Source organism: Bradyrhizobium sp. URHA0013 (genome assembly GCF_000518345.1).
GTDB lineage: Bacteria > Pseudomonadota > Alphaproteobacteria > Rhizobiales > Xanthobacteraceae > Bradyrhizobium.
Genome location: NZ_KI912427.1, coordinates 945813 through 1002675, shown reverse-complemented (window position 1 = coordinate 1002675; position 56863 = coordinate 945813). Strand labels below are relative to the sequence as shown.

The 56863-nt window shown below is 64.6% G+C and carries 53 protein-coding genes (2 of these 53 only partly in view); 28 read left to right on the top strand and 25 right to left on the bottom strand.

Annotated elements, in window-relative coordinates; all coding sequences use genetic code 11:
• Window positions 1–1035, bottom strand: the 5' portion of a protein-coding gene (locus N551_RS0134180) for an FAD-binding oxidoreductase (RefSeq protein ID WP_027570753.1). It extends 390 nt beyond the left edge of the window; the window shows 1035 of its 1425 coding nt (coding positions 1–1035); its start codon is at window positions 1033–1035; its stop codon lies off the left edge, out of view.
• 87 nt (window positions 1036–1122) lie between these two features.
• On the opposite strand from N551_RS0134180, the gene N551_RS0134175 reads away from it, so the two are divergent.
• Window positions 1123–1629 carry a thioesterase family protein gene (locus tag N551_RS0134175; RefSeq protein WP_027570752.1) on the top strand — a complete coding sequence of 169 codons (507 nt, stop codon included), beginning with the start codon at window positions 1123–1125 and terminating at the stop codon, window positions 1627–1629.
• A gap of 5 nt (window positions 1630–1634) precedes the next feature.
• On the opposite strand, the gene N551_RS37610 is transcribed toward N551_RS0134175, so the two are convergent.
• The gene (locus N551_RS37610; RefSeq protein WP_007613448.1) at window positions 1635–1808 is read right to left on the bottom strand and encodes a DUF1328 domain-containing protein; all 174 of its coding nucleotides are present in this window, start codon (window positions 1806–1808) and stop codon (window positions 1635–1637) included.
• A gap of 241 nt (window positions 1809–2049) precedes the next feature.
• On the opposite strand from N551_RS37610, the gene N551_RS0134165 reads away from it, so the two are divergent.
• From N551_RS0134165 to N551_RS0134125, 9 genes are all read left to right on the top strand, one after another.
• Complete coding sequence (locus N551_RS0134165) at window positions 2050–4641, top strand: ATP-dependent helicase (protein WP_027570751.1); 2592 nt, start codon at window positions 2050–2052, stop codon at window positions 4639–4641.
• Window positions 4642–4648: 7 nt separating this feature from the next.
• Window positions 4649–4939: a type II toxin-antitoxin system HicB family antitoxin gene (locus N551_RS0134160; protein ID WP_027570750.1), complete on the top strand. Its 291-nt coding sequence runs from the start codon at window positions 4649–4651 to the stop codon at window positions 4937–4939.
• Window positions 4940–5027: 88 nt separating this feature from the next.
• Window positions 5028–5444 carry a hypothetical protein gene (locus N551_RS39130; RefSeq protein WP_027570749.1) on the top strand — a complete coding sequence of 139 codons (417 nt, stop codon included), beginning with the start codon at window positions 5028–5030 and terminating at the stop codon, window positions 5442–5444.
• Complete coding sequence (locus N551_RS39125) at window positions 5444–6115, top strand: OmpA family protein (protein WP_027570748.1); 672 nt, start codon at window positions 5444–5446, stop codon at window positions 6113–6115. The genes N551_RS39130 and N551_RS39125 overlap by 1 nt, the downstream gene beginning before the upstream one ends.
• A 154-nt stretch (window positions 6116–6269) precedes the next feature.
• Window positions 6270–6806: an Mpo1-like protein gene (locus N551_RS0134145; protein WP_051462979.1), complete on the top strand. Its 537-nt coding sequence runs from the start codon at window positions 6270–6272 to the stop codon at window positions 6804–6806.
• Window positions 6807–6835: 29 nt separating this feature from the next.
• Window positions 6836–7867 carry an NAD-dependent epimerase/dehydratase family protein gene (locus N551_RS0134140; RefSeq protein ID WP_027570746.1) on the top strand — a complete coding sequence of 344 codons (1032 nt, stop codon included), beginning with the start codon at window positions 6836–6838 and terminating at the stop codon, window positions 7865–7867.
• A gap of 30 nt (window positions 7868–7897) precedes the next feature.
• Window positions 7898–8524: an isoprenylcysteine carboxylmethyltransferase family protein gene (locus N551_RS0134135; protein ID WP_027570745.1), complete on the top strand. Its 627-nt coding sequence runs from the start codon at window positions 7898–7900 to the stop codon at window positions 8522–8524.
• Between the two features lie 277 nt (window positions 8525–8801).
• On the top strand, window positions 8802–9011 hold the full coding sequence (locus N551_RS0134130; protein ID WP_007613466.1) for a hypothetical protein: 210 nt from the start codon (window positions 8802–8804) through the stop codon (window positions 9009–9011).
• A 142-nt stretch (window positions 9012–9153) separates the two neighbouring features.
• Window positions 9154–10458 (top strand): sorbosone dehydrogenase family protein, encoded by a 1305-nt coding sequence (locus N551_RS0134125; RefSeq protein ID WP_027570744.1) that lies wholly within the window; start codon window positions 9154–9156, stop codon window positions 10456–10458.
• Window positions 10459–10462: 4 nt separating this feature from the next.
• On the opposite strand, the gene N551_RS0134120 is transcribed toward N551_RS0134125, so the two are convergent.
• Together N551_RS0134120 and N551_RS0134115 are read right to left on the bottom strand one after the other, a co-directional pair.
• Complete coding sequence (locus N551_RS0134120) at window positions 10463–11287, bottom strand: aspartate dehydrogenase (RefSeq protein WP_027570743.1); 825 nt, start codon at window positions 11285–11287, stop codon at window positions 10463–10465.
• 37 nt (window positions 11288–11324) lie between these two features.
• On the bottom strand, window positions 11325–12242 hold the full coding sequence (locus tag N551_RS0134115; protein WP_027570742.1) for a LysR substrate-binding domain-containing protein: 918 nt from the start codon (window positions 12240–12242) through the stop codon (window positions 11325–11327).
• Between the two features lie 147 nt (window positions 12243–12389).
• Here N551_RS0134115 and N551_RS0134110 point away from each other — a divergent pair, with 147 nt between their 5' ends.
• The 5 genes from N551_RS0134110 to N551_RS0134090 all read left to right on the top strand — a co-directional run bounded on the left by N551_RS0134110 (window position 12390) and on the right by N551_RS0134090 (window position 16167).
• Window positions 12390–13688: an MFS transporter gene (locus N551_RS0134110; RefSeq protein ID WP_027570741.1), complete on the top strand. Its 1299-nt coding sequence runs from the start codon at window positions 12390–12392 to the stop codon at window positions 13686–13688.
• A 19-nt stretch (window positions 13689–13707) separates the two neighbouring features.
• Window positions 13708–14781, top strand: a complete 1074-nt coding sequence (locus N551_RS0134105) for a tartrate dehydrogenase (RefSeq protein WP_027570740.1) — start codon at window positions 13708–13710, stop codon at window positions 14779–14781.
• 231 nt (window positions 14782–15012) lie between these two features.
• Window positions 15013–15468, top strand: coding sequence for an Hsp20 family protein (locus N551_RS0134100; RefSeq protein ID WP_027570739.1), 456 nt, complete (start codon window positions 15013–15015; stop codon window positions 15466–15468).
• Between the two features lie 115 nt (window positions 15469–15583).
• Window positions 15584–15901, top strand: coding sequence for a hypothetical protein (locus N551_RS0134095; protein ID WP_027570738.1), 318 nt, complete (start codon window positions 15584–15586; stop codon window positions 15899–15901).
• Between the two features lie 26 nt (window positions 15902–15927).
• Complete coding sequence (locus N551_RS0134090) at window positions 15928–16167, top strand: hypothetical protein (RefSeq protein ID WP_027570737.1); 240 nt, start codon at window positions 15928–15930, stop codon at window positions 16165–16167.
• A gap of 340 nt (window positions 16168–16507) precedes the next feature.
• Here the strand turns inward: N551_RS0134090 and N551_RS0134085 are convergent, their stop codons facing one another.
• Both N551_RS0134085 and N551_RS0134080 read right to left on the bottom strand, forming a co-directional pair.
• Window positions 16508–17440 carry a LysM peptidoglycan-binding domain-containing protein gene (locus N551_RS0134085; RefSeq protein WP_027570736.1) on the bottom strand — a complete coding sequence of 311 codons (933 nt, stop codon included), beginning with the start codon at window positions 17438–17440 and terminating at the stop codon, window positions 16508–16510.
• A 128-nt stretch (window positions 17441–17568) separates the two neighbouring features.
• Entirely contained in the window at window positions 17569–18186 is a 618-nt protein-coding gene (locus tag N551_RS0134080; protein WP_027570735.1) for an ABATE domain-containing protein, read from the bottom strand.
• Between the two features lie 127 nt (window positions 18187–18313).
• On the opposite strand from N551_RS0134080, the gene N551_RS0134075 reads away from it, so the two are divergent.
• Window positions 18314–19165, top strand: coding sequence for an alpha/beta fold hydrolase (locus tag N551_RS0134075; RefSeq protein ID WP_027570734.1), 852 nt, complete (start codon window positions 18314–18316; stop codon window positions 19163–19165).
• A gap of 54 nt (window positions 19166–19219) precedes the next feature.
• Here the strand turns inward: N551_RS0134075 and N551_RS0134070 are convergent, their stop codons facing one another.
• Window positions 19220–19813, bottom strand: coding sequence for a MarR family winged helix-turn-helix transcriptional regulator (locus tag N551_RS0134070; protein ID WP_245287888.1), 594 nt, complete (start codon window positions 19811–19813; stop codon window positions 19220–19222).
• On the opposite strand from N551_RS0134070, the gene N551_RS0134065 reads away from it, so the two are divergent.
• Both N551_RS0134065 and N551_RS0134060 read left to right on the top strand, forming a co-directional pair.
• Window positions 19803–21014: an ABC transporter substrate-binding protein gene (locus N551_RS0134065; RefSeq protein ID WP_027570732.1), complete on the top strand. Its 1212-nt coding sequence runs from the start codon at window positions 19803–19805 to the stop codon at window positions 21012–21014. The two genes, N551_RS0134070 and N551_RS0134065, sit on opposite strands and share 11 nt — an antisense overlap.
• 16 nt (window positions 21015–21030) lie before the next feature.
• Window positions 21031–22209, top strand: a complete 1179-nt coding sequence (locus N551_RS0134060) for a cytochrome P450 (protein ID WP_027570731.1) — start codon at window positions 21031–21033, stop codon at window positions 22207–22209.
• Window positions 22210–22284: 75 nt separating this feature from the next.
• On the opposite strand, the gene N551_RS0134055 is transcribed toward N551_RS0134060, so the two are convergent.
• Both N551_RS0134055 and N551_RS0134045 read right to left on the bottom strand, forming a co-directional pair.
• Window positions 22285–23274 carry a putative zinc-binding metallopeptidase gene (locus tag N551_RS0134055; RefSeq protein WP_027570730.1) on the bottom strand — a complete coding sequence of 330 codons (990 nt, stop codon included), beginning with the start codon at window positions 23272–23274 and terminating at the stop codon, window positions 22285–22287.
• Between the two features lie 403 nt (window positions 23275–23677).
• Window positions 23678–24391, bottom strand: coding sequence for a hypothetical protein (locus tag N551_RS0134045; RefSeq protein ID WP_027570728.1), 714 nt, complete (start codon window positions 24389–24391; stop codon window positions 23678–23680).
• A gap of 281 nt (window positions 24392–24672) precedes the next feature.
• Here N551_RS0134045 and N551_RS0134040 point away from each other — a divergent pair, with 281 nt between their 5' ends.
• Together N551_RS0134040 and N551_RS0134035 are read left to right on the top strand one after the other, a co-directional pair.
• Window positions 24673–25596, top strand: a complete 924-nt coding sequence (locus N551_RS0134040) for an ABC transporter ATP-binding protein (protein WP_027570727.1) — start codon at window positions 24673–24675, stop codon at window positions 25594–25596.
• A complete protein-coding gene (locus N551_RS0134035; protein ID WP_018454266.1) occupies window positions 25593–26354 on the top strand; it encodes an ABC transporter permease in 762 nt (253 codons plus the stop codon). Before N551_RS0134040 ends, N551_RS0134035 begins: the two co-directional genes overlap by 4 nt.
• Before the next feature lie 51 nt (window positions 26355–26405).
• On the opposite strand, the gene N551_RS37605 is transcribed toward N551_RS0134035, so the two are convergent.
• A complete protein-coding gene (locus N551_RS37605) occupies window positions 26406–26729 on the bottom strand; it encodes a hypothetical protein (protein ID WP_027519597.1) in 324 nt (107 codons plus the stop codon).
• A 320-nt stretch (window positions 26730–27049) separates the two neighbouring features.
• Here N551_RS37605 and N551_RS0134025 point away from each other — a divergent pair, with 320 nt between their 5' ends.
• The 3 genes from N551_RS0134025 (at window position 27050) to N551_RS0134015 (ending at window position 30024) form a co-directional block, all read left to right on the top strand.
• Window positions 27050–27820 (top strand): L,D-transpeptidase, encoded by a 771-nt coding sequence (locus N551_RS0134025; protein ID WP_027570725.1) that lies wholly within the window; start codon window positions 27050–27052, stop codon window positions 27818–27820.
• 224 nt (window positions 27821–28044) lie between these two features.
• The gene (locus tag N551_RS0134020; RefSeq protein WP_027570724.1) at window positions 28045–28299 is read left to right on the top strand and encodes an acyl carrier protein; all 255 of its coding nucleotides are present in this window, start codon (window positions 28045–28047) and stop codon (window positions 28297–28299) included.
• A 24-nt stretch (window positions 28300–28323) separates the two neighbouring features.
• Window positions 28324–30024 (top strand): fatty acyl-AMP ligase, encoded by a 1701-nt coding sequence (locus N551_RS0134015; RefSeq protein ID WP_027570723.1) that lies wholly within the window; start codon window positions 28324–28326, stop codon window positions 30022–30024.
• Between the two features lie 7 nt (window positions 30025–30031).
• On the opposite strand, the gene N551_RS0134010 is transcribed toward N551_RS0134015, so the two are convergent.
• The 3 genes from N551_RS0134010 to N551_RS0134000 are packed head-to-tail and all read right to left on the bottom strand — an operon-like array spanning window position 30032 to window position 33407.
• Complete coding sequence (locus N551_RS0134010; RefSeq protein ID WP_245287887.1) at window positions 30032–30994, bottom strand: hypothetical protein; 963 nt, start codon at window positions 30992–30994, stop codon at window positions 30032–30034.
• 25 nt (window positions 30995–31019) lie between these two features.
• On the bottom strand, window positions 31020–32402 hold the full coding sequence (locus N551_RS0134005) for an MBOAT family protein (protein ID WP_027570721.1): 1383 nt from the start codon (window positions 32400–32402) through the stop codon (window positions 31020–31022).
• A 45-nt stretch (window positions 32403–32447) separates the two neighbouring features.
• A complete protein-coding gene (locus tag N551_RS0134000; RefSeq protein WP_245287886.1) occupies window positions 32448–33407 on the bottom strand; it encodes a fatty acid desaturase in 960 nt (319 codons plus the stop codon).
• A 161-nt stretch (window positions 33408–33568) separates the two neighbouring features.
• Here N551_RS0134000 and N551_RS0133995 point away from each other — a divergent pair, with 161 nt between their 5' ends.
• Window positions 33569–34564, top strand: a complete 996-nt coding sequence (locus N551_RS0133995; protein WP_027570719.1) for a glycerophosphodiester phosphodiesterase — start codon at window positions 33569–33571, stop codon at window positions 34562–34564.
• A gap of 9 nt (window positions 34565–34573) precedes the next feature.
• Here the strand turns inward: N551_RS0133995 and N551_RS0133990 are convergent, their stop codons facing one another.
• Window positions 34574–36853, bottom strand: a complete 2280-nt coding sequence (locus tag N551_RS0133990; RefSeq protein ID WP_027570718.1) for a spermidine synthase — start codon at window positions 36851–36853, stop codon at window positions 34574–34576.
• Between the two features lie 175 nt (window positions 36854–37028).
• Here N551_RS0133990 and N551_RS0133985 point away from each other — a divergent pair, with 175 nt between their 5' ends.
• Window positions 37029–38639 carry an NAD(P)/FAD-dependent oxidoreductase gene (locus N551_RS0133985; protein WP_027570717.1) on the top strand — a complete coding sequence of 537 codons (1611 nt, stop codon included), beginning with the start codon at window positions 37029–37031 and terminating at the stop codon, window positions 38637–38639.
• A gap of 278 nt (window positions 38640–38917) precedes the next feature.
• Here the strand turns inward: N551_RS0133985 and N551_RS0133980 are convergent, their stop codons facing one another.
• A complete protein-coding gene (locus N551_RS0133980; protein WP_085395715.1) occupies window positions 38918–39073 on the bottom strand; it encodes a Flp family type IVb pilin in 156 nt (51 codons plus the stop codon).
• Between the two features lie 163 nt (window positions 39074–39236).
• On the opposite strand from N551_RS0133980, the gene N551_RS0133975 reads away from it, so the two are divergent.
• Window positions 39237–40124: a 50S ribosomal protein L11 methyltransferase gene (locus tag N551_RS0133975; RefSeq protein ID WP_027570715.1), complete on the top strand. Its 888-nt coding sequence runs from the start codon at window positions 39237–39239 to the stop codon at window positions 40122–40124.
• Window positions 40125–40148: 24 nt separating this feature from the next.
• Here the strand turns inward: N551_RS0133975 and N551_RS0133970 are convergent, their stop codons facing one another.
• Window positions 40149–40328 (bottom strand): hypothetical protein, encoded by a 180-nt coding sequence (locus N551_RS0133970; protein WP_027570714.1) that lies wholly within the window; start codon window positions 40326–40328, stop codon window positions 40149–40151.
• Between the two features lie 188 nt (window positions 40329–40516).
• On the opposite strand from N551_RS0133970, the gene N551_RS0133965 reads away from it, so the two are divergent.
• Complete coding sequence (locus tag N551_RS0133965; protein WP_027570713.1) at window positions 40517–42346, top strand: aminopeptidase P family protein; 1830 nt, start codon at window positions 40517–40519, stop codon at window positions 42344–42346.
• A 320-nt stretch (window positions 42347–42666) separates the two neighbouring features.
• Entirely contained in the window at window positions 42667–43941 is a 1275-nt protein-coding gene (locus tag N551_RS0133960) for a multidrug effflux MFS transporter (protein ID WP_027570712.1), read from the top strand.
• A 112-nt stretch (window positions 43942–44053) separates the two neighbouring features.
• Here the strand turns inward: N551_RS0133960 and ligA are convergent, their stop codons facing one another.
• The 9 genes from ligA to murB form a co-directional block, all read right to left on the bottom strand.
• Window positions 44054–46207: an NAD-dependent DNA ligase LigA gene (gene ligA / locus N551_RS0133955; protein WP_027570711.1), complete on the bottom strand. Its 2154-nt coding sequence runs from the start codon at window positions 46205–46207 to the stop codon at window positions 44054–44056.
• A gap of 107 nt (window positions 46208–46314) precedes the next feature.
• Window positions 46315–47988, bottom strand: a complete 1674-nt coding sequence (gene recN, locus N551_RS0133950; protein ID WP_027570710.1) for a DNA repair protein RecN — start codon at window positions 47986–47988, stop codon at window positions 46315–46317.
• A 13-nt stretch (window positions 47989–48001) separates the two neighbouring features.
• The gene (locus N551_RS0133945) at window positions 48002–48922 is read right to left on the bottom strand and encodes an outer membrane protein assembly factor BamD (protein WP_027570709.1); all 921 of its coding nucleotides are present in this window, start codon (window positions 48920–48922) and stop codon (window positions 48002–48004) included.
• Between the two features lie 277 nt (window positions 48923–49199).
• Window positions 49200–50162 (bottom strand): UDP-3-O-acyl-N-acetylglucosamine deacetylase, encoded by a 963-nt coding sequence (gene lpxC, locus N551_RS0133940; RefSeq protein WP_026232696.1) that lies wholly within the window; start codon window positions 50160–50162, stop codon window positions 49200–49202.
• Window positions 50163–50523: 361 nt separating this feature from the next.
• Window positions 50524–52329 carry a cell division protein FtsZ gene (gene ftsZ, locus N551_RS0133935; RefSeq protein ID WP_027570708.1) on the bottom strand — a complete coding sequence of 602 codons (1806 nt, stop codon included), beginning with the start codon at window positions 52327–52329 and terminating at the stop codon, window positions 50524–50526.
• Between the two features lie 87 nt (window positions 52330–52416).
• On the bottom strand, window positions 52417–53739 hold the full coding sequence (ftsA, locus tag N551_RS0133930) for a cell division protein FtsA (protein ID WP_007613530.1): 1323 nt from the start codon (window positions 53737–53739) through the stop codon (window positions 52417–52419).
• Window positions 53736–54776, bottom strand: a complete 1041-nt coding sequence (locus tag N551_RS0133925; RefSeq protein WP_027570707.1) for a cell division protein FtsQ/DivIB — start codon at window positions 54774–54776, stop codon at window positions 53736–53738. Before N551_RS0133925 ends, ftsA begins: the two co-directional genes overlap by 4 nt.
• A 350-nt stretch (window positions 54777–55126) precedes the next feature.
• Window positions 55127–56113 (bottom strand): D-alanine--D-alanine ligase, encoded by a 987-nt coding sequence (locus tag N551_RS0133920; RefSeq protein WP_027570706.1) that lies wholly within the window; start codon window positions 56111–56113, stop codon window positions 55127–55129.
• A gap of 22 nt (window positions 56114–56135) precedes the next feature.
• A protein-coding gene (murB, locus tag N551_RS0133915) for a UDP-N-acetylmuramate dehydrogenase (protein ID WP_027570705.1) crosses the window boundary here: on the bottom strand, window positions 56136–56863 show its 3' portion. 193 nt of this gene lie beyond the right edge of the window; only the last 728 of its 921 coding nucleotides appear in the window; its start codon lies off the right edge, out of view — the gene reads right to left on this strand; its stop codon occupies window positions 56136–56138.

Sequence of the window (56863 nt, the reverse complement as noted above, 5' to 3'; positions counted from 1 at the left end):
ACCGGGCCGCAGCGCCTTCACCGACCAGTAGGCGTCGTGCCGCGCCTGCCACAGTTTTGTGCGATCCTCCGGTTTGGTGGTCCAGGAGAAATCGCCGCCGCCGCAGTCCTTTGCGATCTCGCCGAAGGCCTTGGACTGTTCGCCGACCTCGATCTCGCTGCCGTGGAATTCCATCAGCAGCAGCGGCGTTTCCGACAGCGTCAGCTTCGAATAGGCGTTGCAGGCCCGCACCTGCGCGGCGTTGAGCAACTCGATGCGCGCCACGGGAATGCCGGTCTGGATCGCCAGGATCACGGCCTGACACGCCCCGTGCACGGTCTCGAACGACACCGCGCCGGCCGCGATGGTATCGGGGATGCCGCGCAGGCGGATGGTCAGTTCCGAGATGATGCCGAGCGTGCCCTCGGCGCCGACGAAGAGATGCGTCAGGTCGTAGCCGGCGGATGATTTCTTCGCGCGCGTGCCGGTCGTGATGATCTCGCCGTCGCCGCGGACCACTTTCAGCGCCAGCACACTGTCGCGCATGGTGCCGTAGCGCACCGCGTTGGTGCCGGAGGCGCGGGTCGAGGCCATGCCGCCGAGGGAGGCGTCCGCGCCGGGGTCGATCGGGAAGAACAAGCCCTGGTCGCGCAGATGCTCGTTCAGCGCCTTGCGGGTGACGCCGGGCTGGATCACGCAGTCGAGGTCCTCGGCATGCACCGCGAGCACCTTGTTCATGTCGCGCAGGTCGATGCAGATTCCGCCGGCGGGTGCGTTGACCTGGCCCTCGAGCGAGGTGCCGGTGCCGAAGGCGATGACGGGCACGCCGTTTTTCGCGCAGATCCGCACCACGTCCTGGATGTCGGCGGTCTCCTGCGCCATCACCACAGCGTCCGGCGGCTGGTTCACGATCCATGTGGTGGTATGGCCGTGCTGCTCGCGGACGGCCTGCGAGGTGATGAGGCGGTTGCCGAACCGCGCGGCAAGCTGCTCCAGCGCGCTCGCAAGGGCTTTCGGCGCCGGCCGCGGCGGATTATTGGTGATGGTCGTACCCACGGACGTTCCTCCCGACGAGACGAACCGTGGCAAAGGACATCTCACCGGTCAAGTCAAGCGACCGGATGCTTAGCTGGGGAAGGACACATGCCGGAGACTGCTGCCACAACGATCGAGGGCGCGCCGTTCCGCGCCTCGATCATGCAGATCGAGCCGCAATGGATCGACTACAACGGCCACCTCAACATGGCCTATTACAACGTGATGTTCGACCGCGCGATCGATCAGATGTGGCTGACGCTCGGGATCGGGCCGGGCTACATGAAGGAGCGCGGCGGCTCGACCTTCACTGCCGAGTGCCACGTGCGGTATCTGCGCGAAATCCACCTCGGCGATCCCGTGCAGGTCTCGGTCTGGTTGCTGGAAGCCGACGACAAGCGGCTTCACACCTTCCAGGAGCTGCGACACGCCACCGAAGGATGGGTATCCGCCACGTCGGAGAACATGTCGCTCCACATCGACATGGGCTCACGAAAGGTGGCGGCTTTTCCGCCAGACATAAGCGAGCGCATCGCAGCGGTGGTCAAGACCCACAGCGCGGTGCCACGGCCCGAGGGCATCGGCCGGAACGTGGCGATGCCCTCGAAGCGGTAAGCGCGCTAGACCCTGGTGCGGCCGCGGGCCAGACCGACAACGGCCGAGACCAGGAACAACACGACCGCGATGAAGAAGATGATCTTGGCGATTTCGATCGACGCGCCGGCGAGGCCGCCAAAGCCCAGGATACCGGCGATCAGGGCGATAACCAGAAACGTCACTACCCAGCTAAGCATGATCCGAACCTCTGTTTCGATGTCTGTCTGCGATCGGCGCGGCTGACGCGCCTCACTTGCAGAACCAATCGCCAACTCGGAACAATGGTTCCGAGCCGCTAGGGCCGGAAATTCGCCTGACCCGCAGGAACAAATTGGCTTTCCGCGCACGTGGAAAACCCCCGCCCGCGGCCCCATATAGGGACCAATCCCTGTTAAGAAGGCTCCCCTTTCACCACCCCGCGGTGCCAACGTGGGGCAAATGATTCGCATGACCGAGCCGAGCAAGATCACGTCCCAGAGCGTCCCCGACCACCAGCCCGCAGCCGGCGGCATCGCCGCGCGTGCGCGGGCCTCGGTGGGCCCGCAATACCTGTCCGGGCTCAATCCGGAGCAGCGCGAGGCTGTGGAAACGCTGGACGGCCCGGTTCTGGTGCTGGCCGGCGCCGGCACCGGCAAGACCCGCGTGCTGACCACGCGCATCGCCCATATCCTGAGCCAGGGCCGCGCCCGGCCATCCGAAATCCTGTCGGTGACCTTCACCAACAAGGCCGCGCGCGAGATGAAGCACCGGCTGGGTCAGATGCTCGGTCATGCGGTGGAAGGGATGCCGTGGCTCGGCACTTTCCACTCCATCGGCGGGCGCATCCTGCGGACCCACGCCGAGCTGGCGCAGCTCAAGTCGAACTTCACCGTGCTCGACGTCGACGATCAGGTCCGACTGCTCAAGCAGCTTCTGCAAGCCGACAATATCGACGACAAGCGCTGGCCCGCGCGCATGCTCGCCGGCCTCATCGACGGCTGGAAGAATCGCGGCCTGACGCCGTCGCAGGTGCCGTCGGGCGAAGCCGCCGTGTTCGCCAACGGCAAGGGCGGCAAGCTCTATGCGAGCTACCAGGAGCGGCTGAAGATTTTGAACGCCGCCGATTTCGGCGATCTGCTGCTCGAGGACATCCGCATCTTCCGCGAGCACCCGGATATCCTGCGGCAGTACCAGGAGCGCTTCAAATTCATCCTGGTCGATGAGTATCAAGATACCAACGTCGCGCAATATCTGTGGCTGCGGTTGTTGTCACAGGCGCCATCGTCCAATCCGTCATTGCCCGGCTTGCCCCGGCAAGCCATCGATTCTTCGCGAGATGGATCACCGGGGCTCGACGCTTCGCGTGGGCCGAGTGATGCCGAGAATGACGATGAGGCGCCGAATCCGGCGAACGAAAAAAACCACGTCAAAAATATCTGCTGCGTCGGCGACGACGACCAGTCGATCTATGGCTGGCGCGGCGCGGAGGTCGACAACATCCTGCGCTTCGACCATGATTTTCCCGGCGCCAAGGTCATCCGCCTCGAGCGCAACTACCGCTCGACCGGCCACATCCTCGCCGCCGCCTCGCACCTGATCGCCCACAATGAAGGCCGGCTCGGTAAGACGCTGCGCACCGAAGACCATGACGGCGAGAAGGTCACGGTGACAGGCTCGTGGGATTCGGAAGAGGAAGCCCGCGGCATCGGCGAGGAGATCGAGCAGATCCAGCGCCAGGGCGACAAGCTCAACGAGATCGCGATTCTCGTTCGCGCCTCCTACCAGATGCGCGAGTTCGAAGACCGCTTCGTCACGCTCGGCCTGCCCTATCGCGTCATCGGCGGCCCGCGCTTCTACGAGCGCGCCGAAATCCGCGACGCGCTGGCCTATCTGCGCGTCATCAATTCGCCGGCCGACGATCTCGCCTTCGAGCGCATCGTCAACACGCCCAAGCGCGGCCTGGGCGATGCCACCGTGCAGATGCTGCACGATCACGCCCGCAAGCGCCGCATTCCGCTGTTCGAGGCGGCGCGCGCGGTGGTCGAGAGCGACGAGCTGAAGCCGAAGGCGCGCGGCTCGTTACGCGACGTCGTCGCCCAGTTCGACCGCTGGCGCGCCCAGCGCGAGGTCACCTCGCACACGGAGCTCGCCGAGATCGTGCTCGACGAGAGCGGCTACACCGAGATGTGGCAGAAGGACCGTTCGGCGGACGCCGCGGGCCGGCTCGAAAACCTCAAGGAGCTGGTGCGCTCGATGGAGGAGTTCGAGAACCTGCAAGGGTTCTTGGAGCACATCTCGCTGGTGATGGACCGCGACAGCGGCGCCGATGAGGACGCAGTGTCGCTGATGACCTTGCATTCGGCCAAGGGGCTGGAATTCGACAACGTGTTCCTGCCGGGCTGGGAGGAAGGCCTGTTTCCGAGCCAGCGCACGCTGGACGAACAGGGCCGCGCCGGCCTCGAGGAAGAGCGCCGGCTCGGCCATGTCGGCCTGACCCGGGCCCGCCGCCGCGCCAAAATCTACTTTGCGACCAACCGCCGGATCCACGGCTCCTGGTCGACCACGATCCCGTCGCGCTTCCTCGACGAATTGCCGGCCGCCAATGTCGAGATCACGGAATCCAAGGGCGGCTCGGCCTGGGGCGGCACCGGCGGCTACGGCGCCTCCCGCTTCGACGACATGGAAGCGTTCGGCTCCACCTATTCGACCCCCGGCTGGCAGCGCGCCCAGGCCAATCGCAATCGCGGCGGCGGAGGGGGCGGCAATGGCGGCCGCGGCAGCTTCGAGGAACAGGCCTCGTCGTATTCGTCCCAGTCGTCCTCGCCCGATTTCGGCAGCTTCTCCTCGCGCCGCCGTGGGCCGCTGACGATCGAGGGCGAGCTGGTGGCCAAATCCACCGGCACGACCTCGGAATTCTCCCTCTCCGACCGCGTCTTCCACCAGAAATTCGGTTATGGCCGCGTCACCAAGATCGACGGCAACAAGCTCACCATCGCCTTCGACAAGGCGGGGGAAAAGAAGGTCGTGGACAGTTTTGTGCAGCGGGCGTGAGGCCTGCATGCCGCACTACATCGCCATCATCGAGGACGCCGGCCCGGACGAAGCCGTCGGCCTGTGGTTTCCCGACTTGCCCGGCTGCGTTTCCGGCGGCGACGACGTCGATGAGGCCCTGGAGAATGCGCCCGAGGCACTCGCGTTCTATGCACAGGAACTGATCGCGGACGGACGCCAGCTTCCCCCGCCGCGGACATTGGACGAGCTCAAGGCCGACACTGGTGTGGCCGACGAGCTCGGGAAGCACACGGTCGCCCTGATCGAATGGCCACCCCTCACTGAGGCCACGGAGTGAGGACTGTTCGCCGCACTGGTCGGACTCTCGACGCTTCTCGCCCGAACAGCCCTTGACCACCGCGAACTTCCCCGTATCAGATGCGGCCATGGTCCGGGGCTCCATCACACTGATCTTGCTGGCATTGGTTATGCCGTCGCTTGCGGCGGCGGAGACCATGAGCTTTGGCGATGCGATCGGGATGCTTGCGAAAAGTTGCGGTGCGGAGATCGTTGCCAATTGCCGCGGCGTCAACCCGGATTCGACCCGCCTGAAGGAGTGCCTCTCGCGCAACCGCGACGTGCTCTCGCAACAGTGCCAGAGCGACTATCTCGGTGCCTTCGACGCCATCCAGAAGCGCGTCGCAGCCCGTGTCACCGTGGCGAACGTCTGCCAGCGCGAGATCGTCAAGGTCTGCGGCGGCTCGACCAAGGAGACCAGCAAGGCGGTCCCCTGCCTGGTCTCGACGCCCAAGGGCATCAGCAACAACTGCCTGAAGGCCGTCGACGACGCGGGGTATCGGTGATGCCAGCGAACCGGCTTTCCATCGTCGGAATAACCATCGCGCTCGGCCTCACCTTGCTTGCGGGCGCGGCAGAAGCGCAGACGGCGCCGCCGACCCGCGACGACATCGTCGGCAAGCTCAACCATTTCGAACAAGCCGCCGAGATCGATCTTCCCGCGCTGAAGCTGCAGGTGATGGAGCGGGCCAAGGCCAGGATCAAGAACGATCCCGGTCCGGTGAACCGGCCGCTGATCGCGCCGGATCTGGTCAATTTGCCGACCTTCACCGCGCAGATCCAGTTCGACGCCGACACGCCGATCATCCAGCCGGCGTCCTACCAGACCGTCGGCCGCCTCGCCGACGCGCTGGTCCATGCCTCGCTGCTGCCCTACACGTTCCTGATCGTCGGCCACGTCGAATCCAACGCGAAGACGCGCGAGGCCAACGCGATCCTGAGCCAGCGCCGGGCGGACGCGATTCGCGACGTGCTGGTGAACACGTTCAAGATCTCGACCAAGCGGCTGCATCCGATCGGCCTCGGTGAGGAGCAGTTTCTCGACCGGGCCAGGCCGACCGCGGCCGCCAACGCCCAGTTGCAAATCCTGACCTACGCCAAGGTACCGGAGGAAGCGCCTGCGCATCCGGCTGCGACACCTGCGCCTGCGGCGAAAAAGCCCGCCAAGAAACACTGAGCGGACGCGCCACGGCGGCTGGCGGAACCCTTTGAAGTCTTGATCATTTTGTGACCTGTCTCACAGCGCGACAGCGTGGCCTTGCGCGACAATAGCGCCGGTTTGTGCACCGCCCTATCAGGTGCTATAGGCTTTTTTCGTCCTTCCCGACCCCATGCTGCACGAGACCGAGATGGCCAGTTCTTTTCGACACCAGCTGGCCGACTACGTCGAATATCATCGCGATCCCTGGAACTGCGCGATGCACGTGGTCGGCATCCTCCTGCTCTTCACCGGCGCCGTGCTGCCGCTGACGCTGGTGCATTTCCCGGTGTTCGGGATCGAGGTGAGCCTGGCCGTGATTCTGGCCCTGCCGGTGCTGGTCTACTGGCTGATGCTGGATGCCGGGATCGGGCTGGGCATCCTCGCCGCGATGATCGTGCTGCTTTCGGTCGCAACCGCGATCGGCAATCAGGTCTCGATCGTCATGATGTGGTCGATTTTTGCGGTGCTGATCGGGCTCGGCGTCGCGTCGCAAATCGTCGGCCACAAGGTTTTCGAGGAGCGGCAGCCGTCGATGGTCGACCACCCCACGCATTTTCTGCTTGGACCGATGTTTGTCATGGCAAAATTATTCATCGCATTGGGCTTCCGTCGCGACCTTGCCGCGATTCTGGCGCCTGTTCCGACCAATTCCCTTTCAACCCGATAGTTCTAGACGCGAAACAGCAAACCTTCTGCATGGCTCTCGTACTGGTTACCGGTGGCAGCGGCTTCATCGGACATCATCTCGTAGAAGCGCTCCGCGCCCGTGGGCAGCGGGTGCGTGTTCTCGATGTTCGTGCGCCGGCCACGCCGTATGCCGACGTCGAATATGCCCGTGGCTCGGTGCTGGACGGCGCCGCGGTCGATGCCGCAATTGCGGGTGTCGATCAGGTCTATCACCTCGCCGGCCTGCCCGGCATGTGGGTCGCCGACAAGCAGGCCTTTCACGACGTCAATTGCCGCGGCACCGAGATCGTGCTCGCGGCCGCGATGAAGCGCGGCGTCTCGCGCTTCCTGCACTGCTCGACGGAATCGATCCTGTTCCCCTATTCCGACCTCAACGGTGTTCCCGCCGAAGAGGCGCTGCAGCCGGCCGACGCGATGCCGGGCGCCTACACGCGGTCGAAATCGCTGGCCGAGCATTGCGCCGCGAAGGCCGCAGCTGAAGGTTTTCCGCTGGTGATCGGCACCCCGACCATGCCGATCGGTGCCGCCGACCATAATCTGACGCCGCCGACCGCGATGCTGTGGTACTTCCTGCAGAAGAAAGTGCAGCCGCATCTCGACTTCCCGGTCAATCTCGTCGACGTCCGCGACGTCGCCATGGGCCTGGTGCTGACCATGGAACGCGGACGTAACGGCCAGCGCTACATCCTCGGCGGCGACTGCGTCAGGCTCGGCCAGATTCTGCGGATGATGTCCGCGATGAGCGGCCGCCGGCAATTCCCGGTCGTCGTTCCCGGCAAGATGGCCGAACTGTCGGGCATCATGCTCGAATATCTCTCCGATCGTATCACGCGCCGGCCGCCCAACGGCACCGCCGAGGGCGTGCGCATCGCGCTCGCCGCGAGCGACCTCTCGATCGACAAGGCGCGCACCGAACTCGGCTACGCGCCGCGCCCGATCGAGCCGGTCCTGCGCGAAACCATCACCCATCTTCTCGCCCGCGGCGGCGCGCTTGCCTCCGGCGCCATCGAGCATCACGCGCTCTCCTCGCGCGCCAGCTGAGCTGCCGCCCAACCCAAAGAACCTTTCCGCATGTCCTTCGATTTCAGCAAGCTTCTCTCTGTCGCCTGGGGTGGTTGGACCACGACCTGGCCGACGCAACTGCTCGCCCTGATTTGGCTCGCCTGGCTCGCAAGCTGGGTCGGCGCCTCGTTCTGGCAAGGCCGTACCCAGAAGCAGGTGATGACGCTGGAGTCCGGCCGCTATCGCATTCCGATCCTGGTCGGCGGCATCCTGTTCACGCCCTGGACCGCCGAGGTGCTCGGCGAGAAGCCGCTCTGGGTGTTCAGCAATAATGCTGTCTACGTCGTGGCGCTGATCGTGCTGGCCGGCATCTCCTTCACCTGGTGGGGACGGCTGCATCTTGGACAGTTCTGGTCCAACACCATCACTCACAAGCAAGACCACCGCGTCATCGACACCGGCCCGTACGGCATCGTGCGCCATCCGATCTACACCGGGCTGATCCTCGGCATGCTGGTGACCGGCATCGCGGTCGGCACGGTAACCGCGATGCTCGGCGCCATCCTGATCTCGCTCGGCATGTGGCAGAAGGGCCGGATGGAAGAGGTGTTCCTGTCCAAGGAGCTCGGCGAAGACGCCTACGGCGCCTATTGCCGTCGCGTCCCGATGATCATCCCGTTCCTGTCGCCGCGCTGAGGCGAGTATCGCTTCAACGCTGTCATCACAAGCGTAGCGCGGCTGCACCTCCGGAGTCGTCCTGGCGAAAGCCAGGACCCATTACCCCAGGGAGCGGTTTGGCGGGGATTGCCGGAACTGAGGCCGCATACAGTCGATGGATTCCGCGGTATGGGTCCTGGCTTTCGCCAGGACGACGCCGAGGAAGCTGTGTGCGCAACACACCTGCTGTCAGGAACCCCTACTGCCTGCGGCCGTTAGCCCCTCGACACCTGCAATGACCGCAGAGCATCGAGCCATGTCCGACGCCTACGATTATTTTCGCGAGCACGCGATCGCCGCCGTCCGCAAGGCGCGGGCGCTGCCGCCCGGGCGGCCGAAGCAGAAGCAGCGCACGGTGGCGCGCGTTTATCATCTCCTCTCCAGGGAGGCGGCGCTCGCGCCGAACATCCATCATCTGGATGATTTTCGCGCGGCGCGCCGGGCAGAGCGGCAGATCGGCCGCTGATCTCCGGGCCCATCCTGTCGGCATTCGTCCCATGCAAATTCGAGCGGCTGCCATTCCACGGGAATAGAGCCCCGCGGCGCTCCACACAGGTTGACGTCTGCCCCGTCAGCCCGTTGGATGCGCGCGCAAACAGGGGCCTCTCATGACTTTTTCCAGCATCTTTGCGCAGTTCGTTGCGCTTCTCGGCGGCATCGCGCTGCAATGGCGAAAGCTGTCGGGCACCGTGCCTGCGCCGGCCTGGGGCCAGTCGCCCGCCATTCCCGAAGCAAAGCCGCAAGGCGCCATCCCGACACTGAAGATGCCGACGGCGCGGGGCTGGGGCGAGGGACAGAAGCCGACGGTCGCACCCGGGCTCAAGGTCAATGCGTTCGCGACCGGTCTCGACCATCCGCGCTGGATCGAGGTGCTGCCCAATGGCGACGTGCTGATCGCGGAGGCGACGCAGATCGCGGGGGCGCCGCGGTCCGTGTTTCACTACGCAATGCAGGCCACGATGCGACGCGCCGCCGCGCTCGGCGTCAGCGCCAACCGCATCACGCTGCTGCGCGACAAGGACGGCGACGGCGTCGCGGAGTATCGCGGCGCGTTCATGGAAAATCTCAGCCAGCCATTCGGCATGGCGCTGGTCGGCGACACCTTCTATGTCGGCAATACCGACGGCGTGATGGCCTTCCCCTACGTGGCGAATGCCGATCGCATCACCGCGCCGGGCAAGCGCCTCACCACTTTCAAGCCTAGCGGCCACTGGACCCGCAGCCTGCTCGCGAGCCCCGACGGCAAAAAACTCTATGCCGGCGTCGGCTCGCTCAGCAACATCGCCGAGATGGGCATGGAGGTCGAGGAAGGCCGCGCCGCGGTCTACGAGCTCGACCTCGTCGCCGGCACGCACCGCATCTTCGGCGCCGGCCTGCGCAACCCGGTTGGTCTCGCCTGGGAGCCAACGACCGGTGTGCTCTGGACCGTCGTCAACGAGCGCGACGGCCTCGGCGACGAAACGCCGCCGGACTATCTGACCTCGGTGCACGATGGCGGCTTTTACGGCTGGCCTTATTGCTACTGGGGCAAGACGGTGGACGATCGCGTGCCGCAGGATCCGGCGATGGTCGCCAAGGCGCTCACGCCGGACTACGCGCTCGGCGGCCATACCGCTTCGCTCGGCCTGTGCTGGATGCCGGCGGGCACGCTGCCCGGCTTCCCGAACGGCATGGCGATCGGCCAGCACGGTTCGTGGAATCGCAGCAAGCTGTCAGGCTACAAGCTGGTCTTCATCCCGTTCGAGAACGGCAAGCCTTCGGGTCCCGCACGCGACATCCTGTCCGGCTTCCTCGCGCCCGACGAGAAAGAATCCTACGGCCGCCCGGTCGGCGTCGTGATCGGTCCCGACAAGAAGTCGCTGCTGATGGCCGACGACGTCGGCAACGTGATCTGGCGTGTCACCGGCGCTTGAAGGTTTATGTTCCAACACTGAGCGTGGCGCGCTGCTTGCGGAGCAGCGCGATCACGGACAGCGCCGTGATCAACCCGGCTTTGGGATTCTCGGACGGGATGTTCTCGATAGACATCGAGAAGCGCGCGGAATCCGCCTCGACCTCGATGCGGTGAACGTTGCGGGTCACGGTCGGGTCCGCCCAGATCTGCACCTGGGTGCGATCCGGCCCAACCCCCGCGAGCGACAGCGCGACCGCGACGTTGAGATTGGCCGGAAAGCCTTTCGCGGCCTCGCGCGCCGTGCCCTCGAACAGCTTCAACGGCTCGCGCAGATTGTCGATATCGATATTGTTCTGGACGATGAACGGCGCGCCCTTCAAGCCGTCGATCGGCTTGCGCGTGACCATCTTCACCGAATGAATGGTGCCGATCGCAGCCGCGTTGACGGCGTCGAGCCCGATCAGCGCGCCGGTCGGCACCAGGATGCGGCCGCCATTGGCGCGGGCGAGATCGACAAGATCGAAATTGTCGAGCAGCCCGCCGACGCTGACCACGACCGCGGCCCTGCCGCGTTTCACTGCGGGCTGGACGATCGCACGCAGTTGGCTGCTCGGCGCGCATTCGACCACGATGTCGGCGGCGTCGCCGAGCTGGTCGAGCGGCAATACGGATGGCGGACGGCGCAGGCCGCCGAGCAATTTCTGATGCTTTGTGGGCTCGCGCACCGCCACGGCGGAGAGCGTCAATCCCTCGATGCCCTGATCGAGCGCGGTCGCGATCCTGGTGCCGATCGAGCCGAGCCCTGCAATGGCAACCCGCAATTCGTTCGAAGCTTGCCGTTCAGTCATCGCATTACCCCTCTCGCACAGCCGATGTCATAGCGCCTCAGGCGTCGCGCGCATAGCTGCGCAGACGCGTCTCGAGCACGGACAGCATCGCGTCGCGGGTCGGGTCACGCGAGCCGCGCAGCCATGCGGCAGCGAGCGGCAGCCGGCCGACGGGTCCGATCTGCTTTGGCCGCAGCGGCACGAAGCGCACGCCTGACACCGCCATCCGCGTGCTCCAGCGTGGCACGATCGCGACCCCGAGCCGGGTTGCGACGAGATTGATGATGGTCTGCTTCTCGTCGGCGACCTGCACGATGCGTGGCGTGAGGCCTGCCTGCTCGAACAGTCTTATCGTGAGGTCGTGGCTGTGCGGCCGCGAGCGGCGGTCCGGCACCAGCATCGCTTCGTCGGCGATCTCCACCAGCGTGATCGACTTGCGTTTGGCCAGCGCGTGGCGCTGCGGGAAGGCCACGATGGCTGTCTCCTGCAGCAGATCGCGGAATTCGAGCCGCTTGTCCCGCTGAGCCGGCGGACGCACGAAGGCGAGATCGAGCGCGCCGGTCAGGATCTTCGGCAGCAGCCGGACGGTCTTCTCCTCCAGAAGCTGCACCCCGACCTCCGGGTGCTTTGCCCGGAAGTCCCGGAGCAATGCCGGTAACAGCCCCGCCGCGGCACTGTCGATCGCGCCGACCCGGAGTTTTCGAGCAGCCCCCGCGCGCGAGCGATTGCGCAGATTGCTCTCGACCGCCTCGACGCGGGCAAGGATGGCACGGGCATCGCGCAGCAGCGTCGCGCCATCTTCCGTCAGCGACACCGCCCGCGTCGTCCGCGCGAACAGCCGCGTATCCAGATCATGCTCCAGCAGCTTGATCTGGCGGCCCAGTGCGGAGGGCAGCATCTGGAGATGCTGTGCCGCGCGGCCGAAATGCAACTGCTCGGCCGCGGCCACGAAGCATCGCAACTGATGCAATTCCATTCGCAGTCCTCTTGGCCTTCCCGGCGAGGATTATATCATTTTTTTGTATAAACCAGCGCCAATTGAGTCCCCCAGCCACTCCCGCCTAGCTTGGCTGCGAAGTGAACCCTCAGGGTCCGCCGTCACAACGGTATCAGGGAGGCTGGGATGGCGACCGAGATTCAGACGCGCGTGCTGCGCAAGATCACATGGCGCATCGTTCCCTTCATCATGCTGCTCTACTTCGTGGCCTTCATCGACCGCGTCAATATCGGCTTCGCCTCGCTGACGATGAACAAGGACATCGGCCTGTCGCCGACCGTCTACGGCTTCGGCGCCGGCATCTTCTTCTGGGGCTACTTCCTGTTCGAGGTACCCTCCAACATCATCCTGCACAAGGTCGGCGCACGGATCTGGATCGCGCGGGTGATGATCACCTGGGGCATTGTGTCGGCCGCGATGGCCTTCGTGCAGGGCCCGACCAGCTTCTACGCGCTGCGCTTCCTGCTCGGCGTCGCCGAGGCCGGGTTCTTTCCCGGTATCATCCTCTACCTCTCCTACTGGTTCCCGGCACGCCAGCGTGCGGCCGTGACTGCGCTGTTCATGGCGGCGGCGCCGCTCTCGACCGTGCTGGGATCGCCCGTTTCGGGCGCGCTGCTGGAGATGGATGGAATGCTCGGCTTCAAGGGCTGGCAATGGCTGTTCGTGCTGGAGGCGCTGCCGGCGGTGCTGCTGGGGTTCGTGGTGCTGGCATTCCTCACAGACCGCCCGGAGAAAGCAAAATGGCTCGCGGATGACGAGCGGCGCTGGCTGGTCGAGACCATGAACGTAGAGACCACCAGCAAAGCTGCGACCGCGAAGCATAGCATCTGGCGAGGGCTCGCCGATCCGCGGGTGCTGGCGCTGGCACTGATCTATTTCGGCACCTCGGCCGGCCTCTACACGCTCGGCGTCTGGGCGCCGCAGATCATCAAGCAGTTCGGCTTGTCCTCGCTCCAGGTCGGATTCCTCAACGCGCTGCCGGCGAGCGCCGCCGTCGTCGCCATGGTGCTGTGGGCGCGCCATTCGGATCGCACCGGCGAGCGCACCTGGCACGTCGTTCTGGCCTGCCTGCTCGCGGCGGCGGGGCTCGCCTTTGCCGGACTTGCGACCGGCGTCGTGACCGTGCTGATCGCGCTGGCGCTCGTCAACATCGGCATCTCCTCGGCGAAGCCACCGCTGTGGAGCATGCCGACGTTATTCCTCTCCGGCCCCGCGGCCGCGGCGGGCATCGCCACCATCAACTCGATCGGCAACCTCGGCGGCTTCGTGGGGCCCGCCATGATCGGCTGGATCAAGGACCAGACCGGCAGCTTTGTCGGCGGGCTCTACTGCGTTGCAGGCCTGCTGGTTCTCTCCGCGGTCCTGACCCTGCTATTGTCGCGGGCGCAGACCGCCCGCGTCGAACCCGTCACGCAATCCCACTGACACCAAACGGAGCATCCTCATGCGTACCCATTCGATTGCAGCGATCCCCGCCGACGGCATCGGCCCCGAGGTCATCTCCGCCGGCGTTCGCGTGCTGGAGGCGCTGGCCAAACGCAGCGGCGACCTCGCCTTCAACATCAAGACGTTCGACTGGGGCTCGGACTATTACAAGAAGCACGGCGTCATGATGCCGGCCGACGGCCTCGACGAGTTGAAGAAGTTCGACGCGATCTATTTCGGCGCGGTCGGTGCGCCCGACGTGCCCGATCACATCACGCTGTGGGGGCTGCGGCTGCCGATCTGCCAGGGCTTTGACCAATACGCCAATGTGCGGCCGACCAAGATCTTGCCGGGCGTCGCCTCGCCGCTGCGCAATGTCGGCGTCGGCGACCTCGACTGGGTGATCGTGCGCGAGAATTCGGAGGGCGAGTATGCCGGCATGGGCGGCCGCGCCCACCGGGGTCTCCCGGAAGAGGTCGGCACCGAGGTCGCGGTGTTCACCCGCGTCGGCGTCACGCGGATCATGCGCTATGCTTTCGAGCTCGCGCGGTCGCGCCCACGCAAGTTCCTGACCGTTGTGACCAAGTCGAACGCGCAGCGCCATGGCATGGTGATGTGGGACGAGATCGCGGCCGAGGTCGCGGCCGAATTCCCTGATGTGACCTGGGACAAGATGCTGGTCGACGCCATGACGGTGCGCATGACGCTGCATCCGAAGAGCCTCGACACCATCGTCGCGACCAATTTGCACGCCGACATCCTCTCCGACCTCGCCGGCGCGCTGGCAGGAAGCCTCGGCGTCGCGCCGACCGGCAATATCGATCCGCAGCGCCGCTTCCCCTCGATGTTCGAGCCGATCCACGGCTCGGCCTTCGACATCACCGGCAAGGGCATCGCCAACCCGGTTGCGACATTCTGGACCGGCGCGCAGATGCTGGAGCATCTCGGCGAAAAAGACGCGGCGGTGCGGTTGATGGCGGCGGTGGAGAAAGTATGCGCAGCCGGCGTGCTGACACCGGATGTCGGTGGCACGGCGACGACGAAGGACGTGACTGATGCCGTGATCGAGGCGATCCAGGGATCGAACGTGTAGTCCGAACTACGTCTCTCCCTCCCCGTTCTTACGGAGAGAGTGTAGGAGCGGGAGCCGCCAGGGATTCCAAAAAATTTTGGACCCCCTCTTGAAACCAAAACGGGCTTTTTTTATTTTTCCGCTGCCGCCGAGAGGTGGCGTTCCCGACGCCTGGTGGGTCGGGAAATTGAGACGGGCACCGGTCGTGTCCGGTGTCGTTCGTATCCATTTTGCTCCTTGGAGGATCTGGCTATGCGCACTTGCGACTTTTCTCCCTTGTGGCGTTCGACGGTTGGCTTCGACCGCCTTTTCGACCTCGTTGAAACGGCACAGCGTGCCGGCGAGGACAACTATCCCCCCTACAACATTGAACGCCTCAGCGAGGATCGCTACCAGATTTCGCTTGCGATTGCGGGATTCTCACCCAACGAAGTCACGGTGACGGCCGAGCAGAACGCGGTGACCGTCGAGGGAAACAAGCCGGACAGAACCGAACGCGAATATCTCTACCGGGGCATTTCCGCGCGGCCGTTCAAGCGGCAGTTTAACCTGGCCGATTATGTTCAGGTGCACAGCGCCTCGTTCGAGAACGGCCTGCTCAAGATCGAACTGGTCCGGGAAATCCCTGAAGCCATGAAGCCGCGGCGAATTGCCATCAATGCCGCGCCGTCCGGCAACGTGCATCAACTCGAAGGCAAAGCCGCCTGAATTCGGTCTGTCGGAGACCCGGTGATCCCGCCCGATGGTCGGGCGGGATCGGCCATGGCCTTCGACCGCGTACCGGATGCAAGTCAGAGGTTTAGAGAAAGGAGGAGGACCTCTCATGCTCGATCATGTCGACAACATCATCGATCTGAACGCGATATTGCACCCTGGCTCTGTCTATGATCATCCCCGCGACGTCATAGCCGACCCAACGCTGTCGATCGGCGAGAAGCGCGCGATCCTTGCGTCCTGGGCTTCGGACGCAGCCAGTGTCGCCTCGAGTCCGACATTGCGGGAGCTGCCCGGCTCGGGCAAAGCCGTCACCATCGACGAAATCCTGGAAGCGCTCGCGAGCCTCGACCACCATCCGAAGGGACCTCCGGGCGGCAAGCCGGTCCGCACGCGATCCGTCGAGCGAACCGGCCTCGCAGCCTAGGCAACGACAGCTCAACGGGGATTGCGATGATGGTCGATGAAGAGCTAGCCCTATTGCGCGGCCACCGCAGCAACATCAGCCGCTATCAGCGGTTGCTCAAGACCGAACTGACCGAGTTCGAACGGCGGTTCATCGAGCGACGCGTGTCCGAGGAGCGCTCGGCGATCGAGAAGGTCGCCGTCTCCGCCTTTCCGCTCACCTTTCAGGCTCCGAACCGCGCGATGGGGAACGCAGCCACGCGCATGACGGCGAGCAGCCACGGGTAATCGACATGCCCGAACAGCTCCCGATTCCAAGTGTTCCTGAGGAAATGAGGTCGAAGGACATGGCGGTGGCGTGTCTGCACGACGGAAGGACGCCTGGTCATGCACGGCTGCGAAAACGGCCGACCCGCCGCCAAAATATGCGGCTGAAAGGGCGTTGTTTCTGATGCTTCTCGCCGCGCCTTATCGCCCGGCGGGCCGGGCTTCCGCCACGGCTCGCTCCTCCTTGGCGACACCCGCCTCAAGATGGCTGCCGCGACACAAGATGCGTGAATGACAGGTGCCGCGGGGATGGTGCCTGGCATCAGCCAAGCCCATCTCCGCCATCTCCGCTGCTGACCGCTTACCGCCGTCCGAACGGCGGGGTCGCCATGGCGGCTGTCGGCTCCGGCGGCGTCAGGTGGCGCGGAACGATGATGGACTGGCCGGGGGTGAGGGTTGCGTTCTCCGGCAGCGAGTTGCTCTGCGCCAGCGACCACAACGGCACGCGATTGGCTGCCGCGATGCTCTCCATGGTGTCACCCCGGCGCACCGGTAGCCGCACGCCACTGTCCCACAATTCGACCAGCGTATTCGCCGGCACGAGATAGCGCAGCGGCACGGCATCGACCTGCGTCTGGGGCGGAATGCGCGGCAACTTCGTGACCATGTCGACGATCTGACGGTGGATGTCGTCGGACTTCTCGATGTTGATGTGGCTGACCCGCGCGTTCTCCTTCAGGTCATAGCTCGCATAGTGACCGCGATAACCCGGCACCGCGACCACGTTGCCGCCGCCAAGCACGCTGTCGGAGAGGTAGATGTTGATGAAGCGCTCGACATTGAGCGGCACGTCGCCGGTCGCATGCGCGGGATCGATGGTGATGACGAGGCTGATCGGGATGTTCTCCTTGGCCGCCATCTCTGAGATGACGATCGAGCAAAGCCCGCCCATCGAATGCCCGATCAGCACGATCGGCGCCGGCGTTTCCTTGTAGCTCGAGATGGCGCGGTCACCGATCCATCGGCAGATGGTGAATTCATAGACGTTGGCGGAAAAGCCGGCTTGCGTCAGCTTCTCTTCGAGCCGGTCCATGCCGGTGGAGAAGAACGGCCCCATGGCGCCACGAAACAGGTAGATTTTCGGCGGCGGCAACGGCTCGAACGGTGGGGGCGGTGGCGCGGCGGGTGCGGCCGCGGCGGGCTTCGTCTTGGCAGGTGAGGCAACGGCCGTCCCGGTGCTGAAGGCGAGCAGCGCAACGGCTGCCAGCGCGAGAAGTCGCCTCAAATCGATCATCAGTCCAGCAGTCCCACTCCGGGAGGCTGCAGCCTCCCCCAAAGGCGCTTAGTGACGGTCGATTGGGTGGAATTTGGGGCACGGAACCGGGGCTCGATCCACGCTCATTCCAGCATCTCGACACCCAATCACTGCATGCTCTTGAGCCTACTGCGGTGGGCGGCCTGTTTCGCGCGGTTGCCGCAGACCGCCATGATGCACCATCGCCGCGCGCGCCGGCGCGTGTGGTCGGCGAACAGCATGGTGCAGTTGTGCCCCTCGCACGCCTTGACGTTCGAAAAGTCCTCGTCGCAGACGAACTTCGCCATGGCTTCGCCAACCGGCAGCAATAGCGCTTCCGGCGATCGCCAGCGCCGCTTGATTCGCCATGCCAGAGCGCCGCCATCGTGAGGCCCGGGCTCGATCCGGCTGAAGGCTTCGTCGCGCTCCAGCAGGCTGTTCAATGGACCGAGCTCGCGCAAGGCATCTGTCGTGAGCGGCCGGCCCGCATGCTTGCGCACGAACCCCCTGAACCATTCGCGCAAGGCGCGCGCCTGATCCGCGACCTTGTCCAGCTCGTCCGGCGTGGCACGTGCTGTCAGCGCGTGCAGATCATCCGCCGGCACCAGCTTCGCTTGTGCCAGCCAGTCGATCAGGCCATCGCCGTCGTCGATCCAGTCCACGGGCGTATCGACCGGCGTCGCCACCGAGTTGAGGAAGTCGAGGCCGAGTGAGTCGGCGATGAACATGGCGGGCGGGCGGTCCATGAGCGGTCCTCGGACGGTCGGGAGAACATGGACATAGATAACCAGTTAAAACGTCATTGACAAGTTACAGCGCCTGACAGTAACCTCTTAAATAGCTTTTATAAGGTTACCTCCAATGGAGAATGTCATGGCCTCAATCACCTACCGCAGCGCGGATGTCGACGGATTCAAGGTGGCCTATCGCGAGACGGGCCTCGTCGGAGCGCCAAAACTCCTGCTGCTTCACGGCTTCCCCAGCGCAGGCCACATGTTTCGCGACCTCATTCCGCTGCTTGCGGACAGGTTTCATATCGTGGCGCCCGACCTTCCCGGCTTCGGCCAATCCGACATGCCTTCGCGCGAAAGCTTCCGTTACACGTTCGATAGCGTCGCACGCGTGATCGAACGCTTCACCGAAGTGATCGGTTTCGACCGGTTCGCGGCCTACGTCTTCGACTACGGCGCGCCGACTGGTTTCCGGCTTGCGCTCAGCCACCCCGAGCGGATCACGGCGATCATCTCGCAGAACGGCAACGCCTATGAGGATGGCCTTAGCGACAACTGGACTCCGCTCAAGGCCTATTGGCAGGATCCCTCGCCGGCCAATCGCGATGCGCTGCGCGCGCTCCTCACGCCGGAAGCCACGCGCTGGCAGTACACGCATGGTGTTTCCGATCCGATGACCGTGTCACCGGACGGCCAGAGCCTCGACAATTTCTACCTCGCGCGCCCGGGCTCGGACGACGTGCAGCTCGACCTGTTCGGCGACTACAAGAGCAACGTCGCGCTCTATCCCGCCTTCCAGGAGTATTTCCGCACGCACCAGCCGCCGTTCCTCGCGGTCTGGGGCAAGAACGATCCGTTCTTCATCCCGCCCGGCGCCGAGGCATTCAAACGCGACAATCCGAACGCCGTGGTGCAGTTCTTTGACACCGGCCATTTCGCGCTGGAGACGCACGCGAAGGAGATCGCGGACAGCATTCGCGCGTTCTTGACCTAGCAGGAGCAACGGCCATGGCCCTTGTCGGGCGGCACGCCCGCCGATGCGGGCCACCTAGAGCGGCAGGATCCGATTTAATAGTTCGAGCAGGGTGCGCTGCTCGGCTTCGCTGAGCGGCACGAGCATCTTCTTGTTGTACGGCTCCGTCAGGCTCGTCGCCTCGTGGATGAGCTTGGCGCCCTTTGGCGTCAGCACGAGCTCGACGGCGCGGCGATCCGCCTTGGAGCGGTTGCGCTTGATGAAGCCCGACGACTCCAGCTCATTCAGGATCTTGATCAGATTGGGCAAGCGCAGCCGCAGCAGGCTTGCGAGGCTGCTTGGCGGAACGCCGGGATTGTCGCGAATGACGACGAAGATCGCATAGGTCGCGGGGGTCACGCCCAATGCGGCGAACGCTTCGTAGAAGCCCTCGAAGAATTTCAGCTGTGCGAGCCGAAGCATGAAGCCCGGCGTGCGCTGGAGCGCCTGCAAATTCAACGATTTCTCCGGCTGCTGGCCGGACTTCCCTGCGGGTTTCACGAACTCATGATCCTCGAACCGCGGCGGCCCAAGAATCCGCCGAATTGACTCTCCCGAAAATAGATATAAAATATAACTATTATTTAGCGGCACCAAGACCGCCCACGGGAGGGAGACAATGAACAGCAAATTTCTGCATAAATTGTGCATTTCGGCCTTGATGCTGGCTGCGGCGGGGCCGGCCCTCGCTCAGGACGTGGTGAAGATCGGCATCCTGAACGACCAGTCGGGGCCGTTCGCGAGCTATCAAGGCATAGGCTCCGTCGTCGCCGCCAAGATGGCGGTGGAGGATTTTGGCGGAAAGGCCGGCGGCAAGCCGGTCGAGGTCGTCGCCGCGGACCACCAGAACAAGACGGACATCGGGATCGGCATCGCGCGGCGCTGGTACGAGAACGACGGCGTCGACGCGATCTTCGACATTCCGAACTCGTCGATCGCGCTCGCCGTCGCCGGCATGAGCGCCGAAAAGAACAAGGTCTTCGTCGGATCGGGCGCCGGTACGGTGCTGCTGACCGGCGAAAAATGCACGCCGAACACCGTGCACTGGACCTACGACACCTATGCCTACGGGCGCGGCCTCGGCAAGGCGATCGTCCAGCAGGGTGGCAAGAAATGGTTCTTCATCACCGCTGACTACGCCTTCGGTCACGATCTGGAAAAACAGGCGGCGGAGGCCGTCAAGGCGTCCGGCGGCGAGGTGCTCGGCAGCGTCCGGCATCCGTTGGGAACGGCCGACTACGCCTCTTTCCTGCTCCAGGCCCAGGCGTCGGGCGCGAACGTCGTCGGCTTCGCCAATGCCGGTGACGACACCATCACGTCGATGAAGCAGGCCGCCGAGTTCGGTCTGACCAAGGACCATAAGCTGGTCGGGTTGATCCTGGGCATGAACGGCCTCCCCGCGCTCGGGTTGAAGTTTGCGCAAGGCGCGCAGATCATGAACCCGTTCTACTGGGATCTGAACGACGGCACGCGGGCTTTCGCCAAGCGGTTCGCCGAACGCATTCCGTCGAAAGCCTATCCGAACGACATGCAGGCCGGCGTCTACGCCTCGGTGATTCACTACCTCAAAGCGGTCGACAAGGTCGGCAGTGCCAAGGACGGCAAGGCGGTGGTGGCGGCGATGAAGGAGATGCCGACCGACGATCCGCTGTTCGGCAAGGGTTACATCCGCAAGGACGGCCGCAAGATCCACCCGCTCTATCTGCTCCAGGTCAAGGCGCCGGAAGAGTCGACATCTACTTGGGACCTGCTGAAGGTGGTCGCCACGATCAAGGGTGAGGACGCGTTCCGCCCCGAGAGCGAAGGCCAGTGTCCGCTAACCAGGCAATAGTGGACGGGAGCTGACCATGAACGGCATTGCATCCAGTCCGGCCGACCCGTTTGCGCCAGATTTCCTGATGGACCCCTATCCCGCCTATGAGGCGTTGCGCGCGCTCGGTCCCGCGTTCGCGTTGGAGCGCTACGGCGTGTGGGCCATGGCAGGCTATGCCGAAGTCGAGCCGGCCCTGAAGGACTGGAAGACGTTCATCAGCGGCGAGGGTGTCGGGCTGCACGGGATGAACCCGGCCCTGCCAAAGCCGCTGACGCTCCAGATCGATCCTCCCGACCACGACAAGGGCCGCCGCGTGCTCAGCCGCACCCTGTCCCCGGGTGTCGCGCGGCGACTGCGCGAGACGTTTCAGAAGGAAGCGGAGAAGAAGGTTTCGGAGCTGATCGACAAGGGCACGTTCGATGCCGTCACCGATCTCGCCGAGGCCTACCCGATGAAGGTGTTTCCGGATGCGATTGGCATCCGGCCGGACGGCCGCGACAGGCTGCTGGCCTGGAGCACGTTCGTGTTCGACAGCTTTGGCCCGGAGAACGAAACGTTGGCGGCGTCACGACAAGCCGGCCTCGCGGCGCAGAGCTGGATCATGGAATGCTGTGCGCGAGATGCGTTGCAACCGGACGGGCTCGGCATGATGATCTACCAGGCGGCTGACGACGGCGAGATCAGCGAGCATGAAGCAACCCATCTGGTGCGACCGTTCCTCACCGCCGGGATCGACACCACCGTCAACGGTATCGGCAATACGCTGCTCGCGCTCGCCGCTCACCCGGATGAATATCGCAAGCTGCACCACAAGCCGGAGCTGGCGCGCAATGCCTTCGAGGAAGGGCTGCGTTATGATTCACCGGTACAGACGTTCTTCCGCACTACCTCGCGCGATGTCGAGATCGGCGGCGGCGTGATCCCCGCACACCGCAAGGTCCTGCTGTTCATGGCCTCCGCCAACCGCGATCCCGCGCGCTGGCACCGAGCCGACCGTTTCGACGTCGAACGGCTCGCGACCGGGCATGTCGGTTTCGGCGCCGGCATCCACGCCTGCGTCGGCCAGATGATCGCACGCCTGGAAGGCGAATTGATCTTCGGCGAGCTCGCAAGGCGCGTGAAGACCATCGAGCTCACGGCAGAGCCGAGGCGCAGGCTCAACAATTCCCTGCGTGGGCTGAAGAGCATGCCCGTGCGGGTGACGGCTGCCTAGAGCATGATTGGTTCTGATCGAATCAGAACCGAAGCCCCAGATTCTTGCTTCAAACGGGGCTGTCCGCCGCGACCTTTACGCCGCCAAACTCTGCTGATCGCGGAATGCGCTGATCGCCATGTGGACGAGATGCAGCTTGCCTTTGACCGCCGGCGATATGTCGAACGGATATGCGTCGCTCATCCCGAGCGAGCGGTTGAGTTCGTTGATGCTGCGAGCAAGCGGCATCCACAGGGCCAAAAGTGCCTCGAAGTCGCTCTCGAGATAGGGATCCGTCAGGGTCTGGCGGGCGCGCTCGTCCAGCGATAACGGCAAACCTGCCAGCGAGTCGAGCGTCGACACGATATGCAGGAAATGCGCGAACGTTTCCGCCCAATCCTCCCAGGGGTGGGACGTGGCGTACTCGCTGATGAAGCCGCTTCGGTCGTATGAACGATCGGCGCGGCTGTAATGGGTGTTGATCGCGGCCTGATAGTCCTGCGCCTGGTCACCGAAGATCAGCTTGAACGGGGCCTGGAACGTCGTGCCGTCAACGAGCAGGTCCCAATAGAAGTGACCGATCTCGTGCCGGAAATGCCCGAGCAGCGTGCGATACGGCTCCCGGAACGCCACGCGGCGAGCTTCTCGCTCGACATCATCGGCCTCCGCAAGGTTGAGCGTGATCAGACCCGAGAGATGTCCCGTCAGGATCGGACTGACCTCGTCCGAGAGAATGTCGAACGCCAATGGTGCGCCGGTGCGCGATGCAAGCGGAAGCCTGAGGCGACTGAGATCATAGAGAAGACGGCGCTTGGCTTCCTCCATCCGGCGCCAGAGCATGATGTTTCTGGTGCTGCCGAGATTCGGAATCGTGCGCGTGAGGCGGCACGAGTCGCAATACCAGTCGGCGCCCTCGACACACCAGTTGCAACCGATGATCTCCCGGTTACGGCAAGATTGATGGGATGCAAGTTTCGTCATCTCGATGCGCGAGGAATCGAAGGCCAGCTCGGTGCTGCAATTCGCGCACGCGACGTGCTCGAACGAGACAGGATGGCGGCATGACGGGCACTGATAAATCTTCACGTGGACTGGCCCCAGACAGACGGCACACCGGAAGGCCGGCCTGTCAATTCGAGGAACTCTTAACTCTTGCGACCGTCGCGGTTGCCGGCGAGCAACGCCCGCTGCGTTCGCAGCGCGTGCTGCCTCAACAGGCCGGCTCGCGTTGTGCTCAACTGGCTCGATTGAGGCTGCGGCTTTTTCTCAAGGACGTTTTCGGAAACAGGCCGACCGGCCCACGCCCGCTCGGGCTGAACCGCCATGGGACCGACGTTTCGTTTCCTTGTCATGGTGTGACAACACCAGATCGTGTGCAGAGTTCCCTTCACTCGACCGGCGGGTGATCGAGCTTGGCTTGTGCAGATACGACAATGCCGCCGTCGGCATGACGGCGGCATTGTCAATTCAGCGGCTTGCGGCGAAAGGCTTAATTCCGGGGAGCCGTTGCCGCCGCCGACCGCGCCGGCCTGGGCGTGCCGGGTTCGGCAACCGGAGCAGGTGCGCGCGAGCGCATGATTGCAGCGTCGATCTCGGCAATCACGCGGCGCTGGATCGCCTCGTTCTTGTCGATCGAGATGTGGCCGACGCCGGACCCGCGGACGTCGACATTGTCGAGCTTGCCGCGAAAACCGTCCGCGCGCTTTACCGGCTCGCCGGGGCCGTCACCGATATAGATGTTGATGTAGCGCTCCGCGCCGGTCGACAGCTTGGTCTTGAACACGGAGTCGAGCCCGATCGCGAGTTTCACGGGCACGCCGAGACGGTTGAGCTTGGCGATCATGTCCGGCAGCGCCGTCGCGCCGGAGGAGTGCCCGACCAGCACGATGGTCCTGAGCCGGCCGGCCTTGTAGGCGGTGGCGGCCTCATCGGCGAGCGAGGACCAGGACACGAAATTCGAGACGGTCACCGGGATGCCCTGCGCCTGGAGCCGGGCGCCGATGGTGTCGAGCCCGAGCGAGAAGATGTTGAGCACGCCGCGGAGCAGGTAGACATGCGTGGTCGCGACCGCAGCCTGGCTCGGCGCCGCCTTGGCGGTGGTCGGGCTCATGGCAACAGCTGACAGCAGGAGCAGGCCCATCGCCCAGGCACGGAGGGCGGACAACTGGCTGGCGCCAGCGGTGTGACGGCCGTTCGGTCTCATCGATCTTTTCCTTGGGAATATGCTTCGGCCGGAATCGTAGCCATGGCCTGCTCGCAGACGCAACAAAGAGCCGCGTGAACGACGATCTTAGCAGCAAGTCGTGACCATCGCGCAACACTTGCCTGAAACCTGCCTCGGAAGGGCCTGTTTCGAGGCCATTTTTCTCCGGCTAATTGCAGCCGCGCAAGGGCATTCCTATCTCAGGGCTCCGCTGACCCGCCCCTCCCGGCAGGTTCCAGCCTCCCCTCCCCAGCCTTCGCCCCCTCAGACTTGCGGCCATCATGTCCTCCATCATTTCCGTCGCCAATTTGTCGAAGACCTATGGGTCCGGCTTCAAGGCGCTCAAGAACGTCAATCTCGACATCAAGCGCGGAGAGATCTTCGCGTTGCTCGGCCCCAACGGCGCCGGCAAGACCACGCTGATCTCGATCATCTGCGGCATTGCCAATCCGAGCGAAGGCAAGGTCCTCGTCGGCGGCGAGAACATCCAGACCTCCTATCGGAAAGCGCGCTCGCTGATCGGGCTGGTGCCGCAGGAATTGCACACCGATGCCTTCGAGAGCGTGTGGGCGACCGTGAGCTTCTCCCGCGGGCTGTTCGGCAAGCCGAAGAACCCCGATCATATCGAGAAGGTGCTGAAAGACCTCTCGCTGTGGGACAAGAAGGACAGCAAGATCATCACGCTCTCCGGCGGCATGAAGCGTCGCGTGATGATCGCGAAGGCGCTGTCGCACGAGCCGCAGATCCTGTTCCTGGACGAGCCGACCGCCGGCGTCGACGTCGAGCTGCGCAAGGGCATGTGGGAGGTGGTGCGCACGCTCCAGCAATCCGGCGTCACCATCATCCTGACCACGCATTACATCGAGGAAGCCGAGGAGATGGCCGACCGCATCGGCGTCATCAACAAGGGCGAGATCGTGCTGGTCGAGGACAAGGCTACCTTGATGCAGAAGCTCGGCAAGAAGCGGCTGACGCTGCATCTGCAAGGCAAGCTCGATGCGCTGCCGGAGAGCCTCAGGCATTACGAGCTCGACCTCTGCGACGGTGGCGCGACCCTGGTCTACGACTACGACACCAAGGGCGAGCGCACCGGCATCACCAGCCTGCTCGGCGACCTCCGCACCGCCGGCATCCGCTTCAACGATCTCGACACGACGCAATCGTCGCTCGAGGACATCTTCGTCGATCTCGTGAGGGCGTCATGAACTACCGCGCTGTCCGCGCCATCTATCTGTTCGAAATGGCGCGCACCTGGCGCACGCTGCTGCAAAGCATCGTGTCGCCGGTGGTCTCGACCTCGCTGTATTTCGTGGTGTTCGGCGCCGCGATCGGCTCGCGCATCAGCCAGGTCGAGGGCGTCAGCTACGGCACCTTCATCGTGCCGGGCCTGATCATGCTCTCGGTGCTGACGCAGAGCATCGCCAACGCCTCGTTCGGCATCTACTTCCCGAAATTCACCGGCACGATCTACGAGATCCTGTCCGCGCCGATCTCCTATTTCGAGATCGTGCTCGGCTATGTCGGCGCGGCCGCGACCAAATCGATCATCCTCGGCCTGATCATCCTCGCCACAGCCGGCCTGTTCGTGCCGCTGCACATCCACCATCCGGTCTGGATGCTGGCCTTCCTGGTGCTGACGGCGGTGACGTTCAGCCTGTTCGGCTTCATCATCGGCATCTGGGCCGACGGGTTCGAAAAGCTGCAGATGATCCCGATGCTTGTGGTGACGCCGCTGACCTTCCTCGGCGGCAGCTTCTATTCCATCGACATGCTGCCACCCGCCTGGCGCACGGTGGCGCTGCTCAATCCGGTCGTCTATCTGATCTCCGGCTTCCGCTGGAGCTTCTACGAGATCGCGGACGTCAGCATGGCCGTCAGCATCGGCATGACGACGGCCTTCCTGGTGATCTGTCTGGTCGTGATCTGGTGGATTTTCCGCACGGGGTATCGGTTGAAGAACTGATCGAGAGGCGTAGCCCGGATTGCGCTTCGCTCCATCCGGGCTACGGGGACATCACCGATAGCAGTGGAAGCGGTTGTATCCGTCGTAATAGCCGCGGCAGCGACGGTGGCCGCGATGAGGAATGCCGAACACCCCCTCGACCGCGCCGACGGCACCGCCGACACCCGCGCCGACCGCGCCTCCAACCACGCCACCCACGGGGCCGGCTATCCGGTTGCCTTCATAAGAACCTTCCTGGGCGCCCCGAACGATGCCTTGGGCATGGCCAGGCTGTGGGATGCAGGACAGCGCGGCCAGAACGGCGGCGCCAGCAAAGAGCAGACGGAAAGGCAGACCGGCCGGCCGAGAGGCGGCGGCGACGCAAACTTTGTTCATCTTCATTCCCAAAGGTAAAACCGGCGGCGGAAGCCGCCGGTCGAGGCAGCGATCATCAACGCCGATGCGGCCAAATGGTTGCGCCCCGGATGGTTGCGCCATTCTGATGAATTGTCGGCATTATGAACGCATCTCCCGCTCGCGAAAATGTCAGCGCCGCCGCTGGCTTTGCGGCACAAAGCGGCCTTGCTTACGCCGGGCGTCCCGTTAACGATGGGCGGGCAGGCCGCTGGAACGAAAGCCGGATTGCAGGCATAGTGCACGCCGGGGGACGGAGAGCCACGGCGCCTAGTGTGAACAGGCCGGAGGCCACAAGTCAGATGCGTTCGTTTTTTATTGCTTTCACCTCCCTGATGCTTTTGAGCGCGGGCACCGCGCAGGCCAAGGTCGAGATCACCGTCGACAAGGACAATCAGCAGATGACCGTCGCTGTCGACGGCGTCGCGCGCTACCACTGGCCGGTGTCGACAGGCATCCCCTCGCGGGAGACGCCGAACGGCGCGTTCCGCACCTTCCGCATGGAAGAGGATCACTATTCCAAGGAATTCGACGACGCGCCGATGCCGCACGCGATCTTCTTCACCAAGGTCGGGCACGCCATCCACGGCACCGACTCGGTCGGTCGGCTCGGCACGCCCGCCTCGCATGGCTGCGTGCGGCTGTCGCGCCAGAATGCCACGACGCTCTACGCGCTGGTGCAGCAGCAGGGCGTGCTCAACACCACGGTGACGCTGACCGGCTCGGCGCAGGTGGCGCTGGCGCGCAATCCGCGTGGCCGCAACCCCACGGCAGTGGCCCGCGCGCCGCAGCCCGCCGAAGAGCAGTACGCCACATCAGGCGATCCCGTGAACCTGATGCCTCAGGCCGCACCTGCCCGCCGCTACATGCCGCAGGATGACAACTACATCTATCCGGCCGACGGCACCGACACCGGCGCGCGCTACCCGGCGCCGCGTGGCAGCCGCCCGCTCTATGACGCACAGGTCTATCAGCAGCAGCCTCAGCAATATTACAATCAGGGCAACGGCACCTACTATCAGCCGCAGCCCCGGCAAGTTTACCAACCCCGTGGCTATTACTACCAGAACTGACCCTATCTGAACGCGGCGTTGCCGCGCCAGCGAATCAGAAAGCCGCTGCTGCGACGGGCGCTTGCCGCAGTCGACCGCAGGAAACAGCGCCAGCCTGTGCACGGATTGGGCACCGGCCGACGCAAGGAAGCAACAGTCCACAACCTTCAACGCAGCGGCGTTCCGGCCAAATTGACAACCAGGGGGTCCCCCGTATTGTCGTCCCATTGTTTTTGGGACATGACATGACACGCGAGCAGATTTCGGATTTCTGCGTTGCCGCCCTGGCAAATATCCTGCGAATTTCGAAGGACCGGGTCGACATCGGCACGAAATTCAGCCGCCTTGGGCTCGATTCGGCGATGCTGGTCTACCTGATGATGGAACTCGAGGAGAAGCTCGACCTCGAACTATCGACGGACGACTTCTACGACCATCCGACCGTTGAGGCGCTGTCGCGATTTCTCGCCGACAAGGGCGCAATCCGTCCCGCCGCCTGAGGGCGGCAGAAGCCGGCGCAACCCATGGAAACCTTCCGCTCGCTCGTGGCACTGCTGGCCCGACGTGCGGCGGAGCAGGCCGACGATAGGGCCTACATCTTCGTATCCGATCGCGGGACGGAGGAATCTGTCCTCACCTTCCGCCAACTGCATCACTCCGCATCCGCCCTCGCTCTGCGATTGACCTTGGCCGCGCGTCCCGGCGACCGCGCCATCCTGGTGTTTCCGCCCGGCATCGAATTCATGGTGGCGTTCTTCGGCTGTCTGATCGCCGGCATCATCGCCGTGCCGATGATGACGCCACGGCGAAACAGCGCGCGCGATGCGAGCGCCGCGATACTCGCCAATTGCACGCCGGCGGTGGCGCTGACCAATTCGGCCGTCGCGCTCCGTGGTGATCTGCGGGCACGCTTCGCGCACGAGCACATTCGCTGGATCGAGGTCGATCTCGGCGCGGCCGATGATGAGACAATCGAACTGCCCGAGCCGGCGCCGGACGACATCGCCTTCCTGCAATACACCTCCGGCTCGACGTCCGCGCCCAAAGGCGTGATGGTGAGCCACGCCAATCTGCTCGCTAATCTCGAGATGATCCGGCTCGCGCTCGGCAACACCCGGCAATCGACTTACGTCAATTGGGTGCCGCTCTATCACGACATGGGGCTGATCCTGAACGCACTGCAGGCGCTCTATGTTGGGGCGACTTGCGTGCTGATGGCACCGAATGCGTTCATGCAGCGGCCGCTCGGCTGGCTGCGCGCGATCTCTCATTACCGCGCGGAAGTGGCGTGCAGCCCGAATTTCGGCTTCGACCTCTGCGTCAGCCGCTATCGCGCCGACCAGATGGAGGGCGTCGACCTGTCCTCGCTCAGGATCGCGCTGAACGGCGCAGAGCCGGTGCATGCGGAAACCATCGAACGGTTCATCCAGACATTTACGCCGCACGGCTTCGATCCGCGCGCAAAGTATCCCGCCTACGGAATGGCGGAAGCGACGCTCCTGATTTCCGGCGGACGCCGCGACGGCGGTCATGTCACACGCAGCCTGAGCCGCACGGCGCTTCAGGCGCACGCAGCGGAAGCGCCTTCCAGCGCCGAAGACACGCAGATCGTCGTCGGCTGCGGCCGCGCGCTCACCGGCGAGCGGATCGCCATCGTGGACGCGGACAACCGCACGCGCCTGCCCGCGGACCGCGTCGGCGAGATATGGGTGAACGGGGCCAATATCGCCCGCGCCTATTGGCGCAACGACGAGGCGACGCGCGAGGGGCTCAATGCGCAGATTGCCCGCGAAAACGGGGCGTGGCTGCGCACCGGCGACCTCGGCTTCCTCGACGTCACCGGCGAACTGTTCGTCACCGGGCGGATCAAGGACCTCATCATCATCCGCGGCATCAATCATTATCCGCAGGACGTCGAGCGCACCGTGCAATCGCTCGATGGAGCTTTGCGCGAAAATTGCGGCGCGGCGTTCTCGGTGCCCGACGAGACCGGCGAAGAGGCACTCGTCATCGTCCAGGAAATCGAGCGCACCGCGCGTCACTCGATCGACACCGAAGCGATCAGGGGCCGGATTCGGGAGGCCATCGCCGACAACCACGAACTCTCGGCGCGCCACATCGCGCTGATCCGGCCCGGCACCCTGCCGAAGACCACCAGCGGCAAGATCCAGCGCAAGCTGGCGCGCAAACTCTGGCTCGATGGCGGTTTCGAGCAGCTCGGCTGAGGACCGCTCAGAAATCGATCTTCGCGCTCTCCCCATCGCGCAGGCTCACGGCGATCCCCTGCTCGATCTTGCGCGCCAGGATTGGGCGATAGTGGATGAAGTCGGCAAAATTGGCGCGGTCGCGCGTGAGATCGTTGTCAACGCGGTAGCTGATGAAATTGCTGCGCGGTCGGCCCGCGACCACTTTCTTCAGCGCCGCGTCGCAGGCGCTGCGCTCCAGGGCGGCTTCCGTGCCGGGCTTCGGCACGGTGGTCGCGAAGGTCGGCGGCACGATGATGACGACGGGCACACCGGCCGGCAATGTCCTGACGATATCTGCCAGCGCAGCGATCTCGGGAAATGTCGCCCGCATCTCGGCGGACAAGTACGGCGCCGGATCCCTGGGCCAGCCGACTTCCTTGAATTGGCCCGGCGGCCAGATGTCCTCGTAGCTGACAAAGCCGTCAGGGTTCATCCGTGGTCGCCGGCCAAGGCCGATACTGATGCGTTGAAAAGCGTGCTCGATTGCCTGCCATGAGATCAGACGCGCAGCGTAGGTGAAGACGCTTCTGTCATAGAGCCAGTCGGGAAACGGGACGCCGCCCTCCTCCTTGAGCCGTGCATGCACGCACCAGCCGGGGTCAGTCACGACCACCAGGGCACCGACCTCCCGGTGATTCCGCAGGAAGAAGTCCAGCACCGCGAGCTCCTGGCGGGGAAACGCACCGGTCATGTAGAGCTGCACGAATCGCAGGCCGGTCGCGCGCGACAGTTCCATCGGCTCGATCATCTGCGCCGTCGAATTGCCCAGGATCGCGGCATTGAAATCCGGATTTCGCGCGCGGCTCGCCGCCGTGACCTGGGTCAGACGATTATCGACGCCGTCGATGCCAAGCAGGCCGAGCTTGCCGCTGTCATAGGGATCGACCACCACCATCAGTGCGAGCACCAGCAGCGCAGCCCCGATCAGCGTGCCCAGACACGCGAGCAAGCTCCGACCCCAGCCGGGGTCGGTCTCAGAACTTGAAGTAGACGAAGTCATGGAGATCCCGACCACCCATGTGAAGCAGCAATGCGAATAGCCCAAGACCGAGCAGACCCGCGAGCCACGGATTGGGGCGACGCGTGAGCACCGCCACGATGTCCTGGCTCGCCGGCAGCAGGAAGGCGAACAACGGCGCTACAATCAGCGGCCACAAATGCTTTCCGCGCTCGAGCGGCAGCGGCGAAACCAGCCCACAGAAGACATGCCATGCCGCCTCCACGGAGCCCGCGCGAAAAATCACGCCGGTCGCGAGCACGAAGAGCACGGTGAGCGTCCAGCCGAGCCATGACGGGAACTCCGGGCCATAGCGACGCCACAGCGTGCAGGCAACCAGCGCAAGCCCGTGCAGCACGCCCCACAACACGAAGGTCCAGCTCGCGCCGTGCCACAGGCCGCACAGCGCCATCGTGATCATCATCGCGCCGAAGAACTGGATCGGTAGCCAGTGCCGCGGCAAAAGACGCAGGTTGACCAGCGGATAAAACACGTAGTCGCGCAGGAACAGCATGAGGGTGATGTGCCAGCGCTGCCAGAAATCCTGGATATTGGTCGAGCGCAGCGGCGCATTGAAATTGTACGGCAGCTGCACGCCGAACAGCAGACCAAGGCCGATCGCGATGTCGGAATAGCCGGAGAAATCGAATAGGATCTGGAAGGAGAAGCAGAAGGCAAGCCAGGCATCGCCGCTGGGCAAGGGCCCGTTCGCTGCCTGCGCGTAGATGGGATCGAGCAGATGCGCGAGGCCGTCGGCGATCACGATTTTTTCGAACAGGCCGATCGCAATGAAGCAGGTCGCCACACAGAACTGGCGCTGCCAGCCCGGAACGTAGATCTGCCTGCCGAACTGATGCATCACCTCCGACCAGCGCGCCAGGGGGCCGGCGATCGCCTGCGGGAAGAAGGCGATGTAGAGCGCGTAGCGGTCGAGCGCATAGAGCGGCGCCCTGCCGCGCTTCAGATCGACCAGATACATGATGTGGTGGAAGGTGAAGAAGGAGATGCCGAGCGGTAGCCCGACGTCGAGCACCGGCAACGTCGTACCCAGCGCGAGACCTAGATTGGCGAGAAGAAAGTTGGCGTATTTGAACAACGCCAGCACCGCGAGATCGAGCATGATCACCAGTGTCAGCACCGCCGGCCACTTCACGCGCCCATAGGCGACCGAGGCGAGCCAGTTGATCGCGATCGAGCCGATCAGGAGCAGGATGAAGGACGGGCTGCCCCAGGCATAGAAGGCGAGCGACAGCGCGACCTGCACGTCGATGCGCAGATGCGGATAGGGATCGGCCAAGCGATAGATCAGCAGCGCCGCGGGCAGGAAGACCAGGAGAAAGGGATAGTCGTTGAACAGCATCGGTTCAAAGCCGCGCCATCGCCGGCGTGAGCCGGCGGATGATGCTCAGCCCGTTTCGAGGTCGGGCGCAGCGTCGCCCGGCTGCCGCAGCATGCGTCGCGCAATCTTCTCCTCGCTCGGCACCTTGACGTCCCAGGCCAGTCCCAGCGCTTCCAGCGCCCGGATGAAGTTGAAGCCGGGATCGAACTCGAACCAGCGCAGGCCGAAGGCCGCGGAATAGGGAAAGGCGTGGTGGTTGTTGTGCCAGCCCTCGCCCCAGGCGAGCCAGGCCATCACGCCGAGATTGCGGCTGTTGTCGTCGCGGGTGACGAAGGGCTGCGCGCCAAAGCTATGCATCACGGAGTTGATGGCGGACATGGTCTGCTCGACCACGAACATGCGCACCACGCCGCCCCAGAGCAAGCCGGTGAGTGCGCCCCACAGGCTCATGGTGGCGAGGCCGCCGATCGCGGCCGGCAGCACCAGGCCGAGACCGACCCAACTGTAATAGTAGCTGTTGACGGCAACCAGCCTGCGATCCGCCATCAGATCCGGGACATAGTGCGCAACATTGGGATAATCGTGCTCGATCATCCAGGTCAAATGTGCGTGCAGGAAGCCGCGCAGGCGGCCGAACGCGCCCTCGCCGTGCAGCCGCGGTGAATGCAGATCGCCGTCGTGATCGGACAATTCGTGGTGCCGGCGGTGCATTGCCGCCCAGGACAGCATGGGACCGCGGCCGGCCATCGATCCCATCACGACCAGGATCGCACTCATCGCTGTGGAGGTCGCGAAGGCGCGGTGGGTGAAGAGCCGGTGATAGCCAACGGTAAGGCCGAGGCCGGTAACCAGCCAGAAGCCGGCGAACAGGCCAAGCTCCATTGCGCCGATCGGGCGGTAGAACAGAAGGACCAGCGCCAGCAGCGTGCCGACGAAGGGCAAAACGTCGAAGATGATGAAATGCCGGCGCTGCATCCGGCGAAAATGCCGGCTGCGGATAATTCGATGATCGCGTTGCTGCTGCACGGGCGGGATTCCAGGGCACCGACTATGAGTACATACCCCCGCGCCGGCCGCAACCCAAGCCACCGCCCAAGGTTTCAACAGCCACGAAAACCTATACAATCGTCCGGACGCGCCAAAACGCGTTGAAATATCGCCCCTTTCCCCTTGCCCCACGAGCCGCCATGCCGTCACGTGCTGCGACGATCTTGACCGTACTGACACTTCTCATTGCGGGACCGGCCATGGCATTTGATTCGGCTTTCGACCTCGAGGCCCATCGCGGCGGGCGGGCGCTGCTGCCGGAAAACACGCTTCCGGCCTTCGCCAATGCGCTGTCGATGGGCGTGGACACGCTGGAGCTCGACGTCGGCATCACCGCCGACGGAGAAGTCGTCGTGTCGCATGAGCGCGGGCTCAACCCTGATATCACGCGGGATGCGAGCGGCGCCTATGTCGCGGCCCCCGGCACGCCCTTCGTGAAACTGCGGCTCGCCGATATCAGGACCTATGACGTCGGCGAGATCCGGCCAGACAGCCCTTACGCGAAGCAATTCCCCGACCAGCGCGCCATGCCCGGGACCCGCATTCCGACCTTGAACGAGCTGTTCGCGCTGGTGCGCAAATCCGGCAATACGCGCGTGCGCTTCAACATCGAGACCAAGATCGATCCGAACCATCCGGAAGAGACGCTCGATCCGCAAGCTTTCGTCACCAGGCTGCTCGCCCTGATCGAAGCCGAAAAGTTCTCCGACCGCGTCATGATCCAGTCGTTCGACTGGCGGACTCTGTTGCTCGTCCAGCAGCGGGCACCGAAGATGCCGACGGTGTACCTGACGCTCCAGCGCGGCTCGAGCCAGACGGTGGCGCTGGACAAGGCGACCATCTGGACGGCAGGATTCAGCCCGGCCGATCATGGCGGGTCGCTGCCCCGGACCATCAAGGCTGCGGGCGGCACGGTCTGGTCGCCCTATTTCGGCGATGTGACCGCGGCGCTGATCGCCGAGGCCCATGCGCTCGGGCTGCGTGTCGTGGTCTGGACGGTCAACAAGCCTGAAGACATGACGCGCATGATCGAGATCGGCGTCGACGGGATCATCTCCGACAGGCCCGATTTGTTGCGACAGGTCGCGGGCGAGAAAGCAATTGCGTTGCCCGCGGCGACGCCGGTGGAGCCGTAGAAGCGGGCCTTACTCCCCGTCCCTCAAGCGCCGGTACAGCGCGCCCAAAATGTTGGAGTAATCGTCGGTCCAGACCCGCACCCTGTCGTCGGCTTCGGTCTGCTCCCATGATTTCGACGATGCGAGCCTGCCGATGTCGGCATCCTCGCGGGCGGAGATGACGACGTCGGTCGAGAAGATGTAGTCGCCATCGCGCCCCGAATCCTCGTTGTAGACCCAGCTCTTGAGATCGTTGGCATCGGCGATGCCGACCACGACGGTCTCGAGATCGAGGTGGCGGTTTGAGACGTGCATCACCACGGCGCCGTGCGGAGCGAGCTTGTCCTTGTAGATCTTCATCGCTTCTTCGGTCGCAAGATGGATCGGGATCGCATCGGACGAATAGGCGTCGACGATGATGAGATCATAGGCGCCGTCCGGCTCCTTCGCGAAGGTGAGGCGGGCATCGCCGATCACCGGCTTCAGGCCCGGCATGCAGCTCGAGATGTAGCGGAAATTCTTCGGATCGCTTGCCGCGTCGACCATGGACTGATCGATCTCGAAGAAGGTCCAGCTCTCGCCCGGCTCCGCGGCGCAGGCGAGCGTGCCCGATCCGACGCCGATCGCCGCGACCTTCAACGGAGCGCCCTTGCGTTCCCGGATTGCGCTGACGGCCTGACCGATGCCGCCATCCCTGTGATAGTAGGTGATCGGCTCGGGCCGGCCGGTGACCGGCGTGCCGTCATTGTTGAGGAAACGCTCGGCGCCGTGGATCGTGGTGCCGTGCATCAGCACGTGGAAATAGCCGCCGGGCGTCACCACGATCTTGTGCACGCCGAAGAAGCTGCGCACCGTGGTGACGCGGCCTTCGTCCGCCGGATAAACCCGGATCAACGCCAGCGCCAGCGCGACGGTGGCGAATATCTTCCAGCGGCCGGCGTTGACCGCCAGCGCCAGCAGCGCGGCGAGCACGCCGACGCCGCTGGCCAGCCAGACGCGGTGATCCTCGAACCAGCTCGACAGGGCGCCCGTCGTGGCAAAGGGCGCAACGAGCACGACGACCAGCGCGGCAAGCGCCAGCCAATACCATTTGACGATGCCCGCCAGCCGCTCGTTCGCCGGCGGCCGGCACAGCGCGGCAAGCGCAACCAGGATCGGATATTCCGCGATCCAGGAGAATGTGAACGGCGCGACGAGCCCTGCGAACAGGCCGCCGACCATGCCGCCGAACGACAGCGCGACATAGAATCCGGTGAGATATTTGGCGGCCGGCCGGGTCCGCGCCAACTCGCCGTGGCAGGCCATGGCGATGACGAAGAAGCACAATTGATGACCGCCGAGCGTCAGCAGCAGGTTCTGTTCGCCGCCGAACGCCAGCAGGAAGACGACGCCTGCGATCGCGACCGGCTGGAGCATCAGCATCCATTTGTGCGGCAGCAGCGGCCGCGACTGGAACACCACCACCCAGGTCAGGAGGTACAGCGACAGCGGCAGCACCCACAGCAGCGGCGCGGCCGCAACGTCGGTCGAGATGTGCGCGGTGACGGCGATGAGCAGGCCGGACGGCACTCCGGCGAGGAATATCCAGCGCAGCCGCGTCATGAAACCGGGCGCCGGCGCATTCAAATCCTCGGTTCGTGCATCGACCATGGCAAGCTTCGGCGAGCGCAACAGCAGCACGCCGCATGCGGCGATCAGGAGGATCAGAATGCCGTAACCGCCGGTCCAGAGCCGGTTCTGCGTGTGCAGCGTGAACATCGGCTCCAGCAGGAACGGATAGGACAGCAGGGCGAGGAAGCTGCCGATGTTGGAGGACGCATAGAGGAAATAGGGATCATGTCCGGCAGGATGCCCGGTGCGGACGAACCAGGCCTGCAGCAACGGATTGTTGGCGGCGAGGGCGAAGAACGGCAGCCCGATCGAGATCACGAACAGGCCGAGCAGCCAGACCGCGTAGCCCGAAGCGGGCGGATCGCCATAGGCGGAGGCGATGCCGAGCGGCAGCGTGGCAAAGGCCGCGATCAGCAGCAGGAGATGCACCACCACGGGAACGATGCGGTTCCTCACCTGCATCAACAAATGCGCATAGGCGTAGCCCGCCAGCAGCAGCGACTGGAAGAACACCATCGCCACCGACCACACCGCCGGCGAGCCGCCGAGCCGCGGCAGGATCATCTTGGTGAACAGCGGCTGCACCGAGAACAGCAATAGCGCGCTGACGAAGATCGCGGCGGTGTAGACCGTCAGCAGCAGCCGGTTGCGTGACGAGGACGGCTGCTCCGTGGCGGCGGGTTGCACGATCGAATCCATGGAAGCTCCAGCATATCCCGGCGGGCGCCGGGCGCGCGCAATGGAGCACAAGGCGCCTGAACGAGCAATAAAGGCTCTCGTGATGTTGCAGCGGGGAATGCTTCATATACAGATGTCATTCCGAACCGGGGCGCTCAGACCGTCCCGGAATGACCGTGGAACAGCTTGCACCTTCATGATCGAAACCGACGCCATCATCATCGGCGCTGGCCATAACGGCCTCACCTGCGCGGCCTATCTCGCGATGGCCGGCTTGCGCGTGCGCGTGGTCGAGCGCCGCAAGGTGGTCGGCGGGGCCGCGGTCACGGAGGAGTTTCATCCGGGCTTCCGCAATTCGGTCGCGGCCTACACCGTGAGCCTGCTTAATCCGCAAGTGGTCCGCGACTTGAAGCTGGCCGAACAGGGCCTGCGCATCGTTGAACGACGCGCGCAGAATTTTCTGCCTGCTCCCGACGGCAGCTATCTCCTCACTGGCGAGGGACGGACGCAGGCATCCGTCGCACGGCTGAGCGCGCGCGACGCAAACGCGCTCGACGGGTTTTCGCGCGAGCTGGAAGATATTGCCGACGTGCTCCGGCAATTCGTGCTGCGCGCGCCGCCAAACCTGCTCGATGGCTTCGGCACGGCCTCGATCCGCGAGGCCGTGAACGCATTCCAGAGTGCCAACATCCTGCGCGGGCTGTCGCTGGAGCAGAGCCGCAGCTTGCTCGATCTCTTCACCCGCTCGGCCGGCGAGATGCTGGACGAACGTTTCGAGCATGATCTGGTCAAGGCGCTGTTCGGCTTCGATGCCATCGTCGGCAATTATGCCAGCCCCTACGCCGCGGGCTCGGCCTATGTGATGCTGCACCACGCCTTCGGCGAGGTGAACGGCAAGAAGGGCGTCTGGGGTCACGCCATCGGCGGCATGGGCGCGATCACGCAAGCCATGGCGCGCGCCGCACGCGACCGCGGCGTCGTGATCGACACCGATGCAGGCGTGCGCGAGGTCATCGTCGAGCGCGACCGCGCGGTCGGCGTGGCGCTGGAGAACGGCACGACCGTCCGCGCGAAATATGTCGCGGCCAACGTCAATCCGAAGCTGCTCTATACGCGGCTGGTCGCCGCCGATGCGCTTCCCCAAACTTTCCTCGATCGCATCCGGCACTGGAAGAACGGCTCCGGCACCTTCCGCATGAACGTGGCGCTGGACCGCCTGCCCTCCTTCACGGCGCTGCCGGGCGACGGCGATCATCTCACCTCGGGCATCATCCTGGCGCCTGATCTCGGCTACATGGACCGCGCCTTTCTCGATGCCCGGGCGCACGGCTGGAGCCGAGAGCCGGTCGTGGAAATGCTGATCCCCTCGACGCTCGACGACACGCTCGCGCCCGCAGGACAGCATGTCGCGAGCCTGTTCTGCCAGCACGTGGCGCCGGAGCTTCCCGATGGAAAGTCGTGGGACGACCATCGTGAAGAAGTTGCCGACCTCATGATCGCGACGGTGGACAAATACGCGCCGGGTTTTGCGACAAGCGTGCTCGGCCGCCAGATCCTGTCACCGCTCGACCTCGAACGGCAGTTCGGCCTGCTCGGCGGCGACATCTTCCACGGCGCGCTGACGCTGAACCAGCTGTTCTCGGCCCGGCCGATGCTGGGCCATGCCGATTATCGCGGACCCGTGAGGGGCCTCTATCATTGCGGCTCCGGCGCCCATCCCGGCGGCGGCGTCACCGGCGCCCCCGGCCACAACGCCGCGCAGGCGATTTTGAGGGATCACCGGTCGTTGTTCGGAAGCCGTGGATAAGCCTGTGGATGGGCTGTGGACAGACTGTTGGCAAAGCTGTGAAGGCGCGGTGGGTTACGCTCCTCCAAAGCCAGTACAAGTCGGTGGAAAATCCGGGGATGAACGGCGGGATAATCCGTGGACAAAGCCCGGAAAAACCAGCGGGTAAGCCTGTGGGCATTCTGTGCAAGCCAATCCCCAAACACGACTTCGCCCGCCAGGGGACAATTCCCCCGACGGGCGCGGCTCAAAGGCAGTCGTATGGAGAATTGGCCCCGCCGGCAAATGGGAGGCGGAAATTACTTCAAGGAGCTGCTAATCGAAGTGAACTTGTCGTTCATGGTGGTGCCCAGGCCGTTCACCACGGTAATGATCGCCAGCGCAATGCCGGCTGCGATCAGGCCGTACTCGATTGCGGTTGCACCTGAATCGTCGGTCCAGAACTTCAAAATCATGTGCTTCAAGTCTCGCCTCCTATTCCATTTCAAGCTGTGTGGGTTGCCCAACACCCGCAGATCTACGTGGTACAACCTGCGGGCGGGTTAACCTCGTGAATGCAAGTTATTGGAAAAAATTGGAACAAAAGTTCCAAAAATTGAACCGGACGGAACCCTGAGAATGCAGCCTTCCCCCACCCATCGCGCCAGTTTTTCGATCGGCAGCGAGATCGCCGCCAGGCGCATTGTCGACGTCCTCACCGAAATGTTCTTCGAGGACGATGCGGCGGTCGCCGCCTTCGAGCAGCCGAACGGACAGTGGGACGTCGCGCTGCATTTCGCGAACGCGCCGGACCGGGCCTGGCTGCGCGAACTCGTTGCAACCTCAGCAGGAAATGAGATCGCGGACACGCTGGCCTTCGACACCGTCGAAGCCAGGGACTGGGTCAAGTCGAGCCTGGAAGACCTCGTCCCGGTGCCGGCCGGGCGCTTCGTCGTCCACGGCAGCCATGACCGCGACCGCGTGGCGCCAAACAAGCTCGCCATCGAGATCGAGGCGGCTCTCGCCTTCGGCACCGGCCATCACGGCACCACACGCGGCTGTTTACTCCTGCTTGACCATGTCCTGAAAAGCACCCGGCCCGGCCGCGTGCTCGACCTCGGCACCGGGACCGGCGTGCTGGGGATAGCGGCGGCGAAGGCGCTGCATCGCGCGGTGCTGGCCTCCGACATCGACCCGGCCTCGGTCAAGGTGGCAGCCGAGAACGCCTTGTTGAACGAAGTCGGTCACCATGTGCGAGTGATCCGCGCCACCGGATTCGCGGCGGCTGATTTCGGGAGATGCGGCCCGTTCGACCTGGTGCTGGCCAACATCCTGGCCAATCCGTTACGGCAATTGGCGGGCCCGTTGACGCGGCACCTCGCGACCGGAGGGCGCGTCATCCTCTCGGGCCTGTTGACGCCCCAAGTCCCCGCCGTGATCGCCGCCTACCGCGCGCGCGGCCTAGTGCCTCTGAAGCACTTGCGGATCGAGGGGTGGAGCAGCCTGTTGCTGCGGAAGATGTGGTGAGTACGGGTGCTGCTGTAGATGCCGCTACTTTGCCGCCTTCTCGTCCGGGCGCATCGCGCGCTCGGCCCGCGAGGCGCGCCTCGCGCGGCGTTCGGCGAAACGGTCGATCATCTGGTTGATGAGGCCGCGCGGTTTCTTCGGTGTTGCCGCAGCCGGGGCGCGGCGCACCGGCGGCGTAATCTTCTCAAACGTGAACGCTGGCATCGAGTGTCCCCTCGTCATTGAGATGAACAACTTGCTCGAATTTCCCTGTTATCCAGACGAAGCGCAACTGCCGCATCCTGTACTCCACTCAATTCGAATGGAACTTGTTCAAGCACAGTCCATGCCAGATACGACCTCAAATGCGTCTACATTGCGGACTGATCCGCATGATCCTAAAGTGATCCACCATGTTCGAAGCGCACTTCCAGACATTCGAGGAGCCCGAGGCGGGCGTCGCATTGACGGCCCGGTTGGCCGCGCTCCGTGAAGAACTCGCCCGCCGCAAGCTGACCGGTTTCGTGATTCCACGCGCCGACCAGCAGCAGAATGAGTATGTGCCGCCGTCGGAAGAGCGTCTGGCCTGGCTGACCGGTTTTACCGGCTCGGCGGGACTGGCGGTGGTGCTGACGCACGAGGCCGCGGTGTTCGTCGATGGCCGCTACACGATCCAGGCGGCCAAGCAGGTCGATTCAAGGGCCTGGGCCGTGGAATCTCTAATCGATCCCCCGCCGGAAAGCTGGATGTCGGCACACCTGAAGGCCGGCGACCGCCTAGGATTTGATCCGTGGCTGCACACTTTTGCGGCAGCCGAGCGTTTGTCCGCCGCCTGCACCAAGGCCGGTGCCGAGCTGGTCGCCGTCGACAGCAATCCGGTCGATGCGATCTGGCAAGACCGGCCACAGCCGCCGATTGCGCCGGTCACGGTGCACGGGACGCAACATGCCGGCGTGACTGAAGCCGAGAAGCTGACACAGATCAGGAGCGAGATCGGCAAGCTCGGCGTCGATGCGTTGGTGCTGTCCGACAGCCATGCCGTGGCCTGGACCTTCAACATCCGCGGCGCCGACGTCGCGCATACGCCCCTGCCGCTGTCCTACGCGCTGGTGCCGAAGAACGGCCGCCCCACCATCTTCATCGACCACCGCAAGCTCTCCAATCTGACCCGCGACCATCTCGAGCAGTCCGCCGACGTGCGCGAGCCCGACGCGATGGCGCCGACGCTGATGGCGCTCGCCAAGAGCGGTGGATCGATCGCGCTCGACAATGCGACCGCGGCCGATGCCCTCAGCCGGCTGATCACGGGTGCCGGTGGCAAGCCGGTGCGCGGCAGCGATCCGATCGCGCTGCTCAAGGCGGTCAAGAACACGACCGAGATCAAGGGCACGCAAACCGCGCACCGGCGCGACGCCGTGGCGTTGGCGCGCTTCCTCGCCTTCATCGACCGCGAGGCGGCAAGCGGCAAGCTCACCGAGATCGACGCGGTCGAGGCGCTGGAGACGTTCCGCCGCGATACCGGCGCGCTCAAGGATGTGTCGTTCCCGACCATATCGGGCACCGGCCCGAATGGCGCCATCGTGCACTACCGCGTCACCCGCAAGAGCAACCGGCGGATCGTGCCCGGCGATCTGCTGCTGATCGATTCAGGTGCACAATACGAAGACGGCACCACCGACGTCACCCGCACCATGGCCGTGGGCGAGCCGACCGATGAGATGCGCGACCGCTTCACGCGTGTGCTGCGCGGCCACATCGCAATCGCCCGCGCGATCTTTCCCGACGGCGCGACCGGCGCGCAACTCGACACACTGGCACGGCAATATCTCTGGGCCGCCGGCGTCGATTTCGAGCATGGCACCGGCCACGGCGTCGGCAGCTATCTCTCGGTGCACGAAGGACCGGCACGGATATCGAAGCTCGGAACCACGCCGCTGAAGCGAGGCATGATCCTGTCCAACGAGCCCGGCTACTACAAGACCGACGGCTTCGGCATCCGCATCGAGAACCTCGAACTGGTGGTCGCAGCCGACATCAAGGGCGCTGAGAAATCGATGAACGCGTTCGAGACGCTGACCCTGGCACCGATCGACCGCCGGCTGATCGATGTCGGCATGCTGGGCAAGGACGAGCTCGACTGGCTCAACACCTATCACGCGCGCGTCAGGGCCGAGGTGCGGCCGGCCCTGGATGAGACGACGAAGGCGTGGCTGGACCAGGCCACGGCGGAGCTGAAGGCGTAAGCGCGTCGTCGCGACGTCGCATGGCACTACGTGTTTTGTGCAAGGCTGTCTCTCCACCACAGCTGTCATGCTCCGCGAAGGCGGGGCATCCAGTACGCCGCGGCCTCTCGATTCAATCACTGCAGCCTCTGGAATACTGGATTCCCCGCCTCCGCGGGGAATGACACCTGTCACGCGGCACGAGCAACGCGCCCAATTCATCATCATCGCGCCGCCATTATCACCGTCCCGGAATCCGTATAGCCGCATTCCGAAACGCCGATATCCGTCTTGCGCGAGAGCGCTACAGTCAGATTCGAATTTCTATGAGACGGTCAGGCATGCACGGCATGATAAGCAAGCCGCCGGAAACGGCGAAAAACATCGCGACCTCGCGCGTGGTGTTGCTGCTGCTCGTCGTCATGACTGGCATCGCGCCGATCTCGCTTTACATGCTGGTTCCGGCGCTACCGGTGCTGGCGACGACCTTTGGCAGCGACATCTCGGTCGCGCAGATGACGGTGTCGCTGTACATGGTCGGCATCGCGCTATCGCAACTCATCATGGGCCCGCTGTCGGACCGTTTCGGGCGGCGCCCGGTGCTGCTTGGAGGCCTGGCGCTGATGGTCGTCGCCAGCGTCGCCTGTATCTTCGCGGAAACCCTGCCGCAGCTGATCGCCGCGCGCTTCTTCCAGGCGCTGGGCGGCGCCGCCGGCATGGTGGTGAGCCGCGCCATCATCCGCGACATCTACCAGCGCGATCGCGTCGCCTCGATGATCAGCCTCGTGGTCGCGGCGCTGATGATCGGGCAGATGGTCTCCCCGCTCACCGGCGGCCTGATCGAGACCGCATTCGGCTGGCGCGCGATCTTCTACGCCATTACCGTCGCCGCGATCATTGTCGCCGTCGGCATCGCTTTCGCGCTGCCCGAGACGCGCCGAGACCGCGCAGCCGGCAGCGGCTTTCGCGGCGATGTCGGCATCCTGATCCGCAACCGCGCCTTCGTCGGCTACGTGATGTGCCAGGTGCTGGCGTCGCAGATCATCTTCACCTTCGCCGGCGGCGGCCCCTATATCGTGGTGACGCAGATGGGCAGGACCAGCGCCGAATACGGCGCGTGGTTCGCGACGACGGGTTTCGCCTATCTCGTCGGCAATCTGCTCTGCGTGCGCTTCGCGCCGCGGCACTCGCTGGAGAAGTTGATCTGGTTCGGCCTCGCGCTCCAGCTTTGCGGCAGCCTGTTGAACCTGCTGTGGAGTTTCACCGGCTGGAACGAGGCACCCGCCTGGCTGTTCGGCACGCAGATGATCGTGATGGTCGGCAATGCCTTCGTGATGGCGAACTCGGCCGCCGGCGCCATCAGCGTCCGTCCCGAGGCCGCCGGCACCGCATCAGGTGCGATGGGCTTTCTCCAGCAGGGCATCGGCGCGCTGATGTCGCAATTCGGCGCCTATCTCGGCGGCCATTCCGCGACCACGCTGCCGCTCACCGCCGCAGTGCTGGCGATCTCCCTGCTGTGCGCCTGCACGATGATCTTCGTCGTCCCCCGCCGCGAGGTCATGGTGAGCGAGACGCTGATCGAGCAGGCGGAAGAGGAAGAGAGCGGGATGATGTGAGGGATGGCACGCCGCCTCCTCCGTCATTGCGAGCGAAGCGAAGCAATCCAGACTGCGACCCGCGGAAAGATTCTGGATTGCTTCGCTTCGCTCGCAATGACGAAAGAAGCCCTCACTCCCCGATCAGCGTCAGCCACTCGTCCTCGGTCAGCACCTTGACGCCGTGCTTGTTGGCTTCCGCGAGCTTCGAACCCGCGCCGGGGCCGGCGACGACGAGATCGGTTTTCTTGGACACCGATCCGGACACTTTTGCGCCTAACCGCTCAGCGGTGGCCTTGGCCTCGTCGCGCGTCATCTTCTCCAGCGAGCCCGTGAACACCACGGTCTTGCCGGCGACGGCGGAGTTGCTCTTCGGCTTCTCGGCGTCGATGATCTCGACCTCCCTGGTGAGCCGCTCGACGATGCCGCGATTGTGGCTCTCGCCGAAATAATCGGCGATGCTCTTGATCACGGTCTCGCCGATCTGGTCGAGCGCATCCATCTCGGCCATCGCCTCCTCGTCGCCATTGGCAACCTTGAGGCTGGCGTCGTGGAAGGCGTCCCAGGAGCCGTAGCCGCGGGCCAGCGCCAGCGCCGTGGTCTCGCCGATATGGCGCATGCCGAGCGCGTAGATGAAGCGCTCCAGTGCAATCTTGCGACGGCTCTCGATCGCGCCGAACAAATTGCGCACCGAGGTTGCGCCGTAACCCTCGATGTCCTCCAATTTGAGTTTTGCGTTGCGCTTTTCCAGCGTGAAGATGTCGGCTGGCTCCTTCACAAAACCCTCGTCGAAGAAGTACTGGAGCTGCTTCTCGCCAAGGCCGTCGATGTCGAAGGCGCGCCGCGACACGAACAGCTTCAAATGCTCGATCTTCTGGTAGGGGCAGGCGAACTCACCGGTGCAGCGAGCGCGTGAGCCCTCTTCGCCCGCCGCCGTCTCCTCGCGCGTGACATCGGTGTGCAACGGGCACGGGCACTTCTTCGGAAACTGGAATTCCCTGGCAGCCTTCGGCCGCTTGTCGAGGACGACGTCGACCACCTGCGGGATGACATCGCCGGCACGCTGGATCACGACGGTGTCGCCGATCCTGATGTCGCGGCCCTCGCGCAACACCTCGCCCTTGTTGCCGATACCCTTGATGTAATCCTCGTTGTGCAGCGTGACGTTCTGCACGATCACGCCGCCGACGCCGACCGGTTCGAGCTTGCCCACCGGCGTGAACGAGCCGGTGCGGCCGACCTGGATCTCGATGTCGCGCAACACCGTCGTGGCGCGCTCGGCGGGGAATTTATGGGCGATGCCCCAGCGCGGCGTGCGCGAGACGAAGCCGAGCCGTTCCTGCCAGTCGATGCGGTCGACCTTGTAGACGACGCCGTCGATGTCGTAGTCGAGTTTTGCGCGCTGTTCCTCGATCGCACGATGAAACGCCAGCAGTTCCTCGACGGAGTGACAGAGCTTGGTCAGCGGGTTGGTCCTGAAGCCGCAGCGCTCGAACCAATGGATCATGCCGCTCTGCGTGCCCTCCGGCATCGCGCTCATCTCGCCCCAGGCATAGGCGAAGAAGCCGAGGGGACGCGAGGCGGTGATGGTCGGGTCCTTCTGCCGGAGCGAACCCGCGGCCGAGTTGCGCGGATTGGCGAAGATGGTGCTGCCTTCGGCCTTCTGCCGCTCGTTGAGCGCGAGGAAGGCCTTCTTGGTCATGTAGACCTCGCCGCGCACCTCGCAGATATCGGGGACGTTGCGGCCCTTCAGCTTTTGCGGCACGTCTTCGAGGGTGCGGATATTGGCGGTGACGTCCTCGCCGACCGCGCCGTCACCGCGGGTCGCCGCGGTGGCGAGCTCACCACCCTCATAGCGCAGCGACATCGAGAGGCCGTCGATCTTCGGCTCGGCCGAGAAATCGATTCTGTCGTCGTCGAGCTTCAGGAACCGCACGATGCGGCCGACGAAGTCGCGCAGATCCTCTTCCGCAAAGGCGTTGTCGAGCGACAGCATGGGGACGGCATGCCGCACCTTCTTGAAGCGGCCCGACGGTGCAGCGCCGACTTTCTGCGACGGCGAGTCCGCGCTGACGAATTCCGGAAAGCGCTTCTCGATCGCGTTGAAGCGCTGGCGCAGCGCGTCATACGCGGCATCGGTGACGGTGGGCGCGTCGTCCTGGTAGTAGCGCTCGTTGTGCCCCTCGATCTCGAGCGCGAGCCGCATGTGCTCGACCTTGGCCTGCGCCTTGGTGAGGTCGGCGACGTCGCGAAGCGGTGCTGGTTTCGATTTTGCTGCTCTGGCCATGGTGCTTGGATACGATGGAGCGGGCGGGAGGGTAAAGGCGGTTACAGTTTCGTACCCCGGACATAACGTTTAGGGCCCCGGCGCTTGCGCGCGTCCGGGACACGAAATCAAGCCGTCGCCGCCTTGAGCAAACGGTCCGCGGCAGCCCTCGCCTCGGCGGTGATCTCGGCGCCGGCGAGCATCCGCGCGATCTCCTCGCGGCGGTGGTCGGCGGCGAGTGCATTGACGCGGGTGGCGACGCGCTTGCCCTTGTCCAGCGCGTCCTTGGAGATCAGCAAATGCTGGTCGGCACGGGCGGCGACCTGCGGGGCGTGGGTTACGGCCATCACCTGAACCTTGCCGGCGAGCCGCGCCAGCCGTCCGCCGATCGCGTCCGCGACCGCGCCGCCGACGCCGGTGTCGATCTCGTCGAACACCAAGGTCGGCGCCGAGCCGCGGTCGGACAGCACCACCTTCAGCGCCAGCAGGAAACGCGACAGCTCGCCGCCGGAGGCGACCTTCATCATCGGGCCCGGCTTGGTGCCCGGGTTGGTCTGCACCCAGAACTCGACGCGGTCGAACCCTTGCGGGCCTGGAGCTGCCTCGTCGGTCTGGACCTGGGTCATGAACTTGGCGCGTTCGAGCTTGAGCGGCGCGAGCTCGGCATTGACCGCCTTGTTGAGCTTCTCCGCCGATTTCTGCCGCGCCATCGACAGCTTCTTGGCGGCCGCCGCATAGCGCGCATCGGCCTCGATCGCAGCCTGCTCCAGCTTTTTCAGCCGGGAGGCGCCGGCATCGATCAGAACGACATCGGCGGCGTATTTTGCAGCAAGCGCGGCGAGCCCGTCGACCGGCGTCGAATATTTGCGCGACGCGGCGCGCAACGCGAACAAGCGCTCCTCGATGCGTTCGAGCTCCGAGGGATCAAAATCGGTTGCCGCAAGCGCCGCCTGGAGATGCTGGTCGGCTTCCTCCAGCGCGTTGATCGCGATGTCGATCGCCCTCACCGCGGGTTCGACCAGCGCCGGCGAGTTGACGCCGCGACGCTCCAGCCGGCGCACGGCCGCCGACAGCGAGGCGACCGGCGAATGGTGGCCACCGACGGCCTCCTGCGCCTCGCGCAGGTCGGAGGCGATCTTCTCGCCCTGCATCATGGTCGTGCGCCTCGAAGCCAGCGAGGTCTCCTCGCCGTCCTTGGGCGCGAGCTGCTTCAATTCGTCGGAGGCGTGGCGAAGGTAATCGGCTTCGCGTGCGGCGCGCTCCATGCCGGCACGATGCTCCTCCAGCGCGGTGCTGGCGGTGCGGCGTGCGTCCCAGAGCGCCTCGACCGCCGAGACGTCCTTTTCGAGACCGGCGAAGGCGTCGAGCAGGCGGCGGTGGGTGGCGGCATCGACCAGCGCGCGCTCGTCGTGCTGGCCGTGGATCTCGACCAGAGCAGCCCCAACCGCCTTCAGCGTCTGCACGCTGATCGCCTGGTCGTTGATGAAGGCGCGGGTGCGGCCGTCGGCGAGCTGGACCCGGCGGAGAATCATCTCGCCGGTATCGTCCAGCCCGTTCTCCGCGAGGATTTTGGCCGCGGGATGGTTTTTTGGGATATCGAATACGGCAGTGACCTGCCCCTGCTCCGCCCCATGCCGCACGAGGCCGGCATCGCCGCGGCCGCCGAGCGCCAACGCAAAGGCATCGAGCAGGATGGATTTGCCCGCACCGGTCTCGCCGGTCAAAACCGCGAGGCCCGGTGCGAATTCGATATCGAGCCGTTCGATCAGGACGATGTCACGGATCGACAGACGCGCCAGCATGGAACTCTATTTCCTAGCCGAGACCCATTTTCTTGAAGGTCTTGCTAATCCAGGACCCCTGATTCTCGCTCGGTTCGAGACCGCCCGATTTTACAAGATTATAGGCGTCCTTGTACCAGCGACTGTCAGGAAAATTATGCCCGAGCACGGCGGCGGCGGTCTGAGCCTCGCCGACGATCCCGATCGCCATATAGGCCTCGGTCAGGCGGTACAGCGCCTCTTCGACATGGCGGGTGGTCTGGTACTGCGTCACCACGGCCTTGTAGCGGTTGATCGCCGCCGTGTAGTCGCGCTTCTGCGCGTAATAGCGGCCGACGTTCATTTCCTTGCCGGCGAGCTGGTCGCGCGCACCTTCGATCTTGGCCTTGGCTGAGGTCGCATATTCGGAGGTCGGATATTTGCGAACCACCTCCTCCAGCGAGGCGATCGCCTTCTCGGTGCGGGTCTGGTCGCGGCTGATGTCCGGAATCTGGTCGTAATGCGAGGCGGCAATCAGATATTGCGCGTAGGCCGCATCCGGGCTGCCGGGATGCAGCGTGACGTAGCGGGTGGCCGCGCCGATGCAATTGTCATAGTCGCCGCCCTGGTAGGACGCGTAGGCCGACATCAGCAATGATTTGCGGGCCCAGTCGGAATAAGGATGCTGGCGGTCGACCTCTTCGAACTTCTTGTTCGCCGCCTTCATGTCCTTCTTCTCGTTCATGAGGTACAGGCCCTCATTGTAGATCTTGTCGGCGGGCTCCTCGACGAAGGTGTCGTCCTTGGCGGTGAACTTGTCCCACAGCGCGCCGGTGCCGCAGCCGGCCAGCGGCAGCGCGAGCACGAAGAGGGCGACAACCTGAATCAGCCCACGGGCACGAGACGAGACTTCTCGGGACGAGACTTCTCGAGACGGGACTTGGAGATATCCGCGCGTCATACGCTGTGCCGACATGAATATTGCCCTGACGCCCTGTGGTGCGGTGTCCGCCAGCCCATGAACCCCGTCCTGGGCGCGAAATATAGCCGTGGCGCCTGCCGTGCGACCACGCCGGTGTAACCGAAAAACGATCTTCAACCAACCGGATAGGCAGGCATTCCGCCCGGATTAAGGCGAACGCGCCGCAATCCTAGCCGATCATCGTTACCAGGACTTTCCCGGGGAAAGCCGCCGCCAAACGCCTGCGGCGACGGGGCTCTTCAGGCCCGTCTCTCTTCGGGAATGTCTCGCTTCAGGAAACGTCCGGCCCGTAGACCGCGGCGATCCGGCCGCCGACGATGCCGCGACCGGTTTCAGCCACCGGACGCGTGGTACGGCGGGCTGCCTCGCCCTCGACCACCCGCCACGCTGTACGGTCGGCGAGCAGCGCGGTCAGGACGGCGTGGTTGAGCTTGTGGCCGCCACGCACCGAGCGGTAGGCGCCAAGCAGCGGCAGACCAGCCAGCGCGAGGTCGCCAATCACGTCCAGCACCTTGTGGCGGGCGCATTCGTCGGCGTAGCGCAGGCCTTCGGTGTTGAGCAGCCGCTCCTCGTCGAACACGACGGTGTTGTCGAACGAGGCGCCGAGCGCATACCCCGCGCTCCAGAGCCGTGCGACGTCGCACATCAGACCGAAAGTCCGGGCCCGACCGACTTCGCGGCGGAAACGCTCCGGGTTGAGGTCGAAGGCGTAGCTCTGCTGGCCGATGACAGGATTGGTGAAGTCGATCTCGACCTCGGCGCGGAACCCGTCAGCATAGGGCCTGATTTCGCCGAAGGAGTCGCCGATCTTGACCGAGATCGGCTTCAAAACCTGGATGAAGCGGCGCTGTGCCGGCTGGGTCACGATGCCGGCCTGGTCGATCGCCGCAACGAAGGCTGCCGCGCTGCCGTCCATGATCGGCACTTCCGGCCCGTCGATCTCGATGATGGCGTTGTCGACGCCCATGCCCCGCAGCGCAGCAAGCACATGCTCGGCGGTGGAAACCAGCGGGCCGTTGCGATCTCCGAGGACGGTGGCGAAATCGGTCGCGATCACCTGCTCGGCGGTGGCCTGAACTTCGCGGTCACTTCCCTCAAGCCCGGTGCGGATAAAAACAAAGCCCGCGTCGACAGGCGCGGGTCCAAGCGTGAGCGTGACGGGAAGACCGGAATGAACGCCGACGCCTGCCACACTGGCTTGCGCACGAAGCGTTGTTTGCCGGCTAAATTTCATTAGGAACCGCCCCACTACGACCACTGCGACTTATACTGAACCCGACTGAGCGGCCCAGACCGCTCGCTTCCGAATCCGTATCCCCAAGTCACGGCAAACCATAGTCACTGCCTCAAACAGCGCCAACTCACGCTTTTTTACCGATTGTTACCCCAAACCCGCCGTATTCGCGCCAAGGCTTAACCAAATTGGACCGGAGTTTGGGACCGTTTTCGGTAGTTTTACTGAACCATCGAATATGTAATTAATTATTTAAAATCAGTTGCTTGGCGACGCAATCCGGATACGCACGGGGCAAAAGAAAAGGTCCCGGCAAGCTTCCCGCCGGGACCCTTTTTCGTCTGCCTTATTGTAACAATCCTCAGGTCGCCTGCCGCCGCAGGAAGGCCGGGATATCAAGATGGTCGTCTCCCTGTGGCGCCGGGGCAACAGGCGCGGGACGGCCGTGCATGTCCAGGCCCTGCGGCGCGGGACGACGGGCATACTCCGACACCGGCTCGGTGGAAGCGATTTGCTGCGCCACGGTCTTCTGAGGCCGGCGATCGGGCAGCGGCGGCATCGCGGGACCGGCGGTGCGGGCCGCGATCGGCGCCTCGCTCTCCTCGTCACGACGGCCGAGGCCGACATTGGCGAGGCGCTGCAGCAGCGACAGCCGGGTCTTCTGCGGGGTCTCCTCCTCGACCTCGCCGCGGGCCTGGCGAAGCTCGGCCTGGGCGGGCATCGGAAGTTCCTCGATCCGCGGCATCCGCGGTGTGCGGACCGGCGCACGCTCGGCCTGCGGCGGGATGAAGGTTTCCGGCGTCATCGGCTCATGCATGGCCATCGGCGCCTGCTCGGGCTCGGGGAACAGCGTGGGCTTCTGCGCGATCGGCCGCACTGTGACGTCGCCATAGGTCTGCATCGGCGCGGGAGCCTGCGGGACGTCCGCAACGGCGGCGGCGATGGCGGCAAGCGCAGCGCGCTCCACGTTCGGACGCGGAGCCGTGGGAGCGGCGGCAAATTGGCCCGTTCCTGCGGCCGGGGTCTGCCCTTCGAACTTCTGGGCGCGCTCGGCCATGCGCTGATTGTCGGCGCGCAGCCGTGCGGTCAAATCGGCAAGACGGCTCTCGGCAGCCGCGGCCGGAGCAGCGGGAGCCTGCTGCGCCTGCGGAGCAGGATTCGCCACGGGAGCGCTGGTGGCCTGGCTGTTACGCGCGATCGCGGCCTGCTCGATGCCGGTGGCGACGACCGAGACGCGGATCAGGCCGTCGAGGGCTTCGTCGAAGGTGGCGCCGACGATGATGTTGGCGTCCTGGTCGACTTCCTCGCGGATGCGGGTCGCAGCTTCGTCGACCTCGAACAGCGTGAGATCCTTGCCGCCGGTGATGGAGATCAGGAGGCCCTTGGCGCCCTTCATCGAGCTATCGTCGATCAGCGGGTTGGCGATCGCGGCTTCGGCGGCGGTCAGCGCGCGCTTGTCGCCGGAGGCTTCGCCCGTGCCCATCATCGCCTTGCCCATCTCGCGCATGACGGCGCGAACGTCGGCGAAGTCGAGATTGATCAGGCCTTCCTTGACCATCAGGTCGGTGATGCAGGCAACGCCCGAATAGAGCACCTGGTCGGCCATCGCGAAAGCGTCGGCGAAGGTGGTCTTCTCGTTGGCGACCCGGAACAGGTTCTGGTTCGGGATGATCAGCAGCGTATCGACGACCTTGTGCAACTCGTTGATACCCGCTTCCGCGGTGCGCATGCGGCGGCCGCCTTCGAAGTGGAAGGGCTTGGTCACGACGCCGACGGTGAGGATGCCCATCTCGCGCGCGATCTTGGCGATCACGGGAGCCGCACCGGTGCCGGTGCCGCCGCCCATGCCGGCGGTGACGAACACCATGTTGGCGCCCGAGAGATGGTCGCGGAGTTCGTCCATGACTTCTTCGGCTGCGGCCGCGCCGACGACCGGCTGCGAACCTGCGCCCAACCCTTGCGTGGCGGCCGTGCCCATCTGCACGATGCGCTGCGCCTTCGACATCGTCAGCGCCTGCGCGTCGGTGTTGGCGACCACGAAATCGACGCCCTGGAGGCCCGCCGTGATCATGTTGTTGACGGCGTTACCACCGGCGCCGCCGACGCCGAACACGGTGATGCGGGGCTTCAGTTCGTGAATATCAGGAACATTGATGCTGATGGTCATGTTTGCCTCTCGATCACGCGCGCGTGGGTTCGCCCCGGCCGGCGGCCGCGGGAGTTGGTGAAAATCGAATATTGCGGGAAGGAGTCATCAGAAGCCCTCGCGTAGCCATCGTCCGACCTTTCCGAAATACCCGCCGGTCCCCGTCCTGACCTGCTGCCGCGTATGCCGCGGTTCGACATGTTCGTGATGAACATATTGCGGGTAGACGAGCAGTCCGGCCGGCACCGCGAAGGCGGCGTTCTTCGCCTCGTTGGGCAGCCGGCCGAAACCGAGCGGACGTCCGACCCGCACGGGCCGGCCGAGAATCTGCGTTCCGAGCTCGACCAGACCGGTGAGCTGCGAGGCCCCGCCCGAGAGCACGACACGGCCGTTGGGCTCCGAGGCGAAGGGCGAATCCTTCAGCTTGTCCCGAACCATTTCGAAGACTTCCTCGGCACGATGCTTGACGATGTTGGCGATGGTAGCGCGGGAGACGATCTGCGGCAGATCCTGCTCGTCACCGGCTGTCGGTACAGACATCAGCTCACGCGAGTCCGATCCGCCGGTGATGACGGTCCCGTATAACGTCTTGATTCGCTCGGCATCGGCAATGGTCGCGGAGAGCCCGCGCGCCAGATCCATCGTGATGTGTTGCCCGCCGACCGCAAAACCGGCGGCATGCACGAAGCGACCGCCGGAAAAGACCGCGATCGTGGTGGTGCCCGCGCCCATCTCGACCACGGCAGCGCCGAGATCGGCCTCGTCGTCGGTCAGCACCGACAGGCCAGCCACATAGGGGCTCGCCGCCATGGCTTCGACGTTGATGTGGCAGCGTTCGACCGCCAGCATCAGGTTCCGCGCCACCGTGGCGTCGCAGGTGACGACGTTCATGTCGATGCCGAACTGATGCGCGACCATCCCGCGGGGATCGCGGATGCCCTTGACGCCGTCGAGCGTGTAGCCGACCGGCAGCGCGTGCAGCACGGTGCGGCCTTCGCCGGTGGCGTGGCGCATGCCGGTCGAGGTGACGCGGCTGACATCGGCCGGCGTCACGGCGCCGCCGCGGATGTCGGCCGCAGCTTCGACCAGCTGACCGGAGAGCCGGCCGCCGGAGACCGACAGCAGCACGGACTCGACCCGCACCTTGGCCATTTTCTCCGCAAGCCCGACGGCCTGTCGTACCGCCTGCTCGCATTCGCCGAGATCAATCACGGCGCCGGCCTTCATGCCGCGGGACTGGATCTGGCTGTAGCCGATCAGCTCCACCGCATGGGTCCGGTCGCGCAGGGCTTCGCTCGGCGCCGACGGCTTCAGCCGCGCGATCATGCAGGCGATCTTGCTGGTGCCGATGTCGAGGCAGGCGACGAGGCCGCCGCGCTTGTGCGGCATCGGGCGTGTCTTCGGTGTCTGGGTGCGATCAAGACCGGTCATGCAGCGTCCCCGGCCTTTTTCTTCTTCTTGTCCTTGAACAAATCGTCGCGCGCCTTGGCGGCGTCCTCGGACAGCTGCACCACCAACCGATCGGGCAGGCGCAGGTCGACCGCGACGATGTCGCGGGAGAACAGCCTGTCCTCCTTGTCGAGCCTGGACAGCATCGCAAGCGCGTTGCCGACGTCCTGCTCGGGCAGGCGGATGTCGAGGCCGTCCTTGAGCCTGAGGTTCCAGCGCCGCTCCCCGACGAAGATCGCGGCCTTTGTGATCGAATTGACCTGCGGATAGCGCGCCAGCAAAGCGAGGAAATCGCGGGCCTGCGTATCGGCGCCCTTGCCGACCACGAGCGGCAGCGACAGGAACCGGCGCGAGACATAGGGTTCGAGCACGGCGCCGTCGTCGGCGATGACGGAGAGCCGGCCGGCCTCCTGCCACAGCGCGAAAGCCTTGCGCTCGGTGAGCTCGATCATGAGCTGGCCCGGATAGAGCTTCAGCACGGTCGCGTCCGCGATCCAGGGATTGGCCTTGAGCTTGTCGCGCACGGCGTCGGCGTCGAGGAACAGCAGCGAGGATCGGCCGCTGACGCCGCCGATCGCGAGGATCTCGTCCTGGCTGAGCTGCTTGCGGCCGTTGATCACGACGGAGGTGATGCGGAAGCCGGCGGAATTGGCCAGCGCGTTGCGGGTGTCGTTGACCGCCGTGATGAAATCCTGGAGATGGCCGCCCTTGACGATACCGAAGCCGCAGCTTCCGATCAGGAGCAGCACCGTCATGCTGATCCCGACCCGGCGCGGCAGATAGCGCTCGACCAGCGCGACCAACCGCGGCGTCGGCTCGCGCTCGATGATGGCTTTGGCCCGGGCTTTGGTTTTAATCTTTTCGTTGGCCGCAGCACGCGCGCCGTGAACTCGTTCCAGACGCTTGTCCTGCACCCACTCGCGCAGAAGCACGACCGCTCCGATAGCGGCCGCCTTCAGGTCAGCTTGGGGCCTCAGCGATCTGAAAAGCGACCGAGTGAGGCTTCCTGCTCCATCCATTGCACGAGCTCGTCAACAGTTTGCCCGCGACATCGCGCGGGTCCTGGCGAACATGACGTCTCGGACTTGCCGGGCCGGGTGCTGGTCTTCAGCAGAAGAAAACCTCTCCCCTTCAGAGCGTTCGCTGGGAGTGACAACACCCGCAACGGTCCACGCGCCGGCAGCCAAAGCGTCATATGCGCCACCAGCGTTAACCTTCGGACGTCCTGGTAAACAAAAGGTAAAGTTCGTTAACGACGTGAGCTTTTTGCCCAGGCCTGTGAGGCATTTATGCCGCAATATCCGGCATTTTACCGGTTTTGGGTTCCAAAACCGGCCGTTTCGCCAGTTCGGCCGTTAACCAGTCCTAATTATTTTCGCACACCGGCCACGGCGAGCTCGACCAGGCCGCGCAGGAACTCGACGAACGCGATGCCCTCGGCCTTCAGCGCCTTGGGGTAGAGCGAGGACTTGGTCAGGCCGGGTAGCGTGTTGGTTTCGAGATAGACCAGCCCCTTGTCCGAGACGATGAAGTCCGAACGCGAATAGCCGGTACACGACATCGCCCGGTGCGCCAGCATCGCCTGCTGCTTCAGTGCGGCGGTGATCTCCGCCGTGAAGCGGCCTGGACAGATCTCCTGGGTCGACTTCAAAAGATATTTCGCCGCGTAGTCGAAACTGCCCTCGCCCGGGATGATCTCGATCGGCGGCAGCGAGATGATCGAGCCATCCGGCCGCTCCAGCACGCCGCAGGTCGCCTCGATGCCGGCGATGTAGGGCTCGATCACATACTCTTCGTGCTTCGCTGCATTGCGGACGGCGACCAGATCCTGCTTGGCGTTGACGAAGATCAGACCGTAGCTCGAGCCATCCCTGGCGGGCTTTGCAATCAGCCGGCCGTATTCGGCGAAGGCCTCGTCGATCTGGTCCAGCGCAATGTTGGCCGGCGGCGACACGCCGCCGAGCGCGGCGAAATGCTTGGCCGCGAACTTGTCGAACGCGAGATGCGAGGAGGCCGAGCCCGATCCGGTGAACGGCACGCCGCGCGCCTCGCACATCACCTGCAATTCGCCGTTCTCGGCACGACCGCCGTGCAGGCCGAGCACCAGCACGCGGTTCTCCGCCTTGGCCTGGTCGAGCGCCTGCTCCAACGGAATGCCTGACGTGCCCGGCTTGAACTCGTCCTCGAACGGGCGGGCATGTTCGAGCAGCTGTCTGGACTGCACGACATGCACCTTGTCCTCGACGTCCCACCACCAGAGATCGGCCTCGGGCAGCGCTTGATGCAGCGCCTGGGCTGAGGCGACCGAAACCAGACGTTCGCGGTTGGAGCCGCCGAAGAGGATGGTGATGCGCATGTTCTCTCGTCGCTTGTCCAAATTAGCCGGGAATTCCGATCCGCTTGATTTCCCAGTGTAGCTCAATTCCGGAATTCGTCTTCACCCGTTCACGAACGGTCTCGCCCAACATCTCGATGTCGTGCGCGGTGGCATTGCCCGTGTTGATCAGGAAATTGCAGTGCATCTCGGACACCTCCGCGCCGCCGACGCGCAGGCCGCGGCAGCCGGCGGCATCGACCAGCTTCCAGGCGGAATGGCCGGGCGGGTTCTTGAAGGTCGAGCCGCCGGTCTTTTCGCGGATCGGCTGCGCGGTCTCGCGATGGGTCTGCACTTCCGCCATGCGCGCGCGGATCGCGTCGGCATCCCTGATCTCGCCACGGAAACGCGCAAAGGTGAAGATGATGGAGGGATCGACGCCGCAGTTGCGGTAGACGAACTTCATGTCGGCATTGGAGAAGACGTGCTTCTTGCCGTCGCGCCCGACGCCTCGCGCCTCGATCAACACGTCCCTGGTCTCGCCGCCATTGGCGCCCGCGTTCATGCGAAGCGCGCCGCCGATCGTGCCGGGAATGCCGAAGTAGAATTCGAGCCCCCCGATGTTCGCGCCCGCGGCGACTTCCGCCACGCGCTTGTCGAGCGCTGCTGCGCCTGCGGTGACGACATCGCCGCTCGCGCTCGCCTCGCCAAAGGCGCGCGGCGCCAGACGGACCACCACGCCCGCAATGCCGCCGTCGCGCACGATCAGGTTGGAGCCGACACCGACGACAT

Bases quoted from the DNA above. Each gene is read 5' to 3' on its own strand.
- N551_RS0133945 (WP_027570709.1), bottom strand. From the start codon at position 48,922: ATGTCGGCACAGCGTATGACGCGCGGATATCTCCAAGTCCCGTCTCGA.
- N551_RS0134040 (WP_027570727.1), top strand. From the start codon at position 24,673: ATGTCCTCCATCATTTCCGTCGCCAATTTGTCGAAGACCTATGGGTCC.
- N551_RS0134160 (WP_027570750.1), top strand. From the start codon at position 4,649: ATGCCGCACTACATCGCCATCATCGAGGACGCCGGCCCGGACGAAGCC.
- N551_RS0134100 (WP_027570739.1), top strand. From the start codon at position 15,013: ATGCGCACTTGCGACTTTTCTCCCTTGTGGCGTTCGACGGTTGGCTTC.
- N551_RS0134125 (WP_027570744.1), top strand. From the start codon at position 9,154: ATGACTTTTTCCAGCATCTTTGCGCAGTTCGTTGCGCTTCTCGGCGGC.
- N551_RS0134060 (WP_027570731.1), top strand. From the start codon at position 21,031: ATGAACGGCATTGCATCCAGTCCGGCCGACCCGTTTGCGCCAGATTTC.
- N551_RS0134095 (WP_027570738.1), top strand. From the start codon at position 15,584: ATGCTCGATCATGTCGACAACATCATCGATCTGAACGCGATATTGCAC.
- N551_RS0134075 (WP_027570734.1), top strand. From the start codon at position 18,314: ATGGCCTCAATCACCTACCGCAGCGCGGATGTCGACGGATTCAAGGTG.
- N551_RS0134140 (WP_027570746.1), top strand. From the start codon at position 6,836: ATGGCTCTCGTACTGGTTACCGGTGGCAGCGGCTTCATCGGACATCAT.
- N551_RS0133985 (WP_027570717.1), top strand. From the start codon at position 37,029: ATGATCGAAACCGACGCCATCATCATCGGCGCTGGCCATAACGGCCTC.
- N551_RS0133975 (WP_027570715.1), top strand. From the start codon at position 39,237: ATGCAGCCTTCCCCCACCCATCGCGCCAGTTTTTCGATCGGCAGCGAG.
- N551_RS0133970 (WP_027570714.1), bottom strand. From the start codon at position 40,328: ATGCCAGCGTTCACGTTTGAGAAGATTACGCCGCCGGTGCGCCGCGCC.
- lpxC (WP_026232696.1), bottom strand. From the start codon at position 50,162: ATGAAATTTAGCCGGCAAACAACGCTTCGTGCGCAAGCCAGTGTGGCA.
- N551_RS0133995 (WP_027570719.1), top strand. From the start codon at position 33,569: ATGCCGTCACGTGCTGCGACGATCTTGACCGTACTGACACTTCTCATT.
- N551_RS0134035 (WP_018454266.1), top strand. From the start codon at position 25,593: ATGAACTACCGCGCTGTCCGCGCCATCTATCTGTTCGAAATGGCGCGC.
- N551_RS0134045 (WP_027570728.1), bottom strand. From the start codon at position 24,391: ATGAGACCGAACGGCCGTCACACCGCTGGCGCCAGCCAGTTGTCCGCC.
- N551_RS37605 (WP_027519597.1), bottom strand. From the start codon at position 26,729: ATGAACAAAGTTTGCGTCGCCGCCGCCTCTCGGCCGGCCGGTCTGCCT.
- N551_RS39130 (WP_027570749.1), top strand. From the start codon at position 5,028: ATGGTCCGGGGCTCCATCACACTGATCTTGCTGGCATTGGTTATGCCG.
- N551_RS0134130 (WP_007613466.1), top strand. From the start codon at position 8,802: ATGTCCGACGCCTACGATTATTTTCGCGAGCACGCGATCGCCGCCGTC.
- N551_RS37610 (WP_007613448.1), bottom strand. From the start codon at position 1,808: ATGCTTAGCTGGGTAGTGACGTTTCTGGTTATCGCCCTGATCGCCGGT.
- N551_RS0134005 (WP_027570721.1), bottom strand. From the start codon at position 32,402: ATGCTGTTCAACGACTATCCCTTTCTCCTGGTCTTCCTGCCCGCGGCG.
- N551_RS0133920 (WP_027570706.1), bottom strand. From the start codon at position 56,113: ATGCGCATCACCATCCTCTTCGGCGGCTCCAACCGCGAACGTCTGGTT.
- N551_RS0134105 (WP_027570740.1), top strand. From the start codon at position 13,708: ATGCGTACCCATTCGATTGCAGCGATCCCCGCCGACGGCATCGGCCCC.
- recN (WP_027570710.1), bottom strand. From the start codon at position 47,988: ATGCTGGCGCGTCTGTCGATCCGTGACATCGTCCTGATCGAACGGCTC.
- ligA (WP_027570711.1), bottom strand. From the start codon at position 46,207: ATGGCCAGAGCAGCAAAATCGAAACCAGCACCGCTTCGCGACGTCGCC.
- N551_RS0133965 (WP_027570713.1), top strand. From the start codon at position 40,517: ATGTTCGAAGCGCACTTCCAGACATTCGAGGAGCCCGAGGCGGGCGTC.
- N551_RS0134145 (WP_051462979.1), top strand. From the start codon at position 6,270: ATGCTGCACGAGACCGAGATGGCCAGTTCTTTTCGACACCAGCTGGCC.
- ftsA (WP_007613530.1), bottom strand. From the start codon at position 53,739: ATGACCGGTCTTGATCGCACCCAGACACCGAAGACACGCCCGATGCCG.
- N551_RS39125 (WP_027570748.1), top strand. From the start codon at position 5,444: ATGCCAGCGAACCGGCTTTCCATCGTCGGAATAACCATCGCGCTCGGC.
- N551_RS0134175 (WP_027570752.1), top strand. From the start codon at position 1,123: ATGCCGGAGACTGCTGCCACAACGATCGAGGGCGCGCCGTTCCGCGCC.
- ftsZ (WP_027570708.1), bottom strand. From the start codon at position 52,329: ATGACCATCAGCATCAATGTTCCTGATATTCACGAACTGAAGCCCCGC.
- N551_RS0134165 (WP_027570751.1), top strand. From the start codon at position 2,050: ATGATTCGCATGACCGAGCCGAGCAAGATCACGTCCCAGAGCGTCCCC.
- N551_RS0133925 (WP_027570707.1), bottom strand. From the start codon at position 54,776: ATGGATGGAGCAGGAAGCCTCACTCGGTCGCTTTTCAGATCGCTGAGG.
- N551_RS0134080 (WP_027570735.1), bottom strand. From the start codon at position 18,186: ATGGACCGCCCGCCCGCCATGTTCATCGCCGACTCACTCGGCCTCGAC.
- N551_RS0134115 (WP_027570742.1), bottom strand. From the start codon at position 12,242: ATGGAATTGCATCAGTTGCGATGCTTCGTGGCCGCGGCCGAGCAGTTG.
- N551_RS0134110 (WP_027570741.1), top strand. From the start codon at position 12,390: ATGGCGACCGAGATTCAGACGCGCGTGCTGCGCAAGATCACATGGCGC.
- N551_RS0134090 (WP_027570737.1), top strand. From the start codon at position 15,928: ATGATGGTCGATGAAGAGCTAGCCCTATTGCGCGGCCACCGCAGCAAC.
- N551_RS0134085 (WP_027570736.1), bottom strand. From the start codon at position 17,440: ATGATCGATTTGAGGCGACTTCTCGCGCTGGCAGCCGTTGCGCTGCTC.
- N551_RS0134015 (WP_027570723.1), top strand. From the start codon at position 28,324: ATGGAAACCTTCCGCTCGCTCGTGGCACTGCTGGCCCGACGTGCGGCG.
- N551_RS0133960 (WP_027570712.1), top strand. From the start codon at position 42,667: ATGCACGGCATGATAAGCAAGCCGCCGGAAACGGCGAAAAACATCGCG.
- N551_RS0134025 (WP_027570725.1), top strand. From the start codon at position 27,050: ATGCGTTCGTTTTTTATTGCTTTCACCTCCCTGATGCTTTTGAGCGCG.
- N551_RS0133990 (WP_027570718.1), bottom strand. From the start codon at position 36,853: ATGGATTCGATCGTGCAACCCGCCGCCACGGAGCAGCCGTCCTCGTCA.
- N551_RS0134065 (WP_027570732.1), top strand. From the start codon at position 19,803: ATGAACAGCAAATTTCTGCATAAATTGTGCATTTCGGCCTTGATGCTG.
- N551_RS0134135 (WP_027570745.1), top strand. From the start codon at position 7,898: ATGTCCTTCGATTTCAGCAAGCTTCTCTCTGTCGCCTGGGGTGGTTGG.
- N551_RS0133980 (WP_085395715.1), bottom strand. From the start codon at position 39,073: ATGATTTTGAAGTTCTGGACCGACGATTCAGGTGCAACCGCAATCGAG.
- N551_RS0134120 (WP_027570743.1), bottom strand. From the start codon at position 11,287: ATGACTGAACGGCAAGCTTCGAACGAATTGCGGGTTGCCATTGCAGGG.
- N551_RS0134020 (WP_027570724.1), top strand. From the start codon at position 28,045: ATGACACGCGAGCAGATTTCGGATTTCTGCGTTGCCGCCCTGGCAAAT.